Annotated in this window: 47 protein-coding genes, 3 tRNA genes and 1 riboswitch (1 of these 51 cut by a window edge); of the genes, 39 read left to right on the plus strand and 11 right to left on the minus strand. The window is 42.3% G+C overall.

Annotation, left to right across the window (positions count from 1 at the left end; translation table 11 throughout):
- Positions 1–12 precede the first annotated feature (12 nt).
- From rpsL to tuf, 4 genes are all read left to right on the plus strand, one after another.
- Positions 13–384: a 30S ribosomal protein S12 gene (gene rpsL, locus AC1EKB_RS00575; RefSeq protein ID WP_003813881.1), complete on the plus strand. Its 372-nt coding sequence runs from the start codon at positions 13–15 to the stop codon at positions 382–384.
- A 3-nt stretch (positions 385–387) separates the two neighbouring features.
- Positions 388–858, plus strand: coding sequence for a 30S ribosomal protein S7 (gene rpsG / locus AC1EKB_RS00580; protein ID WP_004127577.1), 471 nt, complete (start codon positions 388–390; stop codon positions 856–858).
- A gap of 42 nt (positions 859–900) precedes the next feature.
- A complete protein-coding gene (fusA, locus tag AC1EKB_RS00585; RefSeq protein WP_481248540.1) occupies positions 901–3,030 on the plus strand; it encodes an elongation factor G in 2,130 nt (709 codons plus the stop codon).
- Between the two features lie 170 nt (positions 3,031–3,200).
- A complete protein-coding gene (gene tuf / locus AC1EKB_RS00590) occupies positions 3,201–4,400 on the plus strand; it encodes an elongation factor Tu (RefSeq protein WP_004130138.1) in 1,200 nt (399 codons plus the stop codon).
- A 339-nt stretch (positions 4,401–4,739) separates the two neighbouring features.
- On the opposite strand, the gene AC1EKB_RS00595 is transcribed toward tuf, so the two are convergent.
- Positions 4,740–4,813, minus strand: a tRNA-Lys gene (locus AC1EKB_RS00595).
- Between the two features lie 125 nt (positions 4,814–4,938).
- Between AC1EKB_RS00595 and xseA the strand changes: the two genes are divergently transcribed.
- The 4 genes from xseA (at position 4,939) to ileS (ending at position 10,355) form a co-directional block, all read left to right on the plus strand.
- Entirely contained in the window at positions 4,939–6,168 is a 1,230-nt protein-coding gene (gene xseA / locus AC1EKB_RS00600; RefSeq protein WP_481248541.1) for an exodeoxyribonuclease VII large subunit, read from the plus strand.
- A 90-nt stretch (positions 6,169–6,258) separates the two neighbouring features.
- On the plus strand, positions 6,259–6,567 hold the full coding sequence (locus AC1EKB_RS00605; RefSeq protein WP_004130399.1) for an exodeoxyribonuclease VII small subunit: 309 nt from the start codon (positions 6,259–6,261) through the stop codon (positions 6,565–6,567).
- Between the two features lie 49 nt (positions 6,568–6,616).
- Positions 6,617–6,689, plus strand: a tRNA-Arg gene (locus AC1EKB_RS00610).
- Positions 6,690–6,944: 255 nt separating this feature from the next.
- Positions 6,945–10,355, plus strand: coding sequence for a mupirocin-resistant isoleucine--tRNA ligase (ileS, locus tag AC1EKB_RS00615; RefSeq protein ID WP_481248542.1), 3,411 nt, complete (start codon positions 6,945–6,947; stop codon positions 10,353–10,355).
- 101 nt (positions 10,356–10,456) lie between these two features.
- Here the strand turns inward: ileS and AC1EKB_RS00620 are convergent, their stop codons facing one another.
- Complete coding sequence (locus AC1EKB_RS00620) at positions 10,457–10,660, minus strand: hypothetical protein (protein WP_415694687.1); 204 nt, start codon at positions 10,658–10,660, stop codon at positions 10,457–10,459.
- Positions 10,638–10,913 (minus strand): BrnT family toxin, encoded by a 276-nt coding sequence (locus tag AC1EKB_RS00625; RefSeq protein WP_415694688.1) that lies wholly within the window; start codon positions 10,911–10,913, stop codon positions 10,638–10,640. The genes AC1EKB_RS00620 and AC1EKB_RS00625 overlap by 23 nt, the downstream gene beginning before the upstream one ends.
- Positions 10,914–11,653: 740 nt before the next feature.
- Here AC1EKB_RS00625 and murI point away from each other — a divergent pair.
- The gene (murI, locus tag AC1EKB_RS00630; protein ID WP_415694689.1) at positions 11,654–12,436 is read left to right on the plus strand and encodes a glutamate racemase; all 783 of its coding nucleotides are present in this window, start codon (positions 11,654–11,656) and stop codon (positions 12,434–12,436) included.
- Positions 12,437–12,467: 31 nt separating this feature from the next.
- On the opposite strand, the gene AC1EKB_RS00635 is transcribed toward murI, so the two are convergent.
- The gene (locus tag AC1EKB_RS00635) at positions 12,468–13,094 is read right to left on the minus strand and encodes a vitamin K epoxide reductase family protein (RefSeq protein ID WP_481248543.1); all 627 of its coding nucleotides are present in this window, start codon (positions 13,092–13,094) and stop codon (positions 12,468–12,470) included.
- A gap of 78 nt (positions 13,095–13,172) precedes the next feature.
- Here AC1EKB_RS00635 and AC1EKB_RS00640 point away from each other — a divergent pair, with 78 nt between their 5' ends.
- Positions 13,173–14,069, plus strand: a complete 897-nt coding sequence (locus tag AC1EKB_RS00640) for a PHP domain-containing protein (RefSeq protein WP_481248544.1) — start codon at positions 13,173–13,175, stop codon at positions 14,067–14,069.
- 58 nt (positions 14,070–14,127) lie between these two features.
- Here AC1EKB_RS00640 and AC1EKB_RS00645 read toward each other — a convergent pair whose 3' ends face one another.
- On the minus strand, positions 14,128–14,352 hold the full coding sequence (locus AC1EKB_RS00645) for a DUF3107 domain-containing protein (protein ID WP_020758939.1): 225 nt from the start codon (positions 14,350–14,352) through the stop codon (positions 14,128–14,130).
- A gap of 9 nt (positions 14,353–14,361) precedes the next feature.
- Positions 14,362–15,975: a phosphotransferase gene (locus AC1EKB_RS00650; RefSeq protein WP_481248545.1), complete on the minus strand. Its 1,614-nt coding sequence runs from the start codon at positions 15,973–15,975 to the stop codon at positions 14,362–14,364.
- A 151-nt stretch (positions 15,976–16,126) separates the two neighbouring features.
- Between AC1EKB_RS00650 and AC1EKB_RS00655 the strand changes: the two genes are divergently transcribed.
- Complete coding sequence (locus AC1EKB_RS00655) at positions 16,127–17,767, plus strand: ATP-dependent helicase (protein ID WP_481248546.1); 1,641 nt, start codon at positions 16,127–16,129, stop codon at positions 17,765–17,767.
- 81 nt (positions 17,768–17,848) lie between these two features.
- On the opposite strand, the gene AC1EKB_RS00660 is transcribed toward AC1EKB_RS00655, so the two are convergent.
- On the minus strand, positions 17,849–19,633 hold the full coding sequence (locus AC1EKB_RS00660) for a zinc-dependent metalloprotease (protein WP_481248547.1): 1,785 nt from the start codon (positions 19,631–19,633) through the stop codon (positions 17,849–17,851).
- 236 nt (positions 19,634–19,869) lie between these two features.
- On the opposite strand from AC1EKB_RS00660, the gene AC1EKB_RS00665 reads away from it, so the two are divergent.
- Positions 19,870–20,787, plus strand: coding sequence for a S16 family serine protease (locus AC1EKB_RS00665; protein WP_481248548.1), 918 nt, complete (start codon positions 19,870–19,872; stop codon positions 20,785–20,787).
- Here the strand turns inward: AC1EKB_RS00665 and AC1EKB_RS00670 are convergent.
- Positions 20,778–20,851, minus strand: a tRNA-Val gene (locus AC1EKB_RS00670). The genes AC1EKB_RS00665 and AC1EKB_RS00670 overlap by 10 nt on opposite strands.
- A 152-nt stretch (positions 20,852–21,003) precedes the next feature.
- On the opposite strand from AC1EKB_RS00670, the gene AC1EKB_RS00675 reads away from it, so the two are divergent.
- The 6 genes from AC1EKB_RS00675 (at position 21,004) to AC1EKB_RS00700 (ending at position 27,418) form a co-directional block, all read left to right on the plus strand.
- Entirely contained in the window at positions 21,004–22,419 is a 1,416-nt protein-coding gene (locus AC1EKB_RS00675; protein ID WP_481248549.1) for a DivIVA domain-containing protein, read from the plus strand.
- A 54-nt stretch (positions 22,420–22,473) separates the two neighbouring features.
- Complete coding sequence (gene recO, locus AC1EKB_RS00680; protein ID WP_481248550.1) at positions 22,474–23,226, plus strand: DNA repair protein RecO; 753 nt, start codon at positions 22,474–22,476, stop codon at positions 23,224–23,226.
- 90 nt (positions 23,227–23,316) lie between these two features.
- A riboswitch (TPP riboswitch) is annotated at positions 23,317–23,418 on the plus strand.
- 36 nt (positions 23,419–23,454) lie between these two features.
- Positions 23,455–24,075 carry an ECF transporter S component gene (locus AC1EKB_RS00685; protein WP_004130359.1) on the plus strand — a complete coding sequence of 207 codons (621 nt, stop codon included), beginning with the start codon at positions 23,455–23,457 and terminating at the stop codon, positions 24,073–24,075.
- A gap of 172 nt (positions 24,076–24,247) precedes the next feature.
- On the plus strand, positions 24,248–25,171 hold the full coding sequence (locus AC1EKB_RS00690) for an ABC transporter substrate-binding protein (RefSeq protein ID WP_481248551.1): 924 nt from the start codon (positions 24,248–24,250) through the stop codon (positions 25,169–25,171).
- A gap of 125 nt (positions 25,172–25,296) precedes the next feature.
- Positions 25,297–26,526 (plus strand): phosphotransferase enzyme family protein, encoded by a 1,230-nt coding sequence (locus AC1EKB_RS00695; RefSeq protein WP_481248552.1) that lies wholly within the window; start codon positions 25,297–25,299, stop codon positions 26,524–26,526.
- A 97-nt stretch (positions 26,527–26,623) separates the two neighbouring features.
- Positions 26,624–27,418, plus strand: a complete 795-nt coding sequence (locus AC1EKB_RS00700; protein ID WP_481248553.1) for an isoprenyl transferase — start codon at positions 26,624–26,626, stop codon at positions 27,416–27,418.
- Between the two features lie 22 nt (positions 27,419–27,440).
- Here the strand turns inward: AC1EKB_RS00700 and AC1EKB_RS00705 are convergent, their stop codons facing one another.
- Positions 27,441–27,827 (minus strand): MTH1187 family thiamine-binding protein, encoded by a 387-nt coding sequence (locus AC1EKB_RS00705; protein ID WP_481248554.1) that lies wholly within the window; start codon positions 27,825–27,827, stop codon positions 27,441–27,443.
- 184 nt (positions 27,828–28,011) lie between these two features.
- Between AC1EKB_RS00705 and AC1EKB_RS00710 the strand changes: the two genes are divergently transcribed.
- From AC1EKB_RS00710 to AC1EKB_RS00770, 13 genes are all read left to right on the plus strand, one after another.
- Positions 28,012–29,532: a glycine--tRNA ligase gene (locus AC1EKB_RS00710; protein ID WP_115761787.1), complete on the plus strand. Its 1,521-nt coding sequence runs from the start codon at positions 28,012–28,014 to the stop codon at positions 29,530–29,532.
- Positions 29,533–29,630: 98 nt separating this feature from the next.
- The gene (dusB, locus tag AC1EKB_RS00715; RefSeq protein ID WP_481248555.1) at positions 29,631–30,785 is read left to right on the plus strand and encodes a tRNA dihydrouridine synthase DusB; all 1,155 of its coding nucleotides are present in this window, start codon (positions 29,631–29,633) and stop codon (positions 30,783–30,785) included.
- 229 nt (positions 30,786–31,014) lie between these two features.
- Positions 31,015–32,223 (plus strand): cell division protein FtsZ, encoded by a 1,209-nt coding sequence (gene ftsZ / locus AC1EKB_RS00720; protein ID WP_481248556.1) that lies wholly within the window; start codon positions 31,015–31,017, stop codon positions 32,221–32,223.
- A gap of 24 nt (positions 32,224–32,247) precedes the next feature.
- Positions 32,248–32,712, plus strand: a complete 465-nt coding sequence (locus AC1EKB_RS00725; protein WP_128813969.1) for a cell division protein SepF — start codon at positions 32,248–32,250, stop codon at positions 32,710–32,712.
- A 205-nt stretch (positions 32,713–32,917) separates the two neighbouring features.
- Positions 32,918–33,211 carry a YggT family protein gene (locus AC1EKB_RS00730; RefSeq protein WP_481248557.1) on the plus strand — a complete coding sequence of 98 codons (294 nt, stop codon included), beginning with the start codon at positions 32,918–32,920 and terminating at the stop codon, positions 33,209–33,211.
- A gap of 285 nt (positions 33,212–33,496) precedes the next feature.
- Positions 33,497–34,810: a DivIVA domain-containing protein gene (locus AC1EKB_RS00735; protein ID WP_481248558.1), complete on the plus strand. Its 1,314-nt coding sequence runs from the start codon at positions 33,497–33,499 to the stop codon at positions 34,808–34,810.
- Positions 34,811–34,882: 72 nt separating this feature from the next.
- Positions 34,883–35,377, plus strand: coding sequence for a signal peptidase II (locus AC1EKB_RS00740; RefSeq protein ID WP_481248611.1), 495 nt, complete (start codon positions 34,883–34,885; stop codon positions 35,375–35,377).
- A complete protein-coding gene (locus tag AC1EKB_RS00745; RefSeq protein WP_481248559.1) occupies positions 35,370–36,320 on the plus strand; it encodes an RluA family pseudouridine synthase in 951 nt (316 codons plus the stop codon). The genes AC1EKB_RS00740 and AC1EKB_RS00745 overlap by 8 nt, the downstream gene beginning before the upstream one ends.
- 52 nt (positions 36,321–36,372) lie before the next feature.
- Entirely contained in the window at positions 36,373–39,924 is a 3,552-nt protein-coding gene (gene dnaE / locus AC1EKB_RS00750) for a DNA polymerase III subunit alpha (RefSeq protein ID WP_481248612.1), read from the plus strand.
- Between the two features lie 159 nt (positions 39,925–40,083).
- On the plus strand, positions 40,084–40,776 hold the full coding sequence (locus AC1EKB_RS00755; RefSeq protein ID WP_415694703.1) for a hypothetical protein: 693 nt from the start codon (positions 40,084–40,086) through the stop codon (positions 40,774–40,776).
- A gap of 189 nt (positions 40,777–40,965) precedes the next feature.
- Complete coding sequence (gene glnA / locus AC1EKB_RS00760; protein ID WP_004132594.1) at positions 40,966–42,303, plus strand: type I glutamate--ammonia ligase; 1,338 nt, start codon at positions 40,966–40,968, stop codon at positions 42,301–42,303.
- A 418-nt stretch (positions 42,304–42,721) separates the two neighbouring features.
- Positions 42,722–43,678 (plus strand): nucleoside hydrolase, encoded by a 957-nt coding sequence (locus AC1EKB_RS00765; protein WP_032839458.1) that lies wholly within the window; start codon positions 42,722–42,724, stop codon positions 43,676–43,678.
- 142 nt (positions 43,679–43,820) lie between these two features.
- Positions 43,821–45,224 (plus strand): MFS transporter, encoded by a 1,404-nt coding sequence (locus AC1EKB_RS00770; RefSeq protein WP_481248560.1) that lies wholly within the window; start codon positions 43,821–43,823, stop codon positions 45,222–45,224.
- A gap of 118 nt (positions 45,225–45,342) precedes the next feature.
- Here the strand turns inward: AC1EKB_RS00770 and hrpA are convergent, their stop codons facing one another.
- On the minus strand, positions 45,343–49,425 hold the full coding sequence (gene hrpA / locus AC1EKB_RS00775; protein WP_481248561.1) for an ATP-dependent RNA helicase HrpA: 4,083 nt from the start codon (positions 49,423–49,425) through the stop codon (positions 45,343–45,345).
- Between the two features lie 28 nt (positions 49,426–49,453).
- Positions 49,454–50,194, minus strand: a complete 741-nt coding sequence (locus tag AC1EKB_RS00780; protein ID WP_415694707.1) for a class I SAM-dependent methyltransferase — start codon at positions 50,192–50,194, stop codon at positions 49,454–49,456.
- A 169-nt stretch (positions 50,195–50,363) separates the two neighbouring features.
- Between AC1EKB_RS00780 and hflX the strand changes: the two genes are divergently transcribed.
- The 8 genes from hflX to AC1EKB_RS00820 form a co-directional block, all read left to right on the plus strand.
- A complete protein-coding gene (gene hflX, locus AC1EKB_RS00785) occupies positions 50,364–51,833 on the plus strand; it encodes a GTPase HflX (RefSeq protein ID WP_415694764.1) in 1,470 nt (489 codons plus the stop codon).
- Positions 51,834–51,963: 130 nt separating this feature from the next.
- Entirely contained in the window at positions 51,964–52,926 is a 963-nt protein-coding gene (locus AC1EKB_RS00790) for an L-lactate dehydrogenase (protein ID WP_004130300.1), read from the plus strand.
- Positions 52,927–53,091: 165 nt separating this feature from the next.
- Positions 53,092–54,438: a SufS family cysteine desulfurase gene (locus AC1EKB_RS00795; protein ID WP_481248562.1), complete on the plus strand. Its 1,347-nt coding sequence runs from the start codon at positions 53,092–53,094 to the stop codon at positions 54,436–54,438.
- Positions 54,439–54,466: 28 nt separating this feature from the next.
- A complete protein-coding gene (sufU, locus tag AC1EKB_RS00800) occupies positions 54,467–55,126 on the plus strand; it encodes a Fe-S cluster assembly sulfur transfer protein SufU (protein ID WP_481248563.1) in 660 nt (219 codons plus the stop codon).
- Positions 55,127–55,203: 77 nt separating this feature from the next.
- The gene (locus AC1EKB_RS00805) at positions 55,204–55,677 is read left to right on the plus strand and encodes a metal-sulfur cluster assembly factor (protein ID WP_481248564.1); all 474 of its coding nucleotides are present in this window, start codon (positions 55,204–55,206) and stop codon (positions 55,675–55,677) included.
- 13 nt (positions 55,678–55,690) lie between these two features.
- Positions 55,691–56,371: an HAD family hydrolase gene (locus AC1EKB_RS00810; RefSeq protein ID WP_481248565.1), complete on the plus strand. Its 681-nt coding sequence runs from the start codon at positions 55,691–55,693 to the stop codon at positions 56,369–56,371.
- A gap of 277 nt (positions 56,372–56,648) precedes the next feature.
- A complete protein-coding gene (locus AC1EKB_RS00815) occupies positions 56,649–57,269 on the plus strand; it encodes a type IV toxin-antitoxin system AbiEi family antitoxin domain-containing protein (RefSeq protein ID WP_481248613.1) in 621 nt (206 codons plus the stop codon).
- A protein-coding gene (locus AC1EKB_RS00820) for a nucleotidyl transferase AbiEii/AbiGii toxin family protein (RefSeq protein ID WP_415694713.1) crosses the window boundary here: on the plus strand, positions 57,262–57,671 show its start. The gene runs 529 nt beyond the window's last position; 410 of the gene's 939 nt are visible here — the first part of the coding sequence; the start codon lies at positions 57,262–57,264; its stop codon lies beyond the right edge, outside the window. Before AC1EKB_RS00815 ends, AC1EKB_RS00820 begins: the two co-directional genes overlap by 8 nt.

Below are 57,671 nucleotides of genomic sequence, written 5' to 3' on the forward strand. Positions count from 1 at the left end.
GGAGAACTTAAGTTGCCTACGATTGAACAACTCGTCCGTAAGGGACGTCAGGCCAAGCCAAAGAAGTCAAAGACTTTGGCCTTGAAAGGTAGCCCGTTGCGTCGTGGCGTGTGCACTCGTGTGTACACAACCACTCCTAAGAAGCCAAACTCTGCGCTTCGTAAGGTTGCTCGTGTGCGCCTCAGCTCGGGTATTGAAGTAACCGCCTATATTCCAGGCGAAGGTCACAACTTGCAGGAGCACTCCATTGTGCTTGTGCGCGGTGGCCGTGTGAAGGATCTCCCAGGTGTGCGTTACCACATCGTGCGTGGCGCTCTCGATACCCAGGGTGTTAAGGACCGCAAGCAGGGTCGTTCCCTGTATGGAGCAAAGAAGGCGAAGTAAAACATGTCACGTAAAGGACCTGCAAAAAAGCATCAGCTGCTTCCTGATCCAATCTACGGCTCGACCGTCGTGGCTCAGTTGATTAACAAAATTCTTCTCGATGGCAAGAAGTCCATCGCAGAAAACATCGTCTACACCGCTCTTGAGCAGGTGAAGGCAAAGACCGAGCAGGAGCCAGTTTCTGTTTTGAAGCGCGCTCTCGATAACATTCGTCCAAGCCTCGAGGTTCGTTCCCGCCGCGTTGGTGGCGCAACCTACCAGGTTCCAGTCGAAGTTAAGCCTGCTCGTGCAAACACCTTGTCGTTGCGCTGGCTTACCGACTTCTCTCGCGTTCGTCGTGAGAAGACTATGGCTGAGCGTTTAGCTAACGAAATTCTCGATGCCTCCAATGGCTTGGGTGCTTCTGTAAAGCGCCGCGAGGATACCCACAAGATGGCAGAAGCAAACAAGGCTTTTGCTCACTATCGCTGGTAATCCACAAGATAATCGGTATCTTAAAGAGCTAAGGATAATAATATGGCACAAGATGTGCTTAACGACCTGAATATGGTTCGTAACATCGGCATCATGGCGCACATCGATGCTGGTAAGACTACTACCACCGAGCGTATTCTTTACTACACTGGTAAGAATTACAAGATCGGTGAAACTCACGATGGCGCTTCTACCATGGACTTTATGGCGCAGGAGCAGGAACGCGGTATTACTATTCAGTCTGCTGCAACCACTTGCTTCTGGAAGCGTCAAACCCATGACGTTGATGACCGCTATCAAATCAACATCATCGATACACCAGGCCACGTTGACTTTACCGCCGAGGTAGAGCGTTCTTTGCGTGTTCTCGACGGTGCTGTTGCAGTGTTCGACGGTAAGGAAGGCGTGGAGCCTCAGTCCGAAACCGTTTGGCGTCAGGCAGATAAGTATAGCGTTCCACGTATTTGCTTCATCAACAAGATGGATAAGTTGGGCGCAGACTTCTACTATTCTGTTAAGACCATTAAGGAAAAGCTTGGCGCTAAGCCACTCGTTATTCAGCTTCCAATCGGCGCTGAAAACGACTTCCTTGGTGTTGTTGACTTGATTCGTATGAAGGCTTACGTTTGGAATGACGTTAAGGACGATATGGGTGCCCACTACGACACCGTTGACATTCCTGCCGACTTGCAAGAGCGTGCAGAAGAATATCGTGCCGAGCTTATGGATCAGGTTGCAGAAGCCGACGAAGAGTTGCTTGAGAAGTATCTTGAATCGGGAGAGCTTTCCGAAGAAGAGATTCGCATGGGTATTCGCAAGCTTACTATTGCTCGTGAAGCCTTCCCAGTAACTTGCGGTTCTGCATTTAAGGATAAGGGCGTTCAGCCAATGCTGGATGCTGTTGTTGACTTCCTTCCAAGCCCAGAAGATGTTCCATCTATTAAGGGCTTTGATCCAAGCGACGAATCCGTTGAGATTGATCGTAAGCCAGTAAATACAGATCCATTTGCTGCATTGGTCTTTAAGATCTCCACTCATCCATTCTATGGCAAGCTTGTGTTCGTGCGCGTGTACTCTGGCGAAGTTAAGCCAGGCGATTCCGTGTACGATTCCACTAAGTCCAAGAAGGAACGCGTTGGTAAGATCTTCCAGATGCACGCAGATAAGGAAAATCCTGTAGATTCTGCAGAAGCTGGAAACATTTACACCTTTGTTGGTTTGAAGAACGTCAGCACGGGCGATACCTTGTGCGACGAAAAGAGCCCAATTTCTTTGGAATCCATGACATTCCCAGATCCTGTTATCGAGGTTGCTGTGGAGCCAAAGACGAAGGCAGATCAGGAAAAGATGAGCTTGGCTTTGGCTAAGCTTTCCGACGAGGATCCTACCTTCCAGGTTAAGACCGATGAAGAGTCTGGTCAGACTTTGATTTCTGGTATGGGCGAGCTTCAGCTCGACATTATTGTGGATCGTATGCGCCGCGAGTTCAAAGTTGAAGCGAATGTTGGTAAGCCACAGGTTGCTTATCGCGAAACTATTCGCAAGGCTGTTATGAACCAGGAATACACCCACAAGAAGCAGACCGGTGGTTCTGGTCAGTTCGCAAAGGTTTTGATGAACTTCGAGCCAATCGATCCAGAATCTGGCGAAGTCTATCAGTTTGTTAACGAGGTCACTGGTGGCCACATTACTAAGGAATTCATTCCTTCCATCGACGCAGGCGTGCAGGAAGCTATGGAATCTGGCGTTTTGGCAGGCTTCCCAGTGGTTGGCGTTAAGGCAACCGTTACCGACGGTCAGACTCACGACGTTGATTCTTCGGAAATGGCCTTCAAGATTGCAGGTTCCATGTGCTTCAAGGAAGCTGCTCCTAAGGCTCACCCAGTAATCCTCGAGCCAATTATGGCCGTGGAAGTTCGTACTCCAGAAGAGTACATGGGCGACGTTATGGGCGATTTGAACTCCCGTCGTGGAAACATTCAGTCTATGACCGACGCCACTGGCGTTAAGGTTATTGACGCTAAGGTTCCACTGAGTGAGATGTTCGGTTACATTGGTGATCTTCGTTCCAAGACTCAGGGACGCGCAATGTTCACCATGCAAATGGACTCTTACGCGGAAGTTCCAAAGGCCGTTTCGGACGAGATTATTAAAGCCCAGCGCGGCGAGTAAAAGCGCACGCTACTTCGGTGTTTTGTGTCCCTAGTCAACGCTAGAATTTCGTACGTTGACTGGGTTCTGGCACCGAAGTGGCACCTAACCCAGAAACCCAGTAAATATGTAGCTAGAGGCTTCACATAAGATTGTGAAGCAAACTACGAGACGTCCAGGAGGACAAACACATGGCAAAGGAAAAGTACGAGCGTACTAAGCCGCATGTTAACATTGGTACCATTGGTCACGTTGATCACGGTAAGACTACCTTGACCGCGGCTATTTCTAAGGTGCTTCATGGCGAATATCCAGATCTGAACCCTCAGTATGACTTCGATCAGATCGACGCCGCTCCAGAAGAGAAGGAGCGCGGCATTACCATTAACATCGCCCACATCGAGTATCAGACGGCTGCACGCCACTATGCTCACGTGGACGCTCCAGGCCACGCTGATTACGTTAAGAACATGATCACTGGTGCCGCTCAGATGGATGGCGCAATCCTCGTGGTTGCTGCTACCGACGGCCCAATGGCTCAGACCCGTGAACACGTCTTGCTTGCTAAGCAGGTCGGCGTTCCAAAAATTCTTGTTGCTTTGAACAAGTGCGATATGGTTGACGACGAAGAGCTTATCGACCTCGTTGAAGAAGAGGTTCGTGACCTCCTCGACGAAAACGGCTTCGATCGCGATTGCCCAGTCATCCGTACTTCCGCTTACGGCGCTTTGCATGATGACGCTCCAGACCACGACAAGTGGGTAGAGACCGTCAAGGAACTCATGAAGGCTGTTGACGAGTACATCCCAACCCCAACTCACGATCTTGACAAGCCATTCTTGATGCCAATCGAAGATGTGTTCACCATCTCCGGTCGTGGTACCGTTGTTACTGGCCGTGTTGAGCGTGGTAAGCTCCCAATCAACACCCCAGTTGAGATCGTTGGTTTGCGCGATACCCAGACCACCACCGTCACCTCTATCGAGACCTTCCACAAGCAGATGGATGAGGCCGAGGCTGGTGATAACACTGGTCTTCTTCTCCGTGGTATCAACCGTACCGACGTTGAGCGTGGTCAGGTTGTGGCTGCTCCAGGTTCTGTGACTCCACACACCAAGTTCGAAGGCGAAGTTTACGTCTTGACCAAGGACGAAGGTGGCCGTCACTCGCCATTCTTCTCCAACTACCGTCCACAGTTCTACTTCCGCACCACCGATGTTACTGGCGTTATCACCTTGCCAGACGGCATCGAAATGGTTCAGCCAGGCGATCACGCAACCTTCACTGTTGAGTTGATCCAGGCTATCGCAATGGAAGAGGGCTTGACCTTCGCAGTTCGTGAAGGTGGCCGTACCGTTGGTTCTGGTCGTGTGACCAAGATTCTTGCCTAGTATTTTCTGATTTTCTAATCTGAAGATATTAGCTAAGGCTTAGAAAAGACCCCATGAGGAAACTCGTGGGGTCTTTTTGTATTTTCGATTGAAGAATTGCACATAGCTCGTTGTGTGTCGTTTTGTGTGTCGTTTTGTGTTCTTTGAATTTTATCTTTTTATAATCATCGCAAAATGTTTATTTTTTTGTTTTAAGCGTTATTGTGCAAATGTAGAAAAGCGTCTCTAATATTCAGATTTTTGTTGGAATACTGGAAGAAATCATATATGAATCATATTTGTGTAATTAAAAATCTAAATACGAAAAAACCCAAGCCGCAAAGCTTGGGTTTTTGTTTGTGCCCCCTCAGGGATTCGAACCCTGGACACGCTGATTAAGAGTCAGCTGCTCTAGCCAACTGAGCTAAAGGGGCGTTGGCTTTTTTCTTGAGCCGAGTAATAACTATACTCAGAATCGATTTATTTGCAAGTTACGGCGTGTCGTATTTTGTGTATCTTCTAAATTCTTGTTGTCCATCTTCTAAAAGAAACTTGGTATATGTCTTTACCTTTGCATGCAAGCGAAACAAGTGCTGAAAATCCTTGGCCAGTAAGCGTTATAAGCCAAAAGTTCCATGGTGCTGTAGAAAAGTGGCCTGCAGCTTGGGTAGAAGGTCAGATTGTTGAAATCAACATGCGAAGGTCTACGTCTGGCTACATAACGCTTAGAGATAGCAACGAAGACGTTTCAATCTCCATAATGGGCTTTAGCAAATTCGTTCAGCAGGCTAAAGATTTGCATCAAGGCGATAGGGTAGTTGTTCACGGCAAGGCAGATATTTGGGTAAAAGCAACACGATTGAGCTTTGTTGCAGACGAAATTAGACGTGTTGGCGCTGGCGACTTAAAAGCGCAAATAGACGAGTTGCGCAAAAAGCTTAAAGGCGAAGGCTTGTTCGACGCGGAAAATAAAGTGCCGCTTCCTGAGTTTCCAAAGTGCATTGGGCTAGTGTGCGCGCCTCAAGCTCGAGCCGAGGGCGATGTTATTACAAACGTGAATTTGCGCTGGCCTGTAACGCGTTTTAAGGTGGTTCACGCGCATGTTCAGGGTGTGCAATGCCCATCAGACGTTATTGCGGCAATTAAGCAGCTAGACGCCGATCCAGAGGTTGATGTGATTATTGTTGCGCGCGGTGGCGGTAGTTTTGAAGATTTGATTGGATTTTCGGACGAGGGCGTGGTTCGCGCTACGGCTGCTTGCGTAACTCCGATTGTTTCTGCGATTGGTCACGAAGATGATTGGACGCTGATTGATTTGGCAGCAGATATGCGCGCCTCTACGCCTACAGATGCAGCAAAGCGCGTTGTTCCAGATGTTAACGAGCAATGGCAGTTGATTGATAACGCTTTACAACATGCGCGCATGAGGATTTCTGCGCGAGTTAGCAACGAGATTCAGCTTATTGAGGGATACGCAAATAGGCCAAGCATTACTCAGCCAACTACTATGTTGGAGCCTCATGAGTTGTTTGTGCAGCAGGCGGTTGAACGCATGAGGCATGGTTTGGTGCGGCTGCTTGACGACGCTAGTTTGACTGTTGAAAAGGCGCATGCCAGCATTACGGCTCTCAGTCCGCAATCAACGCTTAATCGCGGTTACGCGGTTGTGCAGATTAGCGGTGGGAAAGTGCTTGACGATTCTAGTCGTGTAAAAACTGGCGATGATATAACAGTCACTCTTAAAAGTGGCTTGATTACGGCTAATGTTACATCTGTAGAAAAGTCGTAAAGCTGTAAAGCTGTAAAGTCGTAAAGTTATAAAACTAAAAAGCAAAATCTTAAATAAAAATCTTAAATAAAATATTAGAAAAGGATGATTATGAGTGACGAAATAAAAGACGCAAGTGCAAAAGCTGACGCGATTAGCACGCTTAGCAGTGAAGAGCGAGCTGCGATTAACGCAATGCCTTACGAAGAAGCGCGCGAAAAGCTTGTGCAAGCTGTTAAAGCGCTTGAGGCTGGCGGTTTGACTTTGGATCAGTCTATGCATCAATGGGAGCTTGGAGAAGCGCTAGCAAAGCGTGCGCAGGGCTTGCTTGCATCGGTTCGCGCTAAGCTTGATGCGGCTCAGGCAGAGCAGTCGGCTACAGCTGCGACGGCTGGAACGCAATCAAATCTTGAATCTTGAGCATGTTATAGCGTGTAAACCACGCTATAGTGTATAATTGCCATTTGTTGCCTCGGTAGCTCAGTGGATAGAGCACCACTCTCCTAAAGTGGGTGTCGTCAGTTCGATTCTGATTCGGGGCACTTTTCCCAATGTTAGGGGATAGTGTTAGATTGTTTCTAACTTAAGCGATGATCCGTTATCGGCGGGGAGTTTTCGGAAGAACGGCGAGGATTCGTAAGGTTCTCGCCTATTAGAACCGACGGGGTTGGCCCGTATAGCCAAACACGAGAGGCTGCAAACGTTGCATAAGCATTTTGCAGCAAGCGAGGTGGTACCGCGGCAATAACTGTCGTCCTCGCAGGGAAATATTCACCCTGTTGAGCGAGGAGAGCACAGTGAGCGAATCCACTAATCCAGCAGCAAACGCGTCCGAAAAGTCATGCGCAAATAACGTATATCCGAAGGTAAGTGTTTCAGCATCAACGCAAGAAAACGCCGCCGCGCAAGTTGCACCAAATCCTTCTTTCCCAAAGCTTGAAGAATCCGTCCTTCAATACTGGGATGCAAATAACACTTTCCGCAAGTCAATCGAATACCGCCCGTCTGGCAAAGGTAGCCAAAACGAGTTCGTGTTCTTTGATGGCCCTCCATTTGCAAACGGTCTTCCTCACTACGGTCACTTGCTAACAGGCTACGCAAAAGACGTGGTTCCGCGCTATCAGACTATGCGCGGACGCAAAGTAAACCGCGTTTTTGGTTGGGATACTCACGGTCTTCCTGCAGAGTTGGAAGCGCAGAAAGAGCTCGGAATCGAGTCTGTTGATCAAATCGAAAAAATGGGCATCGCAAAGTTCAACGATGCTTGCCGCGCCAGTGTTTTGAAGTACACAAACGAGTGGCAAAATTACGTGCATCGTCAAGCGCGCTGGGTTGATTTTGAGCGCGGCTACAAGACGCTGAACATTCCATACATGGAATCCGTAATGTGGGCATTTAAGCAGCTTTACGATAAGGGCTTAGCTTATAAGGGCTACCGCGTGCTTCCGTACTGCCCGAAGGACCAGACTCCACTTAGTGCACACGAGCTTCGCATGGATGCGGATGTGTATCAGAATCGCCAGGATACCACAGTTTCCGTTGCTGTTAAGCTGTGCGACGAAGACGACGCTTACGCAGTATTTTGGACAACCACTCCTTGGACAGTTCCAACAAACTTCGCAATCGTAGTCGGCGCAGATATCGATTACGTGGAAGTTCGTCCAACTGAAGGCAAGTTCGCAGGCAAAAAGTTCTACATTGGTAAGCCTTTGCTTGGTTCCTACACTAAGGAACTTGGCGAAAATTACGAAGTTGTGCGCGAACTTAAAGGCTCTGAGATGGCTGGCTGGCGCTACTACCCAGTGTTCCCATACTTTGCAAGCGAATCTGCGCTCGCAGAGGGTGGCACTCCTGGTCCTAACGCTTTTACGATTTTCACAGCAGATTATGTTGATACCGCTGAGGGTACTGGTCTTGTTCACCAGGCTCCTTACGGCGAGGACGATATGAACACGCTTAACGCGCACGAGATTCGCAGCGTTGATGTGCTCGATGCTGGATGCAAGTTTACAAGCGACTGCCTAGATTACGAAGGCTTGTACGTTTTCGACGCGAACTTGCCAATTTTGCGCAACTTGCGTGCAGGAGACGGTCCGCTTGCTCAAATGCCGGAAGATCAGCGCGCGTTGCTATTCCAAGAAAAAAGCTACGTGCACAGCTATCCTCATTGCTGGCGTTGCGCAACTCCGCTTATTTATAAGCCTGTTTCTAGCTGGTTTGTGTCTGTTACAAAGATTAAGAAGCGTTTGCTTGAGCTTAATCAGCAGATTAATTGGATTCCTGGAAACGTTAAGGATGGCCAGTTTGGTAAGTGGCTTTCTAACGCTCGCGATTGGTCTATTAGCCGTAATCGCTTCTGGGGTTCGCCAATTCCAGTGTGGGTGAGCGATGATCCAAAGTATCCTCGCGTAGACGTTTATGGCTCCTTGGATGAGCTTAAGGCTGATTTTGGCGACTATCCTCGTGATGACGATGGCAATGTGAATATGCACCGCCCATATATCGACCGCCTCACTCGACCGAACCCAGATGATCCTACTGGAAAGTCGCAAATGCACCGCATTACGGATGTTCTCGACTGCTGGTTTGAGTCTGGTTCTATGCCTTTTGCACAGTTCCATTATCCGTTTGAAAATAAGGACTTCTTCGAAGAGCACTTCCCATGTGATTACATCGTTGAATATATTGGTCAGACTCGCGGCTGGTTCTACACGCTTCACATTATGGCCACGGCTCTATTCGACCGTCCAGCTTTTAAGAACGTGATTTGCCACGGCATTGTGCTTGGTTCCGACGGTCAGAAGATGAGTAAGCATTTGCGCAATTACCCGGATGTTAATGGTGTTTTCAACGAGTACGGTTCAGATGCTATGCGCTGGTTCCTTATGTCTTCGCCAATTTTGCGCGGTGGCAATTTGATTGTTACTGCAGACGGCATTAGGGATACGGTTCGTCAAGTTATGCTTCCAGTTTGGAGCTCGTATTACTTCTTCACTTTGTATGCGAACGCTGCAAACGGTGGTAAGGGTTACGATGCTCGCAGGCTTCGTGCGGATGAGGTTGCAGGACTTTGCAACATGGATCGCTACTTGCTTGCTCGTACGCGTTTGCTTGTTGAGCGCGTAGAAAAGTGCTTGAACGAGTTTGCGATTAGCGATGCTTGCGCGGCAGTTAGCGATTTTATTGACGTGCTTACGAATTGGTATATTCGCGGCAGCCGCGACCGATTCTGGAATGAAGACGAGACTGCTTTCAACACGCTTTACACTGTGTTGGAAGTGTTTATGCGCACGATTGCTCCTCTTGCTCCTATGGAAGCAGAAGCTGTGTGGCGTGGTCTTACTGGCGGCGAATCCGTGCATTTGGCTGATTGGCCTTATTTGGTTGAACCGCAAATGCTTTCGGATGGAGAGAAAAACCCTAAGGCTGGCGAAGTGACTGAGCTTGGAGCGGTTCTTGCGCACGACGATGCTTTGGTTGCTGCTATGGATAAGGTTCGCGAGGTTGTGTCTTCTACTCTTTCGTTGCGTAAGGCGGAACAGTTGCGTGTGCGCCAGCCGTTGGCAAACTTGACGGTTGTTGCAGAAAATACTGCTGCTGTAGAGTCTTACGAGCAGGTTCTTGAGCGCGAGCTTAACGTGAAGAATGTTACATTCTGCACTTTGGAAGACGCTAGCAGTCATGGTTTGAAGATTGTTCACGAGCTTAAGGTGAACGCGCGCGCGGCTGGTCCTCGTTTGGGTAAGCAAGTGCAGTTTGCTATTAAGTCTTCTAAGAGTGGCGATTGGCGAGTTGACGAGTCTGGTGCTCCTGTTGTTAACACTCCAAACGGCGAAGTTGCGCTTGTTGAGGGCGAATATGAGCTTGTGAATCGCGTTGAGTCTTCGGATGCTCAAGCGGCTGCGAATACGGCTTCTGCTGCAATGCCAACTGGCGGTTTCGTTATGCTTGACACTGCTTTGACTAGCGATTTGCTTGCTGAAGGTTACGCTCGCGATGCTATTCGCGCTGTTCAGGATGCGCGTAAGGAGAACGGTTTGGATATTAGCGACCGAATCGCTTTGACTTTGAGCGTGCCTAGCGCGGACGTTGCTAAAGTTGAGCAGTTCCGTGATTTGATTGCTAACGAAACTCTTGCTACAAGCTTAGAAGTTACTGAGGCTGATTCTAGCGCAACTGAGCTTAGCGTAACTGTTAAGCGTGCGTAAAACACAGCTAACAGCTAATTAATTAAACAAAAAACGTGCCGTTGTACAATTCAATACGTCGGCACGTTTTGTTTTATTTCTAGTTTTATTTCTTTATTTGACTACCGAGTTGTAGCTACTCTAAATAATCTCATTATTCTCAATATCCATTCAGGCATAATAAAAGTGACGTGCTTTTGTTCATTTGAGTGGTTCTCTATAATTGGATGCTCCAAATCAAAGTACTCAAGTACGTCTTCACCGTTATCGAATTTTTTATCGAGTTCTTTGCCACTTATTTCCTTACTCGTTGTAGTGCTCTTCATAATATTGCTCCTCATTTTTACGCGATCTTCTTACAGAAATAATACGAATTCGATTATTTCTTTTTGTTATTATTGCCGTCCAATGTTTATTGTTTATTTTTCCAAAAACTAAGTAGCGAGAGTTGTCGTTTCCTGAATTTTTGGATTCTAATGTAATTGTCGTATTCTCCCAAAGTAATTGGGCTTTTTTGAAACTGATACCATGTTTAGCAAAATTTTTTAAGCTTTTTGCAGGATCGTACTCAAAATTCATACTCACCTTCTATCGTTTAGTTTAACGTAAAATAGCATCAATTGAAACTATTTTTAATGATTGTTGTTTTGTATTAGGTATCGTAAGTGATTTAAGTTAGCTTTCCTAGATTTTTTATGCATTGTGGTTAAAGGCTATTTATAGAAGCAAGCGCTATCGCATCAAGTTGCTTTGTTATGTGCGCCTTGTTGGTCTTCGGATTTCGCCTAAGTGTAGGCGAAATCGGGGTCGCGCTTGCGTGGAAAGCGTATTAGCTTTCCACTTTGAGCAATGCGACACTCCGATTTCCACACCTTCCTATAGATTTGTTATAACAACAGTACAAATTTACTCATGTTTGTATTTGTTAGTTTTATAAAAAAATATGCAACACTTTTGTTCATAAATACGCTATCGTCTTAGTGGGGACGCTCCATATATAGTGCTTTGCAGTGGCATTGGTAAACCAGTGATACTTGTTGTTCGTAGGTTTATCTCTACCACTGCTTGTGCTTGGTTTAGTTTGATTTAATATGCTTACTGATTATGCTTACTGATTATGCCTAACGATTCTCTTTAGTTAGTCGCATTGCTAGCCAAGTTAGTATTATAAAAGGCGGAAGAATTGTTGAGCAGGGAAGCGTTAAAGACGTTTTGCGTTTCCCTAAGAATTCCTACAGGCAAAGCCTTATTGATGCTGTTTTGTAAAGCTTATGTTTGTGCTAAAAAGTAACATGATAAGAGTCTATTAGGAGGTTTTTATGACTTCATGCGCTCCGATTGGTGTGTTTGACTCAGGACTTGGCGGTATTTCTGTAGTTCGTCAACTTAGCGCAGCTATGCCTAATGAGAGCATTGTTTATTTTGGCGATTCTGCAAACGCGCCTTATGGCATAAAAACTCCTCAAGAAGTGCGAGATCTTAGTTTTAAGATTGTTGAGCATTTTGCAAGTCTTAATGTTAAAGCTATTGTAATTGCTTGCAATACTGCCACTTCTGCTGCTGTTAAAGATTTGCGTGCGCATTACAATATGCCGATTATTGGCATGGAGCCTGCTCTTAAGCTTGCTTGCGATTTGGGTGGCGGCAAGCCTCAGCGCGTAATCGTTGCAGCTACGCCTTTAACGCTTAGAGAGCGCAAGTTTGCAGAACTTATGAATCGTTTTACGCAAAATCACAAGATTTTTTCTAAACCTTGCCCAGATTTGGTAGAAATTGTGGAAAATGGCGATTTAGGCAATAAAAATATTGTTATGAGCGCTTTGCACAAGTATTTTGATTCTTACGATTTAACGAATATTGATTCAGTTGTTTTAGGATGCACTCATTTTGTGTTTTATAAAAACTACTTCCGTGAGTTTTTGCCTGATTGCGTGAATATTGTAGACGGTAATGATGGCACTATTCATCATCTTAAAAGCGTTTTAGAATCTAAGGATCTGCTTGCGCCAAGCGAAAATAGTGGAAGCGTTCTGCTTACTAACTCCGATTCAAGTAATCGTATTGCTAAGCTATCGCAATCGTTACTTAATGGTGATTTCTGATTGTAGCTTAAAATGCGACTTTACTCGCGACTTATGAAAATATAGCATTTCCGTATTTGCCTAAAATAAGCAATACAAGAGCAAAAATCCAAAGCAAATCTACGATTAAATCGTAATTTATACGGTAGTAAGTGCTTAAAACTTTATTTTTTAATCCAATCTCTTGTACACTAAACGTTGCGTGACTAAGCGACATAAATTGCAAAGTTGTGCAAAACATTAAAACAAGGCACCATGGGCAAAGAATTTGTATAACAAACATAGATTGCGTAAACAGCCAATACGCGTACAAGAGCGCGCATAATCCGCCTATCCAGCTAAATATTGCCAGCCATTTTGGAAGTTTTACTTTTGCTATTCCAATTACAGCAAGAGTTACAAATACGCTTTCTGCTGCAATTCCAAAGAAGGCGTTAGGGAAGCTTAATTCGCCAAATCGTATAAATTCCGCCTGCCAAGATTGAGCCACTTTAGAGCATGAAACAACGGTGTTTACGTCGCATCCAAGCGCTTTATGCGGTGCGCGTGCAAGAGCTAAAGTTTCGGAAGAAAGTATTAGCGATGTTAAAAGTGCAATTGCGGATGAAATAAGCATAATCATGTAAACCCAAGCAGCAGAATGTCGCCAAGAATTCATGTGATTATTGTGGCTACTCATAAACACTCCTCAAAGCGCTAATGTATTTAGATATTGTTTAGACTTAAAACGTTACATGCCACAGTTTACGATAATTATATGACTGTAATAGGTAGTAGTGCGAATAACGACTTTAATTTGGATTCTAAATCGCAAGATTTAGGATGGGATTTGCATTGTCATACTTTATATTCCGATGGCACTAAAACTCCAAAAGAATTAGTAGATGAAGCTAAAAATCTTGGTCTTAGTGGAGTTGCTATTAGCGATCACGATACTACTGCTGGTTGGCATGATTTTGAAGAAGCTGCTAAAAACGCTGATTTTCCAGTTATTTTTGGATCAGAGATAACAGCTGTAGAGGGAAATATATCGGTTCACGTGCTTGCCTATAACTACAATCCAAACGACGAGTGTATTAATGAAATGTTTGCAACTACAAGAAAACGCCGATTGGAACGCACGCGCAAAATGGTTGAACTTATGTCTGCCGATTTTCCAATTACTTGGGAAAGTGTTATTGCTCAGGCTGGGAAGGGCGATTTAACTACGATTGGTCGCCCGCATATTGCAGACGCTCTTGTTGCTGCAGGCGTTTTTGAAACAAGGTCGCAAGCTTTTGCGGGTCCTGTTGCTCCACGCGGTCCATACTACATTCCAACGCCATCTCCAAGTGTTGAAGAAGTAATAAAGGTTATTAAACACGCTGGGGGAGTAAGCGTTATTGCACATCCTGCGGATTATAGCAGGAATCTTGTTATTCTTTCGGACTCTCAAATAGAACACTATGCAAGTGTTGGCCTTAATGGATTAGAAGTATATCATCGTGGAAACTCTTTAACGCAAAAACAAAGACTATTGGAGTTAGCAAAAGACTTGAATTTGCTTGTTACTGGTGGCTCCGATTGGCATGGAAGTGGCAAGCCAAATAAAATCGGAGAAGAAACAACAAGTTGCAATGTTGTTTCTAAAATCCTAAATTACCAGATGAATTAAAATTGCGCTGTTAAAACGTTATAAACGTGTTAAGTGTTCTAGTAGTGTTCTAGTAGCGTTAAAACGCGTTAAAACCAACAGTATGAGTTGGCGTATCTCCTATAATTGCATATGCAAAAGAGTCTGCCATAATAAAAATTTTTCGATTGTTTTTATCTGTAAGATTAATCGCTTTTGCGTCTTTAATAGCGCTTTCAATAATGTTTTGTATATCTTGCTCGCTTTGATCACTTTCAAAGCTAATAGTGTCTTTTACGTGCTTAACGCCAATTGTTACCTTCATTTTTATTCCTTAATTGTTTTCGCTGTTTTCGGTATTGTTTTCTAGTTTGCTTTTTGCATCTTTAATAGCAAGCTCTGCATCTTTTAGCATTGGAATAATAATCGTTGCTGGCTTATCTGAATCTTCATTTTTATTGCCATTACTATTATTGTCATTACCATCGTTGCTATCTATATCGACGCTTTCAACACTATTGGTACTGTCTACACTTTCGCCGCTTTCGATACGTTCTACACTACTATTTGCATCAGCTTTATCTACGAAATCATTATTGCTGTTGCTAACTTCGTTCGTTGCGTTGTTATTCACATCGTTAGTTTTGTTAACGCTGCTTATAACTTGCGTTTCTAAGCCGTCTGCAATAGTGGTGGTTTTAGTGGCAGCTTCAGTGGCGTTAGTGTTGTCGTTTATAGTTATAGTTTGTTCGTATGTATTATCTTTATAGTCTTTTTGATCTTCTTGCTTGAGCGTTACAACAGTTTTTTCGTTAGTAGCGTCCGAAGATATAGTATCGTCTTTAACGGCATTATCTTTAACAATATCGTCTTTAACAATATCTCCTACAGTAAGAGAAGACGCTGGATTTGCGCTATTATTGTTTTGATTTGCGCTTGCTGCTCTGGAGTTATTTATGCGCGTAAGCTCGTGAGCAAGACGTTCCACTTGCGCCTTAAATCGCATTATTCCAGTTGTATCTGCGCGTTGCAAAGCTTGAATAAAGTCTCCAACTTGCTCCATTTGCAGCCAAAGATTTGCTCGAAGCATAATCATGCTGTCTAATCTAGACCCAAGCATTCTTCCATATGCACTTAGCAAAGCGTTTCTATGCTGCTCGTTAAGCTTTGCAAAAATCCACGCTAAATCGCGAGCAGGATCGTTGATTTGCATGCTTTGCCAATTGGTTATAGCTGTAATAGTAGACCCAGAAAATAGAAAATCACCATCTTTGAATCCGCCGTGAACTGGGCAAGTGTCGAATGACCACAATCCATCAGTTTCTAAAACTCTAGACCAATTATCTGTTATTTCTGTAGGAATATGGCCTGCTTGGCGCAATCTTTTAATCCAAGATGTTAATTGCGTGCGAATTTGACCAGTAGTAAAAGAAGGATAATCGCTTTTAGTTAAAAATGACGGACTTAGTCTATGAATCGCGCCTATTGCAGTTCCAGAGTTTACACAATCATCTGTTGTAAGAAGGCTTAGTTCTCTTGCATTTCCGTTTAGATGATTACAAATAAGCATTGTTGGATTGTTAAAATCAGCTTCTCCTATTGAGTCAAAATGTAATTCGTTTTGATTTTGACTATTAGTGGAATCTTGTTGATTTGCTTGGTTTGCCTGATTAGTTTGATTTTCCTTATTTGAAAGCGACCCAGGAACAAACTTAAGCATTTCTTCGTGAGCAAATCCAAGAGCTGCAAGCCCCTTAGTTTTTTGCAATACCCATGCTGCTCGTGCTCTGTCGTGCAAACGTTTTTGACCTTTAGTGTTAGAGCTAACAAAAATATCGTAAAGGCTGCCCGAAACGTCTTGAATAACAGCGTGAGATATGCCAGCAGCGGCATCGGTGGCGTTTGCCTGCTCGCTTTGGCGCGTTCCGGCGAATTGTACTTCTGGCATGACCGATGAGGCCAGCGCTACCAACTTGAATCTGCTTATCTGTGTCACAGTTCAACATTAATACAAAGCAACGAGATATAGCTAAATAGCCTTTAACCACATTAGCGTTTTATGCTTTTATTTTTTCTTTATTTGTTGTAACAATAGAATTATGATTTCTACTCAAGAGTCTTTAGAAAGCAATAAGCGTGAATCTAACGAAAATCATGGTAAAGATTATGCACAATCTTTGCTAGAAGGTTTAGATGATTCTCAACGCAAAGCAGCAATGGCATTACAAGGGCCAGTGCGCATTACTGCATGCGCTGGAGCAGGTAAGACTCGCACTATTACGCGAAGAATCGCGTACGCGTGTGCAAAAGGAGAGTGGGACGAAAATCGCGTTTTAGCTGTTACTTTTTCCGTAAAAGCTGCTAAAGAAATGCAAAATCGCCTTAAAAAATTAGGCGTAAATAATGCAACTGTTGCAACTTTTCATTCTGCAGCTTTACAGCATTTAAGACGAGTTTGGAATGACGTTTGCGAAGCTCCTTTTCCAAATATAATGGATGATCCAAAAAGCGTTACTGAGCAAGCATTAATCCACTACACGGATTTTGCAAATATGACTTCTGCACAAATACGAGACATTATTGCAGAAATCAACTGGGCAAAGGTTAGTCTTATTGCTCCAGATGATTACGTGCGCGCATGTGCTTGTGTTAGTCGAGATCTTCCTGCAGCTCTAGACGTTAATCAATTTGTTGAAGCATATAAAGCTTACGAGTTAGAAAAAAACACAAGGAATCTTGTTGATTTTAACGATTTGCTGCTTCTTGCATGCCACGTTTTGCGCGCTTTTCCTAAAGCGTGTGAGAAAATACGTAGCAAAATCGGCTGGATTACTGTTGACGAATATCAGGATGTTTCTCCTCTTCAACATGAACTTCTTAAATGCTGGCTTGGTAATAATCGAAATATTTGCGTTGTTGGAGATCCTGCGCAAACGATTTATTCTTTTGCAGGAGCAAGCAGCTACGATTTACTTGAATTTCCTAACGAGTTTGCGCCGCTTTGTGCAGATATTAGTCTAAATACGGATTACAGATCTACGGAACGTATTGTAGGACTTGCTAATCGGGTTCTTTCTAAGTCTGCTTTTAGATGTGATTATTTAAGACTCGTGTCAAAAAATAAGGGTGGCGCTCGCGTTACTAAAACTGTTTACAACACGGATTACGACGAAGCTGTTGATATTGCTCAACGAATTTATAATGCAGTTAAATCAGGAAAAGCGCTTCCTACAGATTTTGCTATTCTAACTCGTACTAATGCTCAACAGAATATATTTTGCAAAACTTTGGGTGATTTAGGAATACATTTTTCTGTTAGAAAAGACGCTGGCTTGCAAATTGATGTTTTAGAAAACAATTTTGAAGATTCAAACGCTAGCGATTTGAGTGATTTAGAAAAATATGTCGAAAGTGGCGATGCAAAAGACATTGACTTTGCAAAAGAAAGCGTCATCGAGCGAGAAAAAGTAGATTTAAGCAAAAAATCTTTACTTCCTGTAACGATTTCTACGATTCACGCATCTAAAGGCTTGGAATTTAAGCACGTGTTTTTAATCGGCTGCAGCGAAGGACTACTTCCATTTGGAAGCGTTAATAGAACTCAAGATGCAAACGAAGAAGAGCGCAGGCTTATGTATGTTGCAATAACGCGCGCGGAAGCAACCTTGCACATATCTTATGCAATTTGCAAAGACTACGGCAACGGAATGCAAAGGTCTGTAAGCCACTTTTTAGAATAAATGCATTTTTATAATAAATGTATTTATGCAATTGTTCTAATACAAGTCACTTATAAATCAGTTGCGAATCAGTTTGTAACTTTATTCGTCGCTTTTTTGCTGATTAGAGTCTTCGTCAGAATCTGCTCCAAAATCTGTGTCAGAGTCCTTGTCAGAGTCTTCTTCAGAGTCCGCATTAGAATCTTGGTTTGAGTTTTGATCGTTGTTTTCTCTATCGCTATCACTATCGCTGGATGCCAATAATTTACTTAATTCGTCGTCCCAATTAACGTCTTTAAGTTTTTGCTCCAAATCGTCACTGTTCTTAAAATCTTCTAAATCAAGCATATTCTTGCTTAATTCTTCTAGATTGGTGTTTGCTAAATCATTGTTATCTGTTTGTTCAGATTCTTTTTTAGTTGTGTTATTGCTGTTTTTACTACTCGTATTGTTTTGATTATTCGTATTGTTTTTGCTGCTTGTATTGTTTTCGTTATTTTTATTTACTTTATTATTATCTTCTTTATTATCTTCTTTATCTTTATTGTCTTTATTATCTTCTTTATCTTCGCTAAAATCTGGTAATTCTGGCAAAAGATCTGGATGATTCCACATGGCATCGCGTTCCTCAATGCCTTTTTCGTTTGTAATAGCATCCCACATTGATGCAGCTTCGCGCATTGCTCTAGGACGCAACTTTAATCCAGTTAAAGCCTGGAAAGTCATCTCGGAAGGACCACCCGCAGCGCGTTCTCGCCTAGTCATCTCTCTAAGCTGCTCAATGTGTGGAATGTGTGCCATTCCAGCACGCCAAATAACGCAATCAACCCATCCTTCGCTAAGCGCAAGAAGTGTTTCTAGCCCTTTTAATGCTTGTTTTTGGCCTTCTGTATCGTTTCGAGCAATATTAGATAAATCAACAGCTCCCGAAATAGACTCTGGGCTCATTCCTTCAATATCTCTAAGCTGTTCTTCCATAGCGCTTAAATCGATAGAAATTCCAGCAGCATACTTTATTATTAGTGCTTCAAAACGAGGCATAAGCCAGGGTACAGACGCAAACAATCGTGCGTGAGCAAGTTCTCGCAATGCAAGATAATTCATAACCTCGCTAATGTCTAATCCCCACTTTTTTGCGTAATCTATGCAATTGTAAGGAACAAGACCGCCTGCAGGGTTTTTAAGAAGTGAAATACCTTGATCAAAGCTTCCGCGGATTTCTTGAGATAAATCTCCAGCAGCATAACCTAATTGCATTGCAAAAGACGTGTTAGCAAGAAGGCTCATCATTTGTTCTGGCTTTTTTACGCCATCTGGCATAGGTATTGGCATAACGCCATCGTATAATCCTTCTACTTCTAAGTCTTGGTCTCCTCCGAATTTTTCGGCAATAACATCCGAAAAAGCGTTACTAACCGACTTAGCAACAGGATTTGCAAACTTAATCCACGAATCTATAGTTCCATTAACCCAGTCTTCTCTTGAAAGAACATCAGGGGTTCCAGATGCTGGATTTAGATTGCAATTTGCGTCTAGCCACAAGTTTGCTTCACTTAGTGCTCTTCTTGTTGCGTCTGCAACTTGCGCGTTTACTGTGCCTCCGTCTCCAGTTGCTTTTTGGCGAGCAAGCAATTGAGCAAGTCTTTTATTGATTGGACCTTCTTTAAGTGTTTCCGTCATCTCAAAAGGCGTGTTTAAGCCGCCATTAGCAAAGGCACTCATTAACGAATGAACCTCTTCTGGAGATGGAAGACCCCCGTTTGAGCATCTTGTAAGAATGTCATCGCGAACTTCAAAAGGAAGATTTTCAAAGTTAGACCAAGCTCTTTCTCCTTCTTCGGGGCCAAAGCAGCTAACAAGCCATTGGTGAATTTCTTCTTCGCTCATATTCAATCCTTATGAAGTTCGTGCCTAAATTAAATATATTTGCGTATATTTTATGTTTGTTTACATAGTTTTTAACTATACAGTTTTAACTACGTATAAAAGATTCTACTCGATACATGGTGATTTTTACTAATAAATTAATAATGTGTATAACTTTTACAAATTTTTTCAAAAACCGCATCTTGTGAGGGTTTTTAGAGTGTAGGTTATGCACATTTACATATACTATTAGTTTTATGCCTAATAAGATTACGTACGTGTTTAATAAAATCAATAAAAATATATTCGCTACTCTTAAAAACACTGTTTGGGATCTTATTGAATATTTTTCCGCTAAGTCGTTTAGGTATTTTGTTGGGTTATTTATTGTAGTTATGTCGATTATTGCGCTTTTTCTACCAAGTGCATATGTTGTGGAAGAACCTGGGCCAACTCAAGATGTTCTAGGAAAGTCTTTTGGAAAATATGTGATTAATGTTAAAAATAGCGCTGGCAAAAATATTGACTATAAATCTTCGTCAAAAAGTGGAAAACTTCTTTTAGTAACGGTAAATACGTCTGGAATACCAGGATACGAGATTCCAAATATATATGCGATTGCATCTTGGTTCGATTCTAAAAAGCAAGTTTTACCTAGAGAAGTTCTTGTTCCAGTAAATCAAAATGCTAGCGATTATAAGAAAGAAACAACAATGCAAATGCGCTCTTCGCAGTCTTCTGCTCAAGTTTCTGCTCTAAAATATGCTAGTAGCAAACTTGGTGTAGATGTTAAAAATGTAAAGATTAAGTTGCATATAGACGATATTGGTGGACCTTCTGCAGGCATGATGTACGCTTTGGGTATTTTGAACAAGCTTACAAACACAGGTTTGGCTGGTGGAAAAATAATCGCTGGAACGGGAACCATTGATAACTTTGGGAAAGTTGGGGCAATTGGTGGTATTCGATTAAAGATGATATCTGCAAAAAGAGATGGAGCTAACTGGTTTTTGGCGCCAAACAGCAATTGCAATGAAGTTGTTGGGAATATTCCGCAAGGCTTAAAAGTTGTAAGCGTAAAAACTTTGGACGACGCGTACAAAGCGTTAGCAAAAATTAAGGCTGGTAAAAATCTAGATTCTTTAAGAACTTGCAAAGCGGAAAGTGGGCGATGAGGGACTCGAACCCCCGACATCCACCGTGTAAAGGTGGCGCTCTAGCCAGCTGAGCTAATCGCCCGCTTGAAACAAGATACAGTATGGTGTGTACTAGAACGTTGATTTGTGTTTTAGGCGTGTTTTGCGTATATATCATTTGCGTGTTTTGTTTATGCGTCTTAACAATCGCGTAAAGTGTAATGAATACGAATATGTTCAGGAGGTCTATTGTTTATGGCGAGTAAACCTGATACCGCGCGTAATTCTTCGGGTATTGAGCGTGTAGGTAAGCGCAAGAAGGGTTACAGCGTAGAGCAAGTTAATGATTTTCTTGAGCGTGCTCATTCTTTGTATGAATCTAGCGACATTAGTCTTACTCAAAAAGATATTCAAGACGTATCTTTCGATCTAGAAGATGAAGGATATGCCATTCCTCAAGTAGATGCTGCTCTTTCTAGATTAGAGCGTGCAGTTGTAGATAAGACTACGCAGTACGAGATTTCTAATCGTGGCAAGGTTGTTTGGAAGGCACAAGCAGACGAAGAATATAGAGTTTTGCTTTCTCATTCCCAGCGCGATTATAAGATGCGCTTTGATTCTGCGCAATCGCGTAAGCCTTCTTACGATAAAAAACAAGTAGACAATGTTGTAAATAAGTCGCTAGATAAGATTGCTATTCTTCTTGGATATAATCCAGTTTGGGGAAGCAGCTTAAGTGATTTAGACACAATTGACGCAATGTTTGTTTCTAATGTTCTGTTTACTCAACGTTCTGGAAAACACGGATACGACGAGCGCCAAGTTGACTATTATCTAAATGCTTGCGTTCGCTTATTAAGCAGACTTGAGTCTTATGATCGAGTTGCTAAGTATACAGACTTCGATTCTAGTGATTCTGTGGATTCTGTGGATTCTGCTAATTTTGGCGTTTATGCTAAATCTAATAATGATTTACAAGAAAATGTTGTTCTTAAAACATCTTCTGCACCTAGTGTTGTTGAACATAGTGTTGCTGAATCTAGTGTTGATGCGCCTAGTGTTGATGAACCTAAGGCAGCTCCAGCTCCAGTTTCTGCTCCAGCTCCCTCTCCATTAATGCCTCCAGCAATTCCTCCATCGATTCCTGTTGAGCATCATGCACAGAAGGCAATTTTTACTCCGCACTCTGTGAGTGTTGAAGCTAGCGACGATACAGACGACGAAATGTCGCAAGCGTCTACTGTTATGCCTCCAGCATTCCCTCCGTCTTATGCTCCTAATACTGTTTCCAATAATTCTGATGCTAACAATAATGATTTTGGCAAAGAAAAGGTTGCAGAAAACAACGCGAATGCTGCGAATAATGTTAGCGCGAATGCTGTTGATGCGAATAATGCAAATGCAAATAATGTCAGTGCTAACAGTGCGAATGTGAACAATGCAAATGATTCTAAATCCGTTGGAGATTTGAATCTTTCACTTCTTGCTTCGCCTAAGTTCGAGCCAGCGCAAAGTCTTAATTTAGATATTCCAGATCTTTCGTTCCCTGTTATGAACCATTTTGACATTTCGGTTGAAGATTCTTCTAGTGAAGCAAATAATGATTCAGATGATTTTGACGATACTGGCGAATCGAATTTTGGCGGATTTGTAAACCCAAATCATAATTAATAATCTATTTTTCATTTAGATTTAAGGATTATACAAGCTAAGAGTTATTGATTAATGCCGTTATATAACGATGAAGCTGTTGTTCTTAAGACTTTTCCTCTTGGAGAAGCTGATCGCGTTATTGTTATGCTCACTAAAAAGCATGGCAAGGTTCGAGCTGTTGCAAAAGGTGTAAGGCGGTTAAAATCTAGATTTGGTGGGCGCTTAGAGCCATTTATGCGTGTTAATGCACTTTTTGTAACTGGTAAAACTTTTGATGTTATTTCTCAAGCGGTTTTAGTTTCGCCTTATGCTGGTAGTATTTGTGCGGATTACAATCTGTATAGTTGTGCTAGCATGATTGCAGAGATTGCGGACGATTTAGTCTCGTCTTGTTCGCAATATTCGGATTCTTGCTCACAATACAATCTTCTTATAGCTGCTTTGTCTGCTCTTTCTAAAAGTTTGCATAGTGCTGAATCAATCGCGCTTTCGTACGTTTTAAGAGCATTGCAATTGGCTGGATGGTCTCCTAGGTTAAATGAGTGCGTTATTTGTTCAACACGCAATGATTTAGACTATTTCTCTGCAGCTAGTGGTGGAGTTATGTGCTCTAAAGATCATGCTTTAGAGTCTATTAAGTGCAATGATTTAGTGCGTTTTCAAATGATTTCATTAATTAATGGCGATTGGCAAAATTTAGATGGAACAAGTATAGACGATTTAACGTCTAAATGTGTTGAGCAATGGTGTGAATATTGGTTAGAAAAGCCTATTAGGTCTATGCGTTTGAGCGAAAAAAATTCTAATTCACTGTATTTTGATTAGCGTTTCTGCTATCTATATTAATGAGTGATTTTGTTAATTTTATGTTTGAATTTTATAAAATTTGTCCTCGCTGTCTGATGCAATATGAATGATATCAGGCACGGGTGCTCTTAAAAGAGCTGAGAAGATTGCTGTCTAACCGTTTAACGTGAATCGGGTAATGCCGACGTACGGAGTTTGCTGCAGGGTCGCCTTTGTTTGATTGGTTAAAGATGAAAGGAGACCCTAATGGGTACATCTGTTGAAGAAGAGACCGTGCGTCCATCCTTGCGCTGGAACGTGGCTGATGTTACGCTCACGGTTGTTATTGCTGTAGCATCTGGTATTATCTTTTGGGGCATTGGCTTGATTAGCGAGCCTATTTCTGCTGCTCTTAAGCTTATTCCAGTTCCAGGCGTTAGCGCATTGTACTACGGTTTGTTCTACTTCGCTGGTCCTTTAGCTGCTATTATGGTTCGCAAGCCAGGCGCTGCACTATTCGGCGAGTTTATTGCTGCAATGGTTGAGTTGACTGTTGGTAGCCACTGGGGCGGTATTGGTACCGTTCTTCCTGGCTTTGTTCAGGGCTTGTTTGCTGAGTTTGCATTCTTGTTTGTTATGTATCGCAAGTGGAATGTTGGTTTGACTGCACTTTCTGGCGCATTAGCTGGCTTGGGTGGAATCGTTTCAACCTATCCGTTCTACTACGCAGGTGTTCCAATCTTCGGCGCATTTATGATGATTCACACACTTTGCAGCATGATTTCTGGTGCTGTAATTGGTGGTGTAGTCATGTGGTACTTGTACAAGGGTATTGCTGCTACTGGCGCATTAAGCCGCTTTGCTTCTGGAAAAGAAGTACGCGCTTAAGTCTTAACTTTTGCTAGTAAGATTTGATTTGTGGGCGGGGGATTAATTACCTCGCCCATTTTTGTAAAGTCGCAAGAAAAATCGCAAGTTAGCAGCGCGCAAAAGTCGCAAGAAAAGTCGCAAATAAAAGTCAAGATAAAATCACAAATCACTATAAAACAAAGGAGTTAGTATGCTAAGAGTACGTCTTGAATATGTGCATCCATGGACGAATCACGCAGGAATGTACCTTGCAAGAAAGCGCGGATTATATGCGCAATACGGATTAGACGTAGAGTTTACAAGCACAGATACGGAGCGCGGAGATGTTCCAGCATGCTTGGAGCGTGGAGAAGTAGATATAGCTCTTGTTCGCTTAAATCAGCTTTTGGCTCATCAAAATGGTGCAAACAAGCTAACGTCATTTGCTGTAATGAATCAATCTCAAATTGGCGGAATTATAACAAATAAAAACACTGGTATTACGCGATTCAAAGATCTAGAAGGAAAGCGCGTAGTAATCCCTATGGGCGTTAAGCGTTTATACACAGAGCTTCAGCAGGCGGTTGCTGCAGACGGCGGTGACTTTAGTAAGCTGATTACAATTGATTCAGGCCCATGGGAGCCAGATATTCGAGCAGTAGAGCGCGGAATGTGCGACGCTTTTATTAACGTAGCTTGGTGGGAGCCATACCAGGGTTCGCTTCCATTTGACCAAGTTGTTGTTCTTCCATTCGATTCTATTGGCGTAGCGCCGCATCATTCTTACTATGTTTGTGCTCGACAAGAGATGATTGAGCGAAATCCGCAACTAATCCGCAACTTTGCAAGCGCAACCGTTAAGGGCTATGAGCTTGCAGGAAAAGACCCTCAGGCTGGCGTTGATGCTTTGCAAAATGCGCTTTGCCACATTAGCCCAGAGGCTTTGCGTGCCTCGCTAGACGAAGTGATTCCATCTTGGTACGACAAGAATGGTCGTTGGGGTACAGCAGACATGGCTTTGGTGGAAAACTACACTCGTTGGATGGGTGAAAATGGCCACTTAAGCGTGCCGCTTGATTGCGCGCTAAAAAGCCTAGAAAGCGGATGCGTAACAAACGAGTATTTGCCAGAATAATCGTTAGTTTTGCATGAGAAAAGTCGCAAGCAACCGTGCATGAGCTAGTTGGCGTCAAATAATTCTGCAAAAAATGTGCGTAAATCAATGAACCTGTAGCTAAATATCTGTAAATTGGAGTGAATATGGAAAACGAAAGCAACGACCCTCAACTAGATATTGTTGCTCAAAGATGGGCAAATGTTGATTTAGATGAGGCAAATACTGTGTGCTCGCTTTTAGAGGAGCCGCTAGAAGCAGATTGCGTTTTAAGCCATAGTTTGCGTCCAATGGCTGCAGGTTCATTGATTCGCGCGCATTACAAAGATGATTCATCAAAGGAATCGCAAAGTTTAGACGTTTATATTAAAAGATGCAGCACAAAAGTTAGGCAAGCAAGCACAATTAGGCCGTATCATCGTTTTGCGGAGCATCTTTTACAAAACAAAATAAGCACGCCAAAGTACTTGTATTTTAATAAAAATAGCGAGTCTTTAGGTTTAGAAAAGAATATTTGTGGCGATATTTGTGGCGATATTTACGTAGACGGCACTCTTCTTGTAATAGGCGATTGCGCTTACGAAGTGACCTTAAAAGCTAGCGGAGAAGATAGATACAAAGATGCGTACACTTGGGATCCGCCTAAAACGTGCGAAGAAGCCAAAAATCTTGGAGTAATGATGGCAAGAATCGCCTTAGCTTCGCAAAGTTTTGACGAGCCAAATCCTAAGGAAATCAACGCTTTTCAATCAAGATTTAGTCTTTGTGCAAGCGAAGATGTACAAAATGATTCCGAAGTTTGGTTAAAAAATAGACCTGATTTAGCAAAATTCTTAAAAGAGCAGAATCGTGATTTTGTAAAAGATTTAAGCGAATTTGCTCCAACATGCAAAAAAATTTACGATTTAGGGTACGCGAATCTAAAAAAGCAGTGGACTCATGGAGATCCGCATATATCTAATTTTATGTGGGAAGGTAGTGCTCCAAGCGCAGTATTTGACTTTGGAATGGCGTATAAAAACACAGCAATCTACGATTTAGCAATGACTTTAGAACGCAACACAATTCAATGGGTAGATATTGCGAATGGCAAAAAAGATTCATTTAGAACTGATTTAGTTAAGTCAATTTTGCAAGGATATTCTAGCGTTGAACCATTAACAGATGTTGAAAAAGAGTTGCTTCCGCTTGTTCTTAGCGTAAGTCAAATCGAGCAATGCGTAGAATTTGTAGACTATTACTTAAAGTCAAATGGATCTTACGATTTTAAGATTTGGGGCTACGATACTGGATTCTTAGAGCATGCTAGATGGTACAAATCTAGTTATGGAGAGCAATATTTAAACGCTTTAATAGAGATTTTGCGAGAAATATAGAGGATTTTAACGGATTTTTTAGTTGATTTTGCATGCTTTTATTTAGCTTTGCAAAACGCTTTAGCTATTCGTTCAATGGGGTTGTTAGATTTTAACTATGAGTTTTGAAAACGTTGACTACACTTCGTTAAATATTCCAGCGGCTCCATTTAGTGACCCTAGCCGCGTGCCAAATTTTCCTAAAGGCAAAGTCCCTCGCCATGTAGGCGTGATTATGGACGGCAATGGACGTTGGGCAAAAGAGCGCGGAATGATTCGCACAGAAGGGCATAAAGCGGCGGAACCAGTGGTTTTTGACACTATTGCAGGAGCCATAGAAGCAGGTGTTCGCTACTTGAGCTTGTACACGTTTTCTACAGAAAATTGGAAGAGATCTCCTCAAGAAGTGCATTTTTTGATGGGATTTTCTAGAGATATTATTCACCGCAGAGTTGCGCAAATGAACGAGTGGGGAGTGCGCGTGCGATGGGCTGGAAGACGGCCAAAATTGTGGAAGTCTGTTATTGACGAGTTGGAAAAAGCTCAAGAAATCACAAAAAATAATACGACCATTGATGTTGTTTTTTGCTTAAACTACGGCGGCCGTGCGGAAATCGCAGATGCTTGCGCGGCAATTGCTAGGGAAGTTAAAAGCGGCAAAATTAAGGGCGATCGCATTAGCGAGAAGATGATTGCGGAACACTTGTATAATCCAGATATTCCAGATTGCGATCTTGTGATTCGCACTTCGGGAGAGCAGCGCACAAGCAACTTTTTGCCTTGGCAAGCGTCTTATGCAGAGCTTGATTTTGTGCCAGAACTCTTTCCAGATTATGGTCGCGAAGCGTTGTGGAGGTCAATTGACCGTTATGCGCATCGCGACCGCAGGTTTGGTGGCGTAAAAAACGCTTAAAAACGCTTAAGTTTACTTGAGTTTACTTGTTTTCGCGTTCTTCAAGAATCTTGTCTACAAGAGCAGATTTTGCGTCTATTTGGCCACTAAAACCAGGGCGAATGTCTAGTTTTAATATAACGCCTGTGCGGTAGCCTTTTTCTACAAGAACCATAGTTGCGTCTTTTACAACGCGCATAACGTCGTCGAATTCGCCTTCGATGTTTGTAAACATTGCGTTTGTTTCGTTTTTTAATCCAGAATCACGAATCACTTTAACGCAATCTGCTACGTATTCGCTGAGTTCTTCGCCAACTCCGCTAGGAGCAATGCATAATGCTGCAACTGTATTAGTTTTGTGGGAATTTTTGTTATTGCAAGTATCGCAAGTCTTGTTATCATTAGTCTTTTCAACATTGTTTCCGCTCATTTTAAGTCCTTTCAAAATACAAATGTGTATGAAAAATTATGCTTATACATTATTGTATTCGCTTAGCTTATATATGTAGCTTTATATGTTTATGTAGCTTTATATGTTGCGTTAGCGTCACAGGGTTTTTCTATAATAAACACCGTTTCACCCGAATTTTCTAGATTTACGAAAAAGGTGTATTGTGGCTGTTTCAAAACTTGATGAAGTTGTGTCGCTGGCTAAGCGTCGTGGATTTGTGTTTCCAGCTGGAGAGATTTACGGCGGAACTCGCTCCGCGTGGGATTATGGCCCTTTGGGCGTTGCGTTAAAAGATAATATTAAGCGCGAATGGTGGCGTTATATGGTCACTACTCGTGGCGATGTTGTTGGCGTAGATACGTCTGTTATTTTGCCTTCTCAAGTTTGGGTTGCGTCTGGTCACGTTTCTGTGTTTAACGACCCTCTTATTGAGTGCTTGAATTGCCATAAGCGTCATCGTGCAGATAAGCTCGAAGAGTCTTATGCCGAAAAGCATGGCGATAAAATGCCAGAAAATGGCTTAAAAGACATTGCTTGCCCAGATTGCGGAACTCGTGGAAATTGGACGGAGCCTCGCGATTTTAACATGATGCTTCGCACTCATTTGGGGCCAGTAGAAGACGAAAACAGCTTGCATTATTTGCGACCAGAAACAGCGCAAGGTATTTTTGTTGATTTTAAGAACGTTATGACTTCTACTCGTCAAAAGCCGCCATTTGGCATTGCGAATATTGGTAAGTCTTTCCGTAACGAGATTACTCCTGGAAACTTCATCTTCCGCACTCGCGAGTTTGAGCAAATGGAAATGGAGTTCTTTGTAGAGCCTGGAACAGACGAAGCTTGGCATCAGTATTGGATTGATACGCGCGTAAATTGGTATGTTGATTTGGGCGTAAAGCCAGAGAATTTGCGCATGTATGAGCATCCTAAAGAGAAGCTAAGCCATTATTCCAAGCGCACTGTAGATATTGAATACAAATTCGGCTTCCAAGGATCTGACTGGGGAGAGCTTGAAGGCATTGCAAACCGTACCGACTACGATTTGTCTGCTCATGCTAAGCATTCTGGCGAGGATCTGAGCTACTTTAACCAAGCTACTGGCGAAAAGTATGTGCCTTACGTTATTGAGCCTGCGGCTGGCCTTACGCGCTCGCTTATGGCATTTTTGGTTGATGCTTACGATGTTGATGAGGCTCCAAACACTAAGGGTGGAGTGGATAAGCGTACGGTTCTTAGACTTGATCCTCGCTTGGCTCCTGTTAAAGCTGCTGTTTTGCCATTAAGCAAGAAGCCAGAATTGCAATCGGTTGCTCAAGATTTGGCTGCAGATTTGCGCCAGCATGATTGGGTTATTGACTACGATGAAGCTGGTGCTATTGGCCGCCGTTACCGCCGCGAAGACGAGATTGGTACTCCTTTGTGTGTAACAGTTGACTTCGATACTTTGGAAGATCATGCTGTAACAATCCGCGAGCGCGACACTATGCAACAAGAGCGCGTTTCCTTAGACAAGGTTGCAGATTACGTAGCAAGCCGCATTAATGAAAAGCGCGTTAAGTATCCACAAGGACCTGTAGAGATTGTTGGCACGCGCGCTGCAGACGGCGGTGTGGATGTTGCTAAGGAAGGCGGCGTTGACGAGTCGCAGCCTGTAAAGATTGCTCAGGCTGGCGGATTGTACTAATACGCATCTAGTGAAAAATCGCTAGTAAAAAGTCGCATAAAATCGCTAGTAAAAAATCGCTAGCAAAAATATATTAAAGTGAACGGAGTTAAAGCAATATGGATTTTTCTATTAAACCAGTGGATTTAGGGAAAATTCATATTGCAACTCCTGTTGTTTTATCTCCAATGGCTGGTATTACTAACTGGCCTTTTCGCGTGATTTGCCGAGAGTACGGGCCAGATGGCTTGTATGTTGCAGAAATGATTACTGCTCGCGCATTGGTAGCAAGAAATCCAAAAGCCTTGCGCTTATGCCGTTTTGCGCCTAGCGAAAAAGTGCGCTCCTTGCAACTTTATGGAGTGGATCCTTTAATTGTGGAGCAAGCTGCTCGAATTGTTGTCGATGAGAATATGGCTGATCATGTTGATTTAAACTTTGGCTGCCCAGTGCCTAAAGTTACAAGACGTGGTGGCGGTTCTGCTCTTCCTTGGAAAACGGATTTGCTTCAAGAGATTTTGCACCGTGTTGTAAGCGTGTGTAATCCAGCAGGAATCCCAGTTACAGCTAAATTCCGCGTTGGAATTGACGAAGACCACGAGACTTTTATGCAAGCTGGTCATATTGCGCAAGAAGAGGGTTGTGCGGCTGTTACTTTGCATGCGCGTACGACTGCAGAATACTATGGTGGCCATTCTGATTGGAGCCGTATTAGCGAGCTTGTAGAGGCTTTAGATATTCCTGTTTTTGGTAATGGCGATATTTGGGGAGCTAATGATGCTCTTGCAATGTTTAAAGAAACAGGATGTGCAGGCGTTGCGATTGGCCGCGGATGCCAGGGGCGTCCTTGGATTTTTGCTGATATTCGCTCTGCTTGCAATGGTAGCGATAGTCGCGTTAATCCAAGTCTTGGCGAAGTTTGCAAGGTGATTTTAAGGCATTTGGAACTTCTTGTTGACTTTTATGATGGCGACGAGCGAATGGCTGTTCATGACTTGCGAAAGCATGTTGCGTGGTATTTGAAAGGCTTCCCAGTTGGAGGAGGAACTCGCAAAAGTTTTATGGAATGCGAGTCTATTGAGGATGTTCAACGCAATATTGATGCATTGGATTTATCGCTTAAGCTTCCTGAGCAGGTTTTAGACACGCCGCGCGGACGAGTTCGTTTTGCTAAAAAAGTTCATTTGCCATATGGCTGGTTGGATTCAAGAATTACCACTAGCGAGGAGCGCAAAGAGCTTTTTGGCAATGACCCGATGGATGCTAGCTACTAGCGTTTTTCTAGAGTTTTCTAGGGTTTAGCGGCTGTTAAAAATGGCGTCTAAACTATTGCTTAATGTTCAAAACTTTTGTTGGTAAAACGCCTTAAATATTTGCGTATAGCACGGTGTATTATCGAATCGGTGACATTTTTTAAGTTTTTATTTGTAAAACGTCGCCATTATCGAGCGTTTTGCGCTAAAGTATTGCGTAAAACGTGCGTGTGAGTGACAGGAGACAACGGTGAGCGAGATTGCCCAGACTGACAATTTCAACGACAAAACCATAATCAAGGTAGTCGGCGTCGGTGGAGCCGGTGGTAACGCCGTCAACCGAATGATCACCGAGGGTTTACAGAACGTAGAATTCGTAGCAATCAACACTGATGCTAAGGATTTGTTGCGTTCCGACGCTGATGTAAAGATTTCATTATCTGATGCTTCAAGTCGTGGTCTCGGTGCTGGTGCTGATCCAGAAAAGGGTGCAAAAGCTGCACAAGATCATCAATCCGACATTGAAGAAGCATTAAAGGGCGCCGATATGGTGTTCGTAACTTGCGGCGAGGGCGGCGGAACTGGTACAGGTGCAAGCCCAATAGTTGCGCGAGCTGCACACCAGCAGGGTGCCTTAACAATCGCAGTAGTTACGCGTCCTTTCGGGTTTGAAGGACCTCAGCGTGCTGCATCTGCAAAACTTGGTATTGAAAATCTTCGTAAAGAAGTCGATGCTTTGATTGTTATTCCAAACGATCGTTTGTTGGAAATTTCAGATCGAACTATCGGAATTATTGAAGCTTTTAAGACGGCAGATACCGCATTGCTTGCAGGTGTGCAAGGTATTACCGATTTGATTACCATGAATTCTTATATTCATGTTGATTTTTCGGACGTTACCGCCGTTTTGCGTGGTGCGGGAACTGCGCTATTTGGAATTGGCGCTGCAAAGGGAGAAGATCGCGCAACTCAAGCTGCCGAAATTGCTATTAGCTCCCCATTGCTCGAAGAGAGCATTGAAGGTGCTCACGGTGCTTTGATTAACATTGCGGGTCCAAGCGATTTGAAGTTGCAAGAAGCAAGCGCTGCAACAGAACTTGTTCGCAAGGCAATTCATCCAGAAGCCCAGATTATTTGGGGTCTTTCTTTGGACGATTCTTACGGAGACGAAGTTCGTGTTACGGTTATTGCAGCTGGTTTTGATTCCCACCCTAAGGTGGAAGACGATAAGGCTGGTGCTTTTGTAGATATGCAAGCAGGAGTTGATTCTGTTGCCCCAGCTCAGTCAACAACTCCAGTCGCGCCTTCCGCAAAGCCTGTTGTTACTGAAGAATCTTCGCAGCCTGTTTCTTCTATGTTTGATTCTGTTGCACCAAGCCAGAATTACCAAGCATCGGCTTCTAAAGATAAGCCTCAAGACGAACCAGACGAATTGGATATTCCTGATTTTCTACGTTAAGCATAGTGATAGGAGGGCAGCTTAATGGCTGGCTTTATGAAGAACATGATGTCTTACGTAGGCATGAGTGATGTTCAAGACGACGATGATTTCGTTGATTCTCAAGCGCAAGAAACTTCGTTTGACAACGATCACAACGTTGCTCCTATAAGTCTGCATAATTCAGAATCGCAGTCGGGTAATAGCGCTGCTTCTCGCGCTGGAGCAGTTCGTATGAGTCGCATTACAACGATTCATCCAAAGTCTTATGAAGATGCTCAATTAGTTGGGCGTGCGCTAAGAGATGGAACTCCAGTTGTTTTGAATCTTACTGGTGTTAGTGAATCTGTTGCGTATCGTATAGTTGACTTTTCTGCTGGAGTTGTGTTTGGTGTTCGTGGGTCTATTGAGCGAGTAACACCAAGAGTGTTTCTTCTAAGTCCTTCGCAAGTAAACATAAAGGTTGAAGACGCTCCTAATGGTGGTTCTGCTAGAGATTTGTTCTCGTAAAGATGCAAGTTTAGCTGCAAACGCCGCTCTATAGCTGTAGTATTTGCTTTTATGCGTTAGTTAGATTTAAGGCAGAGTCTCTTTGAGATTTCTGCCTTAAGTTATTTGATAACAATTATCGAATAACAAAAATTTAATTAATTTTTATTGTGATTATTGTTTACTTGTGAAAGTTTTAAGAAAGTTTATTTACGGAAGTGAGTTTATGATTTTTAACAGCTTAATATTAATCATTAATCTTTTTCTAAGCGCATATTTAACAGTGCTATTTATTCGCGCAATTTTAGACTGGATTCCAATCGTATTCCATTCGTTTAGGCCAAATGCGATTGTTAGAAAATTTGCTCAAATCATATATTATTTAACGGAACCGCTTTTAAGATTCGCGCGTAGATTCATACCTCCTGCAAGGCTTGGTAACATAAGTTTAGACGTAAGTTTTATGGTTGTTTACTTTTTGATAATTGTTTTACAAATGCTTTTATCTATGCTTTATTAAGATTTTTGTTTTATTAAGACTTTAAGAATGTTTACTTTGCGCGGCAATCGTCGCTATTCTTAAATGATATTTTCATTATTAGCTATTAATCACATTATTTACTCAACATTCATTATTTACTCAACATTATTTACTTAACATTCACTCAACATAAGTCTTAATAATAAAATATTGGCAGATTTCGTAAAAAATAATTGCTTTTTACACAATTTTTTCTATGGACGTGATAGCATCGAAGAGATATATCGAAAGGGCTGCGCGCCCAAAAGTGAGGTGTAATGCATTATGACTCTGTTAACGCCTAAAGACATTCGCGAGCATACCTTCCAAATCGTTAGATTCAAGGGAGGCTATGACGTTGACGAAGTTGATGACTTTTTAGATCAGGTTACAGAAACAATAGAAGCGCTTGGTCAGCAGGCCGTGCAAGGACTTGGGGCTTCTACGCAGTCTCTTGGCGCTGATGTTGCTAGCTTAAACAATAAGATTGCAGACTTAACAAATCAGGTTGAATCTTTAACTAAAGAAAATAATGATTTGAGAGAAGCGTCTAGCAATGCAAGCAAGAGTGATAACGATCTTGCAGCAAAGCTTAAGGAAGCGGAAGAAAACAACCGTGCATTGAGCGAGCAAAATCAGCAGCTTAAGGAGCAACTGGATGGATTGGGTGCTCAAGTAGATCAGCTTACCGCTCAAGCTGCAAATGCGGATAATGCTAAGGCAGATGCTGATAAGAAGATTCAAGAAGAGCTTGAAAACGTTACGCGCGAGCGCGATGACTTCCGTGCAAGCAGCGAAAACTTGGGTCGTGAGCTAGAAGAGGTTCGCCAGCAGCTTGTTGTAACTCAGCAAGAAAATGCTAAGGTTCAAGATCTTAACAAGCAGCTTGAAGAATCGCATAAGCGAGAAGAACAGCTTCGCGAGCAGGTTTCTAAGATGGAACCAAGCACGGAGACTGGTAGCTTGCAAAAGATTGCAGGCGCGGGTGCGGAAGCTCAAGGTTCGGAGCCAGAGCGTGCTACTGCAATGTTGACTCTTGCAATGCAATTGCATGATCAATACGTAGACAAGGGCAAGGCAAAGGCTCAGCAGATTGTAGAAGAAAGCCAAGCTCGCTACAACGATATAGTTGCTAAAGCAGACGAATACTCTGGTCACACTCGCACCGAGGCGGATGAATACAATAAGCAGACTCGCGGAGATGCGGATGATTACTCGGTGCGTACTCGCGGAGACGCCGATGCTTATGCGGCTCGCGCTCACAACGAGGCAGACGCTTATTCTGGCAAGGTTCGTCAAGCTGCGGATGACTACTCCAAGCAAACTCACGATCAAGCTGATCAATACGAAGCAGAAGTTCAGCATAGAGCTGCGGATTACGATTCCACTACTCGCACTTCTGCGGACGCATATGCTCGCCAAGTACGTGAGAATCTCGAGAAGCAAACTAAGGTTATTGAAGGAAACATTCAAAGCCTTAAGCAGTTTGAAACTGAGTATCGTACTCGCTTGACCGACTTCTTGGGTCAGCTTGTTGCTCAAGTTTCCGACGAAAACACGTATACATCTATGGAAAATCAAGATAAGCAGGATAAGTAGTATTTACTAAAAATTTGATAGTAGTATTTACTAAATCCCTTTAGATTGGAAAATACATTGACGCATAGTTATGTGCGTGTAGAACGGCTGCGTAATCGCGCAGCCGTTTTTGCACTGATTGCTTTTATTGGCGTGGTTCTAGACCGCATAACCAAAGTTTGGGCATTAGCAGCGCTTAGTAGCGGAAAAAACATTGAGATTCTTCCACACTTGCTCTCTTTTACTCTTGTTAGGAATCCTGGAGCATCTTTTGGCTTAGGCTCTTCTTTTACTTGGGTTATTAGCGTGTTAGCTTGCGCTGCTTGCGGTGCTATGACTGCTGTTATTAAGCACACAAAATCCTTATATTGGACTATTGCGCTTGCTTTAGCTTTTGCTGGAGCTTTTGGAAATCTTATTGATAGAGCGCAATATGCTCAAGGATTTTTGAACGGAAAAGTCGTAGATTTTATAAACTACGGATGGTCCGTTGGAAATGTGGCAGATATTGAGCTTATGTTTGCAGGAATCGCAGTTATATGCCTTATTTTGATTGGGATTCCTCTTATAGAGCGCGCTGATGAGTGATATTCGTTTTACAGTTACGAGTCAATTTGCTGGGTGCAGATTCGACGTGTGCTTGTCGAAGCTTATGGGAATATCGCGTGCAAACGCAATATCGCTAATTGATAGTGGCAAAGCAAAAATCCTAAATAGAAAGTCGCAAAAATCGTCTATTTTGCAAGAGTCTTATGTGATTGTTGTAAATCAAGAAGACGATTGTGCTTGCGATAGTGCTTGCGATTCTTCCAGTAATCTTCAAAGCCAGCCTGATATATGCGATTTAGAAATCGTATACAACGATGACGATGTTGTAGTAATAAACAAGCCTGTTGCAATGGCGTCTCACGCAGCAAAAGGGTGGAACGGGCCTACTGTTCCAGAAAGCCTAGAAGCTGCTGGAATTAAAATAAACACAACGCTTTGCGACGAATCACGCAAAGGAATCGTAAGCAGGTTAGACGTTGGAACAAGCGGCCTTATGCTCGTTTGCAAAACGGATTTTGCTTACGAAAAGATGAAGCAGCAATTTGCTAGTCATAGTGTTTCAAAAACTTATACGGCATTAGTGCAAGGAAATTTGGAGCAAAACAAAGCAACTATTGAAGCTCCGATTGGAAGGTCGAAAGTATCTGACTTTAGGTTTACTGTAACCAAAAATGGCAAGCCAGCTGTAACACATTGGGATGTTTTGGAGCGCTTTGGAATTGCAACTTTAGTTAGCGTAAATCTAGAGACGGGTAGAACTCACCAAATACGCGTGCATTTTTCTTCGATTGGCCATCCGTTAGTGGCAGATAAAATGTATGGAGCAAACCCAAAACTCGCGGAAAAACTAGAGTTACAGCGCCAATGGCTTCACTCAACTAAGCTAGAATTTAAGCATCCTAGAACAGGAAAATTAGTTAAGCTTGAATCGGAGTATCCGCTAGATTTGCAACACGCTTTACAAGCCGTGCGGCAACTATAAAAGCGAGCATATTTAGCAAAGCAGGTCATATTGCATCTATAAAATGGCAAGCATGACTAGGCCAGAAACAAACTTTGTACATTTGCATAATCACACGCATTATTCGCTTTTGGATGGTGCTTCAAAGATACCAGACCTAGTTGCGAGTGCAAAAGAATTGGGTATGCCAGCTATTGCTATTACAGACCACGGCAATATGCATGGAGCATACGAGATGTGGAGTACGGCTGTAAAAGCTGGGATTAAGCCGATTATTGGAATCGAAGCTTATGTGACTCCAGAAACAGCCAGACAAGACAAAAGCCGAGTTCATTGGGGAACGGAAGCGCAAAGAAGCGACGATGTTTCTGGCGGTGGTTTGATTACTCACATGACAATGTGGGCCGAAAATGATGAAGGCTTAACAAATTTGCTTAAAGCATCGTCTATAGCCAATTTGGAAGGTCGCGTTATGCGATATCCTCGAATGGATAAAGACGTGCTTTCAAGGTATTCTAAAGGCGTTATAGCGTCTTCTGGATGCCCATCTGGAATTATTCAAACGCGTCTTCGTTTGGGCCAATTTAATGAGGCTTTACGCGCTGCAGGTGAGTTCCAAGATATTTTTGGTCGAGATAATTTCTTTATTGAGCTTATGAATCACGGGCTTTCTATTGAAACACGTGTTACAAAAGATTTGCTCGAGATTGCTAAGAAGCTGAATGCTCCACTTCTTGCTACAAACGATTTGCACTATGTGCACGAAGAAGATCGCGAAGCGCAAGATGCAATGCTTTGTATTAATTCTGGATCTCGCTTAGATGATCCAGATCGTTTTAAGTTTGACGGTTCTGGCTATTATTTGAAGTCTGCTGAGCAAATGCGTGAGCTTTTTAAGGAGTTTCCAGAAGCTTGCGATAATACTCTTGAGATTGCTCGCAGATGCAATGTTATGTTTGATGACGGCGAAGATGGCGCTTTTATGCCGCAATTTGACTGCCCTAAAGGTTGGGATGAGACTTCGCTATTTCTTAAAAAAGTCGAAGAGGGATTAGAGCGCAGATATAACAATAACGTTCCTATTGAAGTCTTAAAACAAGCAGACTACGAGTGCGGCGTTATATGCCAAATGCAATTTTGTGGCTACTTTTTAGTTGTTGCAGACTATATTAATTGGGCAAAAGAGCATGGTGTTATGGTTGGACCTGGCCGAGGAAGTGCAGCAGGCGCAATGGTTGCGTATGCAATGGGCATTACCGAACTAGACCCAATGAAGCATGGCTTGATTTTTGAACGATTCTTAAACCCAGAGCGCGTGTCTTTGCCAGATATTGACGTTGACTTTGACCCAGAAGGTAGAGCCAAAGTTTTGGAATATGTTGGCGAAAAATATGGAAAAGACAAAGTAGCACAATGCGTGATTTATGGCACAATTAAAACAAAACAAGCGCTTAAAGATTCTGCTCGAATAATGGGCTATGAGTTTTCTGTTGGAGAAAAAATTACAAAGATTTTGCCGCCTCCAAAAAACGGCAAAGATATGAGTTTCCACGATATTTTTGACGAAAAGTCAAAGCGTTATGCGGAAGCTCGCGAGTTTCGCGAGATGTATGATAGCGACCCAGATACAAAGCGAATTACAGAAGAAGCAAAGGGTATTGAAGGCTTGATTCGCCAAACGGGTGTACATGCTTGTGCAACGATTATGGGTTCGGAGCCTATTACAGATACATCTCCTCTGTTGGAGCGTACTGATGGCACGATTACAACAACCTTTGAGTATCACACTTGCGAAACGCTTGGCTTAGTTAAGATGGATTTTTTGGGTCTTTCCAACTTAACAGTTATTAGAGATACTCTTAAAAACGTTGAAAATAATGGAAAAGAGCCTATTGACTATACTAAAATTCCGCTTGACGATAAAGAAACATATCAGCTTCTTGCAAGAGGAGACACTTTAGGCGTTTTCCAGCTTGATTCCGACGGTATGCGTGCACTTCTTCGCACTCTAAAACCAGATAACTTTAACGATATTTCTGCATTGATTGCGCTTTACAGGCCTGGCCCTATGGATATGGATTCGCACACCAATTATGCTAAGCGTAAGAACGGTTTGCAAGATATTACGCCTATTCACCCAGAGGTTGCGGAGCCACTAAAAGATGTTCTTGGCGAAACTTATGGTTTGATTGTGTACCAAGAGCAGGTGCAGTCGGCTGCTCGTATTTTAGCTGGATACAGCCTTGGCAAGGCAGATGTTTTGCGTAGAGCTATGGGTAAAAAGAAGCCAGAAGTGCTAGCTAAAGAGAAAATACCGTTCTTTAAAGGCATGAAGGAACATGGTTATTCAGAAGAAGCTGCCCAAGCTGTTTGGGATGTTCTGGTTCCATTCTCGGGTTACGCGTTTAATAAGGCTCACTCGGCTGCATACGGTTTGATTTCTTATTGGACTGCTTACTTAAAAACGCATTATCCTGTGGAATTTATGGCTGCATTGCTTCAAAACGAGCGCACTAATAAAGATAAGACGGCACTCTACTTAGGCGAAGCAAGGCGCATGGGTATTCGCGTTTTGCAACCAGATATTAATGAGTCGGTTCTTGAATATTCTGCAGTTGGAGATGTTGTGCGCTTTGGCCTTGGAGCTGTACGAAACGTTGGAGATAAAGCAGTTAACGATATTATTAGCGAGAGGGAAAGCGAGCGCGGAAAATTCGTTGATTTTAAGGATTTTGTAAATCGCGTATCGTTTGAATCTCTGAATCGCAGACTTGTTGAATCGCTTATTAAATCTGGTGCTTTTGACTCAATTAGCACTTGTAGGCGAGCACTTTTTGAAGTTTATAATCCACTAATTGACTCAGTTATTTCTATTAAGCGAAAGCAGGCAGGTGGCCAATTTGACCTTTTTGCCGATTTGGATGATTCAAGTAACGAGCTTGGAGATGCACAAATCAATATTCCAGATGTTGAAGAGTGGGATAAAAAAACGAAGCTAAACTTCGAGCGAGAAATGCTTGGACTTTATGTTTCGGATCACCCTTTGAGTGGACTTTCTGCTGTTTTGGCTGGTCTTAGAGAAATGTCGATTGCGCAGCTTCTAAACCGTGCTAGAACTATGAGCGAAAATCAACAAGTAACTCTTGCAGGACTTGTTACTAGCGTAGATAGGCGAGTGTCTAAAAAAGGTAATGCTTGGGCGATTGTAACTATTGAAGACATGGAAAGCTCAATACAATGCATGTTCTTTGGCAAAGTTTACGAGTCTTCTGCTGCAGAACTTGCGATTGATCAAGTTGTGCGAATTAGGGGCCAGGTAGAAGTTCGAGACGAAACTGTTTCTTTAAGAGCTACGGATTTTGAAGTTCCAAGCTTAGAGGCAGAAGACGCTCAACCTGTAACTATTGTTTTGCCTTTGCAAGCGCTAGAAAAGTCTCGTATAAAAGAGCTTGAAAACATTGTTACAAGGCATCCTGGTTGTTGCGAAGTAAATCTTGCTTTGATTGACTCTAAGGGGTGCGCAAAAGTCTTATCTTTTGGAGATAGATTTAGAGTCAAGCGAGATACGTCACTTTTTGCAGAGCTAAAAATATTGTTTGGTCCAGCTTGCTTACCAAGTGCTTAAAATAAGCGCCTAAAATAAGCGCCTAAAATAAAGCTAATCGCGTAGAATATTCTTAGAGTGATTTAGAGTGATTTTAAGCGTTTTAAGAAGTGATCAAGATAAGTAAAGCAAGTAAAGATAAGTAAAAACAAGGTTTTGTGATTTAGAAGGTGGAAAAATATGTGTAAAGATAACGACGATTTGAATAAAAACAATAACGTTAGCGATAATAATAATGGCGTTAATGGCAATAATGGCGTTGGTTCTAATGATTCTAACGATGTTCGTACTTCTTTTACCGATAAAGAACTTGAAGACGCATTGCTTGGTTTTGAAAAAGAGTTTAGCGAAGAGCAAAATCGTGATTCAATCGATGATGCTGTAAAAAAGATTGAGCAAGCAGATTTTGAAGAAGATTTGCAAGGTCTGCTTGGAAAAAAGGCAAAGTGCGCGCTGTTCTTAACAGCTATAGAGCCAGGGGAGCTTCTTGCATGTTTTTGCAAAATGGCTGGAGTTAATGCGGATTGTTTTAACGACGAAAATGGGGGAGTGGCAGTTTTACGCGATTTAGACGAAGACAATCCAGAAAAATCAGTTAAAAAATTTACCGACTATTTTCGCGGAATGCCTGCTATTTTAATGGTGAATCGTGCTAATAAAATCGATGCAAAAATCTACGAATATAAGCAAGGTGTTTTAGATGCTGTTCCACCTATGATTCTTGCAATGTCTGCTAGATGCGTTGAAGATCTTATGATTTGCTACTCAAGTGTTAAAGATCTTAAAGAATCTGGGATTGAAGTTACAAGTACAGATGATTTAAGCGATGATCAAGCAAAAGAGATTTTTTATAAATATGGCAAAAAGATGTAGTCTATGTTAAATAGATTGCTACTAGATTGCTATTAGATTGTTACATTAAAAATAAGTAAATTCATGCTCATAAAGCTAAATAAAAGCGAAAAGTAAGAGATAATATAATAATTAGTCTCTTAAATATTAGTTAAAGAGTATGAGAGAAAAAACATATAGTTACACACTTAAATTGATTGGACTGTAGATATGGATAGACAGCAAGAATTCGCTTTGCGTACAGTTGAAGAGCGTGACGTTCGTTTTATTCGACTATGGTTCACGGATGTTCTTGGAACGCTTAAATCGGTTGCTATTGCTCCAGCAGAGCTTGAAGCTGCGTTTGAAGAGGGTATTGGCTTTGACGGTTCTGCGATTGAAGGCATGACTCGTGTTTTAGAAGACGATATGATTGTTAAGCCAGATCCTTCGACTTTCCAACTTTTGCCATGGCATGGCGGTCCAGAAGGTACGGCACGCATGTTTTGCGATGTTTTAACGCCAGATGGTGAGCCGTCTCTTGGAGACCCTCGTCACGTTCTTAAAACTGCGCTCGCAAAAGCTAAAGAAAAGGGCTTTACTTTTTACGTTCATCCAGAAATTGAGTTTTACTTATTTGAAGCGCAAGACGATTGGTCTAAAACACCTGTCCCTATTGATGAAGGTGGGTATTTTGACCACGTTCCAAGAAGTTCGGCAATGGACTTTCGTCGTAGTGCTGTGAGCATGCTTGAACAGATGGGTATTTCTGTTGAGTATTCTCACCACGAAGGCGGCCCTGGTCAAAACGAGATTGACTTAAGATATGCAGACGCTCTTACTACTGCAGATAACATTATGACTTTCCGCACTGTTGTTAAGGAGATTTCTCTTGAGCGCGGAATGTATGCCAGCTTTATGCCTAAGCCGCTTACAGATCAGCCTGGTTCTGGTATGCACACGCATCTAAGCCTGTTTGAAGGAGATTCCAACGCTTTCTACGAGGCTGGTCAAGAGTTTAATATGTCTCTTATTGCGCGCCAATTTGCGGCTGGTATTTTGCATCATGCTGCAGAAATTTGCGCTGTTACAGATCAATACGTTAACTCTTATAAGCGCTTGTGGGGTGGAGCGGAAGCTCCTAGCTATGTTTGCTGGGGTCATAGCAACCGTTCCGCGCTTTTGCGTGTGCCTCAATATAAACCAGGCAAAGGCAATTCTTGCCGTATGGAGTTTCGCGCGCTTGACCCTGTTGCGAATCCATATCTTGCATACTCTGTTTTGTTGGCTGCTGGTTTAGATGGCATTGAAAAGCAAATGACTTTGTGTGATCCGACTAGCGACGACGTTTGGGAGCTTACGGATGCTGAGCGTCAAGCTATGGGCATTCAGCCTCTTCCTGAGTCTTTGGATGAAGCTTTGAAGATTATGGAGAAGTCTGATTTTGTAGCTAGCGTATTAGGTGAGCATGCGTTTGAATACTTCTTGCGCAATAAGCATAAAGAGTGGGAAGAGTATCGTCGACAAGTAACGCCTTACGAACTCGAGAAATACTTGCCTAGACTGTAGGTTTTTGCGTTTAGTTTGTGTTGACTATTAAATCGCGCGATGTGCCGTGGTGGCGTGTCGCGCGTTTTATTTTTAGGTTTTTCTTTGATTATTTTTTAACATTTTTCACAAAATTTTTTAGATTGTTATATTTGAATGTTTGTGTTTGAATGTTAGTTTTTAAGTATAATCTAAACGTTTGTTTATTTAATTTAACTTTTGCTTGCGATTGGAACATTTTATAACAAAAATCGCAAACTATTGCACAATAGAGAAACAATTATATGTCTAAAATTATCTAATTGTAATGTTGATTTTCAAAATTATGTGGATAGAATTTTTGCTTGGTTGCATTTGAATAATTTTGAAAATATTCGTGCAATCCATGATTTACAACGACTGTAAAATCATGCCAAATACACAAAGGGAGGTAACTCAAGTGAAGAAGCTGATTCTTGATCTTGATACTGGTGTTGACGATACTCTCGCTATATCTTATGCTCTTGGAAGCCCAGAAATGGAGCTTATTGGCATAACTGGTACGTATGGCAACGTTTTAATGGAGCAAGGTGTTCGTAATGCGCTTGCAATCACAGACTTACTTGGGCATCCAGAAGTAAAAGTTTATAAGGGACTTTCGCACGCAAGCACAAAAGATTCGTTTGAAGTTCTTCCAATATCTGCATTTATTCACGGAGATAACGGAATTGGCGATGTTGAAATTCCAGATTCTCCTCGCAAAGCAGAAGATGAATCCGCTGTTGATTTCATTATTGATTCTGTAAAGAAATATGGCAAGGATTTGGTGTATGTTCCAACAGGACCAATGACAAATATTGCTGCTGCATTGAAGAAGGCTCCAGAAATCAAAGATGAGATTGGCAAGATTGTTCTTATGGGCGGCGCGCTTACTATTCATGGAAACGTAAACGCTTGGACTGAGGCGAATATATCTCAAGACCCAGATGCTGCAGATGTACTATTCCGCTCTGGTGCTCCAGTAACAATGATTGGTTTGGATGTTACTTTACAGACTTTGCTTACTTACAAGGAGACAAAGCAGTGGCGTGACCTTGGCACAAAGGCTGGCAAGTTCCTTGCAGATATGACCGATTTTTACATTAAGGCATATGAGACTACGGCTCCGCACCTTGGCGGATGCGGCTTGCATGATCCTTTGGCAGTGGCTGTAGCTGTGGATCCAACGCTTGTTACAACGCTTCCAATCAATATGCAAGTGGATGTTGAAGGTCCAACTCGTGGACGCACAATTGGAGACGTTACGCGCTTGAATGACCCTGTTAAAACAATGCAAGTTGCTGTTGGCGTTGATGTTCCACGATTCTTGAACGAGTTTATGACGCGTATTTCTGGCTTGGCTAAAATTGCTGGCTGAGTGTGGATTTCATGCGTTTTTAATTCCGTTTTAACTACGCTTTTTGTTGTTCGACACGCCGTAAATCGCAACATTTTCCGCAATATACGACGTGCCTTATTTACCAATGTAGAAACTAAAAATATTAATTGATTGGATTATTATGACTGAGATTGCAAAATCTAGCGCGGTAGACCCATACGAGGATCCAAAAACCCGCGACAAAGTGGCGATTTACTCGCTAATTTTACTTCTTATAACCTTTATTCTTGGAACATTGTGTTTGCAGGGATTTAATCTGGTATTCGATCAGATTGGTAAAGCTGTTGGTGCTCCTAATCAAGCTTCGCTTATTACGAGTTTGCCAATTATTGTTTTAGGCATTGTGTGCTTTATTTACGGCTCTTTGGGCGACTTTGTGTCGCTTCGTAGACTCATAACAATCGGACTTGTAACATTGTTTGTTGGATCCTTGTTCGGTTTTATTGCAAACTTCTTCTTCACTCCAAACTTGTGGACTGTTATTATTGCGCGTATTTTACAAACAGCTGGCGAGCAAGTAGCAGGTTCTTCATTCCTTGTTATTGCAACTAAGTATTTGCGCAACGATCTTAAGGTAATTTTCTTTGGACTCTTTACTGCAGCCTATCAGCTTTCTGCTTCTATTGGCGTATTTGCTGCTGGTCTTTTAAGCTCTATCGCTTGGCAATATTTGTTCCTTATTCCTGCAGTAACCATTCTATTCCTGCCAGTACTTGTTAAATGCTTACCAACTAAGAACGGTATTGGTGGAAAGATTGATAAACTCGGCTTTACAGTGTTTGGTATTGCTGTTGCATTGCTGACTTTGTTCTTCTCTTACAAAGCTTGGGGATTGCTACTTGGATCCATCGTGCTGTTTGTTGTATTCGCTGGATACATTATGAGGGCAAAGAACCCGTTTGTAACTCCTGCATTCTTTAAGAATAAGCGTTGGCTTTCGGGCATTATTTTGATCTTCATCTTCTACTTTACTAACTATTGCATGCCTCCAATTTACAATGTTATTGGTGGAGCTTTGTATCATATGAGCACTGAGGCAGTTTCTTCCTACCTTGTATGGGCATTTGTTGTAGCAGCAGTGTTTGGAACATGTTCTGGAGCAATTATCGGTTTCATTGGACGTAAAGCTGGCATTATTACAGCTGCTGTTCTTATGATTCTTGGATGGGTCGGAGCTGCTGTATTCATCAATTGCGGATTCCTTGTTCTAACTTTGTGCGCATGCGTTTACTACGCTGGTTGCGGACTTATGTATTCACCAATCGTTTCAACGGTTCTTAGCGCATTGCCTGTTGAAGAATCGGGTCGTGGATGCGGTATGAACGATTTAGTTATGAATGTTACAGCATCAATCGGTATTTCCATTTTCAGCGGTTTCTTTGGCGGAAACTTGCTAAAAGGATTCTCTTTTGCTGGAATCCAAGGCTTAGGTGCAGGTTATTCTAACTTGCTTATGATGGGCGCTATTGTAGCCTTTATTGGCTTAGTAGTTTACATTGCTCGTAGCCTTATGGTTAAAGAGTAATTATTATTTACTCAATATGTTAGTGGTCACTATCTTGCAGTCATCTTTGGCTGCGTGGATAGTGACCACTTTTTTGTAGTCTTATGCCGCGCATTTTTAAACTAACATAGTTTTTACGCTAACATAGTTTTTTCATGCGCTGAATACTAATCGGGTATGCTGTTCCAAGCTCTTGCGCCCAAAGAGAAACGTAGAATTCTTCGCACATCCACTTTAGTTTTTGTGCTTTTTCTTGAGCCTCATCTCTATTAGGTCCTGCAGGCAAGCTTTCTGCTCTCTTTTGAGCTTCTAACACAAGCTTTTGAGCTTCATCTGCCTGCCAAGCCCATTGAACATCTCGATTTTTGTCTGACTTAGCTTTGTTAAGTCGAATCAAATCCGCATGTAAGTAGCGCTCTATTGAAGTAAGTGCGCTAGAATCTGCTTTTGCAATGAATCCAGGAAAAACAAGCGAAGATGCGTGTTCTTTAATCGATTGAAGAACGCTAAGCATTGGCAAGTCGGCTTTGCCGCTAACAGCAGACTCGACTTTAGCAAATCGCTCCAAAATAGCAATAACACTGTGCGCAACACTATAAACCGTGTCTTCGTAAACTTCGGCAATATTTCCAACGGCTTCTTTAAGCTCAACATCGTTAGTAATTTTTTGCGTATTTGGTATAAGTCGCTTAATAGCTGCCATTTGCAAATCTTGAGCCAAATCTTTAGAAGACTTATAAGGTGCAGAAGCAAGTAGCAAAGCCTCGCTTCCGAGCCATCTAGATGTAATGCGCTTATCGTCTAAAATAAGCATGTTAAGCGCGCCTTGCCAAACCATTTGAGATCTAGAAAGATTAGTTGCACCAGACTTGTGTAATAAATCTGCTCGCTCAACAACATTTCCGGCCTCTGCTGCTTTAATTGCCTTGCTGTTAACAACATTTAACGCACACTCTTGAGCTGATTTTGCAAAGCGATTCTGAAGGCTTATTAGCGACTTGTCTGTTCCTAAAACAGTAGGCTTAATACGCTTGTTGTTTCGATTATGCGAGTTGTTTTGATTAGGTTTGTTTGGATTAGATTTCTTTTGCTCAACGCTAAAAGTTACGCGCAAATAAGGAGATAGCCGTTGCAACTGTTCATCGCTTAAAACTTCTGGGTGGATTTGCGCTCCAACAACACTAATCGCAGCTTTAGTAAAGACTTCGCTAAAATCTTGCCAAATAAAATCTTCTTGTGGATTCTCGTTTATTCCTGGAAGATAATCGTAGTTTTCGTCAATCCACTCGCGGATTTTACGAGCAGTATCTGGAGCTGGCACGAATTGCACGCGCAAAGTCTTAGGAAGAGACTTAATCATTCCAATAATCAGCTCATCTAATAAGCCTGGCACATTCCAAGTAAACTCTTGAGGCTTAAGTCGCAAAAGAGCATGAAGCGGAACGTGTACAGTTACGCCATCTAAAGGATTATGCGGATCGTAAATGTAGCTTAAGCGCAAATTAATTTTCTGGCCGTCTGTTCCAATCGTATGCCAAGTATCGGGGTAGTCTGCTAAATCAGTGTCATTTGCGTATTGCAAGCGCTCAACACAATCTGGGTTAAAATCAAGAAAATGCGGATCTTGAAGCCTGTAATTTTTCCACCATTTAGCCAAATCTGCAATGGTCGTAGCTTCTTGAGGAAGTTTATTATCGTAAAAAGTAAACAAATCCTCGTCGTTTACGGTTTCGCTTGCTTGCCTAGTGCGATTTGTTTGATTATCGGCATCGTTCAAAACGTTAATATTTGAGGAGATAAAATCGTTAAATGGAAAACGCTGTTGAACGTTTCCTTCGACTAAGCCTTGACGAATCATTAACATTCGAGATTCGTAAGGGTTGATTTTAGACCATTGAACAGTGCGATTTTGCACAATAGGCAAGCCGTACAAAAGCACTTTCGATTGAGCGATTGCTGCACCTTTGCTTGCGCTCCAATGAGCATCTAAATATGTTACGCGAGTAAGATTCTTAGCTAAAGACTCCGCCCAAGCAGGGTCGATTTGCGCGCAATACCTTGCCCAAAGTCTAGAAGTTTCAACCAATTCCGTACACATAATCCATGAAGGAGTTGTTTTAGAAACAGATGAAGATGGGAAGATTGCAAACCTTGTGCTTCTAGCGCCTTGATAATCGTTTTTTGCCATTTTTTGAGCGCGCTTAATTGCGCGAATTTTGGCTGTTCCGCGAAGTCCTGCAAAATCCGAAGCTTTAGGCTCGCGAATAACTTGCATGCCAATCATAGAAAGCAAGCCAGAAAGCATAGAAGAGTGGATTCCTTGATAATCCCAAGTGCAACAAAGACTGTGAGCCGCTTGTTGATTATTTGGCAATTGGCGGATTTGCAAAGGTGCGCGTTTAATTGGCAGCGCTTCGCCAACATTATAATGAAGTTCTTTGCATAAATCTTTAAGCTGATTAACTAAATCTTTCCACTGTTTTAGGCGTAAAAAGTGGAAAAATTCCTCCTTGCAAAGTCGCCTTAGTGCGTTGTTGCTGATTTCGCCATCTGCCTGGAATATGCGATCCCAAATATTCAATGCTGTTAAAAAGTCACTTAACTCGTCTGCATAACGATTGTGGAGCCTATCTGCTTCGTCGCGCTTGTCCTCTGGGCGCTCGCGCGGATCTTGCAAACTCAAAAATGCAACAATCACAAGAATCGCAGCTAAAGTATTAGGCGTAGTGTTGCGCGCAGCTTCAATAATCATGCGGCCTAAACGAATGTCAATTGGAATATGACTAAGCTCGCGGCCAATTCGAGTCAAGCTTATAACACCTGATTTTCTGCTTATTGCGCCAAGCTCACTAAGCTCGTTAAAACCATCGCTCACAGCCTTAATATCTGGAGGATCAATAAATCCAAAATTCGTTATATCTTCGCCAGTTTTAGCAACTCCAACAGAAAGCATGTGCAAAACAACAGCACCAAGTGAAGTGCGCAAAATCTCGGGATCGGTAAAGCGTGGGCGAGTATCGTAATCTTCCCTAGAGTACAAGCGAATAGCAATTCCATCTGCAATTCGCCCACAACGGCCAGAGCGCTGATCCGCGCTTGCTTGAGAAATAGGTTCTATAGGAAGACGCTGAACTTTAGCAGACTTAGAATAGCGCGAAATTCTAGCAAAACCAGGGTCTACAACGTAGCGAATATCAGGCACTGTAAGAGAAGTTTCTGCAACATTAGTGGCGATTACAATACGCTGATGAGTGTGATGCTCAAAAACGCGATGCTGGTCTTTAGAAGAAAGACGCGCAAAAAGTGGAACAATCTCAATGGCGTCACTGCGATTCATGTCGCTTGTGCGTGTACCGAAATAAGAACGCAACGATGCTTCAAACTCGCGAATATCGCGCTCGCCAGAAGCAAAAACCATAATATCTCGCGCGCCTTGAGTGTGGTTTGAATGAATCACAAGTTGAGCGCATGCGCGAGTTACAGCAGAAGCAATGTCTTCATCGCAAATATCTCCGCTTTGCGAAAAACTAGAAAGACTTTGGCTTTGCGCAACGCTTTCATCGTCCATAGCAATATCGGCAAAACCTGGAACATGCTTCATAAGCGAAGGCGCGCTTCCAAGCGGCTCGTAAAGTACGCGCACGGGGTATGTTCGCCCGGAAACCTCTATAACAGGAACTTTAATGTGTAAAGCTTGCTCAAAATGGTCTTTGAACTTTGCAGAATCGATTGTTGCAGAAGTAATAATAAGCTTTAAGTCTTTGCGCTTTGGCAAAAGAGTTGTTAAATATCCAAGCAAAAAATCAATGTTTAGGCTGCGCTCGTGAGCTTCGTCAATAATAATCGTGTCGTAGCGCGTAAGAAGTGGATCGCGCTGAATTTGAGCAAGTAGAATACCGTCTGTAACTATGCGAAGCTTTGTTTTAGATGAGCTTTCGTCGTTAAAACGCACTTGGTAGCCGATTTCTTCGCCAAGCTTAACACCCATTTCGCTTGCGATTCGCTCGGCAACTGTGCGCGCAGCAAGCCTGCGAGGTTGCGTGTGAACAATTTGCTTTCCGCGACCGCCTCTGCCAAGTTCCAAAGCCATTTTTGGGATTTGAGTGGTTTTGCCAGAACCAGTTTGACCAGATACGATTATAATCTGCGACTCTTTAATAGCTTCAATAATCTGATCGTGTGCAGAACAAATCGGCAGTTTACTAGGATAGTCAAAGTTCATATTCAATCCTGTTAAATCTTGCTAAATCCTATTTTCTTAAGACTTCTATAATCCTGTATCCCTTAGAACTTGCGTATTTTTCAACGCTAAAATCTTCACCAAGATTTTTAGAAAGCCAAGGGATTAAGGAGTCGGAACCAAGATTTTTTTGAACAACCAAATAAGCAGCTCCACCAACTTTTAATCGAGGAAGCCATGTTAGCAAAATATTGTGCAAAACGTCTTTTCCAACGCGGATTGGAGGATTTGACCAAATAAGATCAATGTTTTTTTGTGCGTCCTCGCTTTGTGTATTTTCCTGTAGCGCATTTTCTTTTAGTTCTTTTAGCGCATCTTCTACAAGATAAGTGTGAATGTTATTTAATCCAGCATTTTTTGCATTAATATTAGTAAGTTCTAGAGCGCGCTCGTTAACATCTACTGCGTAAATTTGCGCATTAGGGGATTCAAAACCTAAAGCCAAACTAATAGCGCCCCATCCGCAACCGATATCGAAAAATCGCCCATTTTCTGGGGGTTGTGGAGCGTGCTTAAGAAGAACTGCAGTTCCTAAATCAAGTTTAGAAGAGCTAAAAACTCCGTTAGAAACTTGCACGCTAACTTTGTGACCGCGCAAATCAACTTGCAAAGTCCGTCTTAAGTCTAAAGAATTTGGATTAGCGGAAAAATACTGTTCGCCGCTAGTTTTAGATTCTTTAGTATTCTTGTTTGTTTTAGTAGCATTAATGCTGCTCGTCTTTTTAGTTTTATTAAAAGTGTTAATAGCCATTTTAGTGTTGCGTTAAAAATTATGTCTTCTAGATTCACAATAATAAAACAAACGTTGTAAATCGTGTATTAACAAGGGATTTAGCGTTAGTAGTTAAAGCAAAATAGCAAAGGGCATAGTTTTGGTAGATACTTTAGCAAACAGCGATTTGGCAAGTGGTGATAATAATATGCCTGAGTATAAAAATGAGCATAAAGACGTTCTTTCAGGTCATAGTGAAGTTCTGCTAGACAATGCAAACGCTGGATCAAGCCTAGAAAGCAACGATGAAGCTTGGCAAGAGCGCGAATCAAGAAACGCCTTAAAACGAGTTGCTGGCCTTGGAGAATTACAAGACGTAACCGAAGTAGAATACAGAAAACTAAGGCTGGAACGCGTTGTTTTAGTAGGCGTGTGGTCTAGCGCTCGCGGAACTTTAAGCCAAGCAGAAGAGTCTCTTAGAGAGTTGGCCGCTCTTGCTAAAACCGCTGGAGCAGTAGTGTGTGACGGCATGTTGCAACAAAGATATAGGCCAGATGCAGCAACGTATGTTGGTTCCGGAAAAGCGCGTGAACTTGCGGCGGTTGTGGCGCAAAATGATGCGGATACGATTGTTGTAGACGACGATCTTCCACCAAGTCAGAGAAGAGCTTTGGAAGATGCCACTAAAGTCAAGGTTGTAGACAGAACGGCTGTTATTTTAGACATTTTCGCTCAACATGCAACAAGCAGGGAGGGAAAGGCACAAGTCGAGCTTGCTCAGCTTCAATACATGCTTCCGCGACTTAGAGGTTGGGGTGCTGCTCTTTCTAGGCAGGCTGGCGGTCGCGCTGCAGGAGACGCAGGAATAGGCTCTAGAGGCCCTGGCGAAACAAAAATCGAGATGGATAGGCGCGCAATTAGGAATCGAATTTCAAAATTGCGTCACGACATTGCGTTAATGGCACCGACTCGCGAGACAAAGCGCGGATCTAGGCGTCGTCAAGATATTCCAACTGTTGCAGTAGTAGGGTATACAAATGCTGGAAAATCTTCGATTATAAATAGGCTTACTGGCTCTAAGGAGCTTGTAGAAAATGCGCTTTTTGCTACTTTGGATACTGCTGTTCGAAAGTCTTTAACTAAAGATGGTCGCGCTTATACGCTTGTAGACACGGTTGGTTTTGTGCGAAGGCTGCCAACTCAGCTAGTAGAAGCGTTTAAGTCCACTTTGGAAGAAGTTGGCCAAGCAGACGTTATTTTGCACGTTGTTGACGGTTCTCACCCAGACCCTGTTTCTCAAATTGAGGCAGTTAACGAGGTTTTAGCTCAAATTGACGGTGTGGAAGATATTGCGCAAATTATTGCGTTTAATAAGTCGGATGTTATGCAAGAGCCAATGCGTTTGCGCTTGCAATCGTTGTACCCTGATTCTTTAATTGTGTCTGCTGCAAGTGGAACAAATATTGACCGTTTAAGAACGCGCATAGAAAATTTGTTACCTTCACCACATGTTCATGTTAAAGTTAGGCTTCCTTATAGTGATTATTCTGGATCTTTGCTATCTAAAGTTAGGGAAAATGGCATTGTAAAATCAGTGGAATATAAGGATTCTGGCATAGAATTAGATGCTTTTGTTGGAGATTCTTTGGCTGCAAAACTTATGCAAATTGCGTTTTAAGCAAAACTCCTTAGGTGTGATTAAAGTAAAAACTGTTCATGCATATATCTCTATTATTAGAGCAGCCCTTATATTTTGAGTTATTTATTAGCTAGAGGGTTGATTCGGTTTGTGGAAAAGGGGTTTTCTAATGGTGAATTCTCAGGTTAAGCCAACAAAGCTTGCGATTATTGGTGCTGGCGCAGTAGGTTCTACGCTTGCGTTTGCTGCTGCTCAGCGCGGTGTTGCTCGTGAAATTGTGCTTGAGGATATCGCTAAGGAACGTGTTGAAGCAGAAGTGCTCGATATGCAGCACGGTTCTAGCTTCTACCCAGCTGTTTCTATTGCTGGCTCCGACGATGTTGAAATTTGCCGCGATGCCGATATGGTTGTTATTACTGCTGGCGCTCGTCAAAAGCCTGGCCAGACTCGCTTGGAGCTTGCAGGTGCAACCATCAATATTATGAAGTCGATTATTCCTAATGTTGTTAAGGTTGCTCCAAACGCAATTTACATGCTTATTACAAATCCTGTTGATGTTGTTACGCATGTTTCTATGAAGCTTTCTGGTCTTCCTGCTAATCAAATGTTCGGATCTGGTACAAACCTTGATTCTGCACGTTTGCGCTTCCTTATTGCTCAGCACACTGGTGTGAACGTTAAGAACGTTCACGCTTATATTGCTGGCGAGCATGGCGATTCCGAAGTTCCTCTTTGGGCTTCTGCAACTATTGGTGGTGTTCCAATGTGCGAGTGGAATGCTCTTCCAGGTCATGAGCCATTGGATGAAGCTAAGCGCGAAGAGATTCATCAGGAAGTTAAGAACGCAGCTTACAAGATTATTAACGGTAAAGGCGCTACAAACTACGCTATTGCAATGTCTGGCGTAGATATTGTTGAGGCTGTTCTTCGCGACACCAACCGCATTTTGCCAGTTTCCTCTTTGCTTGAAGACTTCCACGGAATCTCAGACGTTTGCATGTCTGTTCCAACTTTATTGAACCGCAACGGAGTAAATTCTCGCTTGAATACTCCAGTTTCGGATCGCGAGCTTGCTGCTTTGAAGCGTTCTGCAGAGACTCTTCGTCAAGCTGCGGCACAATTTGGATTCTAATTAGCTTTCTGCTTTATGATTTAAGCTTTTAGGCTTTTATGCTTTTAGGCTTAGCTGTTCGTAAAGCGCTAATTACTAAGATTTAAGTCTTGAAAGTCGCTCCTTCAATCATTGTTTTGGGGGAGCGGCTTTTAAGTTATAAATTTGATTAAAAGGTGATTTTGAATGTTTAATCATAAAAATCTTGATACAGACTTTGCGCTAATGCGCGATTTTGAAGATTTACGGTCTCAATTTCCGATTTTAAGTCGCAAAGTGCATTCAAAACCCTTGATTTACTTGGATTCTGCAGCAACTTCTCAAAAGCCGAAAGTTGTAATTAATGCCGAAAGCGAGTTTTATAAAACGATTAATGCTGGCGTGCATAGAGGAGCGCACGAGTTGGCAGCGCTTAGCACAGTTGCGTTTGAAGAAGCGCGAGCAAAGGTTGCAAAACTCGTTGGTGCTTGTAGCAAAGAAGGCAGCGAAGAGATTGTTGTTACGCCTGGCGCTACAGGCGCGTTGAATCTTCTTGCAACTTCTATTGGAAACGCCACTATTAACGCTAAGCTAAATCGCTCTGGTTTTGCGGAAGATAACTTAACTTTGTGCAATCATTTTGTGATTAATAGGGGAGATAATATTGTTGTTTCTCGCGCAGAGCATCATTCCGTTTTATTGCCATTCCAAGAGCTTGCGATTCGATCGGGTGCGGAGCTTCGCTGGATTGATGTAACTGAAGATGGACGATTGCGCGCGGACGCGGATTATTTGAGCACTGTTATTGATGAGCGCACTAGAATCGTTGCAGTTACGCATATTAGCAACGTTACTGGCGCGATCACGGATGTTTCGCCGATTTGCAAGCGTGCGCACAAGGTTGGTGCGATTTTTGTTCTTGATGCTTGCCAGTCCGTTCCGCATATTACAGTTGATTTTCACGCGTTAGACGTTGATTTTGCAGCGTTTAGTGCTCATAAAATGTACGGTCCTACAGGAGTTGGGTTTTTGTATGGCCGCCGCAATCTTTTGAACGCTCTTCCGCCTGCTAATTTTGGGGGGTCTATGGTGGAGCTTGCGTGGCTTAATAAGTCGGCGCAATATATGGAAGCGCCTTACCGTTTTGAGGCAGGAACTCAGCCAGTTGCGCAAATGGTCGCTGCAGGAGTGGCTGCGGATTGGCTTCGCGAGTTGGGCATGAATCGAGTTGCACAGCATGAGCAGGAACTTGCCGCAGAATTGCTTAAATTGCAAGATGTTCCAGGGGTTCGCGTGCTTGGACCACTTGATTTAAGCAACCGTATTGCAACGGTTTCTTTTGAAGTTGAAGGCGTGCATCCGCATGACGTTGGCCAGTTTTTGGATGCGCAAGGAATTGCGATTCGCGTTGGGCATCATTGCGCTCAGCCGATTCATCGCCATTTTGGCGTGTACGCTTCGAATCGCGCATCTGTTGGAGTTTATAACACAATCGAAGAAGCTCGCGCGCTTGTGGAAGCTGTTTGCCATGTTCGCGCATATTTTGGCGCATAGTCGTAATATTTTAATGCAAGGAGAGCGTATGTTTGATATGAGTTTTGATGACGCTAACGGTGTAAGTAGCGACTTAGAAAGCATGTATCAAGAAGTGATTTTAGATGCTGCTAGGAATCCGCACGGAAAAACACATTTTTTAAGCACAGAGAGCCTTTCTAAAGCAGAGATGCAGGAAGAGAAAGTTGAGGAGGCTTCGGATAAGTCGCCAGCAGCCGATGAGTTTAAAAACGATTCTAATATAACAATTACAAATCATCACGAAAATTGTGCTGTAGAAACTGGCAAAAACTACGCATTTGGCGAATCTCATCAATTTAACCCAACTTGTGGCGATGAGGTTACAATGCATGTGGAACTTGCTAAAAATGCTGACAATTCAAGCAATGCGCTTATTAAAAGTATTAAGTGGGATGGCCACGGTTGCTCAATCTCGCAAGCGAGTCTTTCGATTATGGTTGATTTGGTTGAGGGGAAAACCGTTGCGGATGCCTTGCGATTGGCCGCTCTTTTCCACAAGCTTATGGAATCTAGGGGAGTTGGATTAAAAAGCGAGCAAGACGAGGATGATTTGGAAGATGCGATGGTTTTTCAAGGCGTTTCTAAATATCCAATGCGAATCAAGTGCGCGTTGCTTGCGTGGGAAGGCTTAAAAGACGGTATTGCAAAGGCTATTGAGGATTTATAAAATCGTATGTAGCTTTATAAAATCGCGTTGTAACACTTAAAAAAATCGCGTTGTAACACTTAAAAATAAGGAACAAGATGGCAGAAAATCAAGCAGAATCAACTCTTAGCGCAAACAATATTGGTCGCGTAAGCGAGGAAGATATTCAAGAGGCTTTGCACAATGTTGTGGACCCAGAGCTTGGTATTGATGTTGTTGACTTGGGGTTAGTTTACGGGATTGAGATTGATGAGCTTGGGCGTGCAATTCTTACTATGACGCTTACAACACCTGCTTGCCCGCTTACAGATTTGATTGAAGACGAGTGTGCGAGTGCGCTGGTTGGACTTGTAGACGAATTTAGGATTGATTGGACTTGGAAGCCGCGTTGGAGTGTTGAAAATATTACGGAAGATGGGCGCGCGCAGCTTGAGGCGCTTGGTTATAATTTGAACAATTTGCCTGCTAGCTTTGGGGCTGGGGTTTCTGGCGTTGGTTCTTCTGGTTCTTCTGTAGCTCCTGGCGCTTCTGGAATTTCATCCTATGTTGGCGGAATTTCGCCAACCGAATAATTTAGGATTTTTAATGGTTTGTACAGAAGATTTTTTGCCTAATCGCAATGATTTTAAGAATAGTGACGATTGCAAGAATAGTGACGCTTATTGCGATTTATGCGCGCAAAAAATTGTTGAAAACGGCATAACAGATGTTGTTTTTGACTTGCATCTTCTTGTTGATTGGGATTCGCGGCGCACGTTGGGCTCAGATTACCCAGATTATATTGGCGAAGTTCTGTTTAGTTACGAGCCAGAATGGGGTTTTGAGTTTCACGAAGCTTTGCGAGAGGCTGCATGGAGCAGCCAGCGCGCACTGGAATCGTTTAGCGAGCATCACGGACCTGCCGTAACATGGCTTTATCGCCTGTATTTTAAGAATTTTTCACGCGGATTTTTAGGGGAGCGAGCGCGTTTTGCCTCTTTTGCTCGCGATTTGATTGCAAAAGGTGTGCGCGTTTGGGCGCTGGGAAATGCTTCGCAAGAGTGGATTGATTGCGCGCGCGAAACTTGCCCAATACTTGGCGAGATAAATGGCGTTAGTGCATCTTGCGAGTCTCATTTGCGCAAACCGAATATTATGATTTATCGGGATTTTTTGAGCAAAAATGGTTTGAGTGCGTCTTCTACTGTTTTTGTTGAATCTGATTTGCGTAGCTTAAAAACTGCGCAAAGAGTCGATTGTGTATTTGCAAAACTATTCACACTGTAATAAAACTATTCACACTATAGTTGCCTCAACATTTGTAAATATTTATCAATAGTTATTTGAATTTGTCAATGTTTGTCAACAGTGTCAATACTTGACTTATAAACATTTGTTATTTTTTACGTTTTTCAGTCCTAAATAATCACCTATATGTAACTTTTTAGCTGCATTTACTTGCAATTGTGCGTTATTTTTATAATAATAAAGCACAAAAGCAAGTTTTTAATAAGTGTTTGTTATCTATAAAATGATAATTTTTTTAATAGGTTGGTCTGCATTGGTGAAAGTAATAGCGAATCAAAAGAGAACGAATATTAGTGCGATTAAAGGAATAGTTAGGAAAAATAACGGTATTGTTACTGCAAAAGAAATTTCTTCTGCAGGAATAGACTCTTGGTATCTAACTAGCATGGTCAAAAATAATGATTTGGAAAGAGTTGCTCGCGGAGTGTATTTCGATAGCACTTCAAATAATTATGATGAACTTTATTTTTTCCAACTTCGTAATAGAGCTTGCATATACTCTTACCAAACTGCCTTGTATTTGCATAATCTTACAGATCGCATGCCGTTTATAAACGAAGTTACGGTATGCCAAGGATACAACACGTGGCGCATAAAAAGTGATGTTGAAGTGCATCGAATTGAGAAAAAATGGTATAGAATTGGTATTACTCAAGTGCGTACGGTTATTGGTAATTATGTGATGGTTTATAATATGGAGCGCACTATCTGCGATTTGGTTAGAAATCGTAGGCGCCAGGATTCAGAGATATTTGGTAAGGCTTTGCGTGCGTATGTGAGAAATCCTAAGAAAGATGTACATAGATTGCGCGAATATGCCAAAAAATTTGGTATTCTTCGGCAAGTTGACGATATTTTGGAGATTCTCGATGAATAACAATAGTAATAAAAGTATTGCAATTAGAGATAGTGTTACTCAGCGTTTGCGTAACAAGTCGCAAGAACTTAGCTTAGATTACAACACTTTGTTAAGTAGATATTTCTTTGATGAGTTTTTGAAGTTGCTTGCAAAAAGTGAGTATAAAAATAATTTCGTCTTGAAAGGCGGAATGCTTCTGAGCTTTGTGCTTGGAATTGATAATAGATCAACCCAAGATATTGATTTTTTGATTAATGGTTTAAAAATGGAGGATTCTTATTTATTTAATATTATTAAAAGTGTTACAGCTTATGATGAAAACCATGATGGTGTGTGGTTTGAAATCAACGATTCTATTGATTCTATTAGACCTGAAGATGAATATGGTGGATATCGTTTTCATATAATCGGTCATTTAGA

The organism is Gardnerella sialicivorans subsp. sialicivorans, assembly GCF_056746795.1.

Coding starts and splice junctions, on each gene's coding strand:
- AC1EKB_RS00695 (WP_481248552.1), top strand. CDS start 25,297: ATGGAAAACGAAAGCAACGACCCTCAACTAGATATTGTTGCTCAAAGA.
- AC1EKB_RS00605 (WP_004130399.1), top strand. CDS start 6,259: ATGAGTGACGAAATAAAAGACGCAAGTGCAAAAGCTGACGCGATTAGC.
- hrpA (WP_481248561.1), bottom strand. CDS start 49,425: ATGAACTTTGACTATCCTAGTAAACTGCCGATTTGTTCTGCACACGAT.
- AC1EKB_RS00665 (WP_481248548.1), top strand. CDS start 19,870: ATGCCTAATAAGATTACGTACGTGTTTAATAAAATCAATAAAAATATA.
- sufU (WP_481248563.1), top strand. CDS start 54,467: ATGTTTGATATGAGTTTTGATGACGCTAACGGTGTAAGTAGCGACTTA.
- dnaE (WP_481248612.1), top strand. CDS start 36,373: ATGACTAGGCCAGAAACAAACTTTGTACATTTGCATAATCACACGCAT.
- AC1EKB_RS00795 (WP_481248562.1), top strand. CDS start 53,092: ATGTTTAATCATAAAAATCTTGATACAGACTTTGCGCTAATGCGCGAT.
- AC1EKB_RS00745 (WP_481248559.1), top strand. CDS start 35,370: ATGAGTGATATTCGTTTTACAGTTACGAGTCAATTTGCTGGGTGCAGA.
- AC1EKB_RS00675 (WP_481248549.1), top strand. CDS start 21,004: ATGGCGAGTAAACCTGATACCGCGCGTAATTCTTCGGGTATTGAGCGT.
- AC1EKB_RS00645 (WP_020758939.1), bottom strand. CDS start 14,352: ATGAAGGTAACAATTGGCGTTAAGCACGTAAAAGACACTATTAGCTTT.
- fusA (WP_481248540.1), top strand. CDS start 901: ATGGCACAAGATGTGCTTAACGACCTGAATATGGTTCGTAACATCGGC.
- AC1EKB_RS00655 (WP_481248546.1), top strand. CDS start 16,127: ATGATTTCTACTCAAGAGTCTTTAGAAAGCAATAAGCGTGAATCTAAC.
- AC1EKB_RS00660 (WP_481248547.1), bottom strand. CDS start 19,633: ATGAGCGAAGAAGAAATTCACCAATGGCTTGTTAGCTGCTTTGGCCCC.
- AC1EKB_RS00755 (WP_415694703.1), top strand. CDS start 40,084: ATGTGTAAAGATAACGACGATTTGAATAAAAACAATAACGTTAGCGAT.
- AC1EKB_RS00620 (WP_415694687.1), bottom strand. CDS start 10,660: ATGAAGAGCACTACAACGAGTAAGGAAATAAGTGGCAAAGAACTCGAT.
- AC1EKB_RS00700 (WP_481248553.1), top strand. CDS start 26,624: ATGAGTTTTGAAAACGTTGACTACACTTCGTTAAATATTCCAGCGGCT.
- tuf (WP_004130138.1), top strand. CDS start 3,201: ATGGCAAAGGAAAAGTACGAGCGTACTAAGCCGCATGTTAACATTGGT.
- murI (WP_415694689.1), top strand. CDS start 11,654: ATGACTTCATGCGCTCCGATTGGTGTGTTTGACTCAGGACTTGGCGGT.
- AC1EKB_RS00805 (WP_481248564.1), top strand. CDS start 55,204: ATGGCAGAAAATCAAGCAGAATCAACTCTTAGCGCAAACAATATTGGT.
- AC1EKB_RS00790 (WP_004130300.1), top strand. CDS start 51,964: ATGGTGAATTCTCAGGTTAAGCCAACAAAGCTTGCGATTATTGGTGCT.
- AC1EKB_RS00685 (WP_004130359.1), top strand. CDS start 23,455: ATGGGTACATCTGTTGAAGAAGAGACCGTGCGTCCATCCTTGCGCTGG.
- rpsG (WP_004127577.1), top strand. CDS start 388: ATGTCACGTAAAGGACCTGCAAAAAAGCATCAGCTGCTTCCTGATCCA.
- glnA (WP_004132594.1), top strand. CDS start 40,966: ATGGATAGACAGCAAGAATTCGCTTTGCGTACAGTTGAAGAGCGTGAC.
- AC1EKB_RS00625 (WP_415694688.1), bottom strand. CDS start 10,913: ATGAATTTTGAGTACGATCCTGCAAAAAGCTTAAAAAATTTTGCTAAA.
- xseA (WP_481248541.1), top strand. CDS start 4,939: ATGTCTTTACCTTTGCATGCAAGCGAAACAAGTGCTGAAAATCCTTGG.
- AC1EKB_RS00640 (WP_481248544.1), top strand. CDS start 13,173: ATGACTGTAATAGGTAGTAGTGCGAATAACGACTTTAATTTGGATTCT.
- AC1EKB_RS00730 (WP_481248557.1), top strand. CDS start 32,918: ATGATTTTTAACAGCTTAATATTAATCATTAATCTTTTTCTAAGCGCA.
- AC1EKB_RS00650 (WP_481248545.1), bottom strand. CDS start 15,975: ATGCCAGAAGTACAATTCGCCGGAACGCGCCAAAGCGAGCAGGCAAAC.
- AC1EKB_RS00690 (WP_481248551.1), top strand. CDS start 24,248: ATGCTAAGAGTACGTCTTGAATATGTGCATCCATGGACGAATCACGCA.
- AC1EKB_RS00770 (WP_481248560.1), top strand. CDS start 43,821: ATGACTGAGATTGCAAAATCTAGCGCGGTAGACCCATACGAGGATCCA.
- AC1EKB_RS00780 (WP_415694707.1), bottom strand. CDS start 50,194: ATGGCTATTAACACTTTTAATAAAACTAAAAAGACGAGCAGCATTAAT.
- AC1EKB_RS00705 (WP_481248554.1), bottom strand. CDS start 27,827: ATGAGCGGAAACAATGTTGAAAAGACTAATGATAACAAGACTTGCGAT.
- AC1EKB_RS00725 (WP_128813969.1), top strand. CDS start 32,248: ATGGCTGGCTTTATGAAGAACATGATGTCTTACGTAGGCATGAGTGAT.
- AC1EKB_RS00735 (WP_481248558.1), top strand. CDS start 33,497: ATGACTCTGTTAACGCCTAAAGACATTCGCGAGCATACCTTCCAAATC.
- recO (WP_481248550.1), top strand. CDS start 22,474: ATGCCGTTATATAACGATGAAGCTGTTGTTCTTAAGACTTTTCCTCTT.
- AC1EKB_RS00810 (WP_481248565.1), top strand. CDS start 55,691: ATGGTTTGTACAGAAGATTTTTTGCCTAATCGCAATGATTTTAAGAAT.
- dusB (WP_481248555.1), top strand. CDS start 29,631: ATGGATTTTTCTATTAAACCAGTGGATTTAGGGAAAATTCATATTGCA.
- AC1EKB_RS00635 (WP_481248543.1), bottom strand. CDS start 13,094: ATGAGTAGCCACAATAATCACATGAATTCTTGGCGACATTCTGCTGCT.
- hflX (WP_415694764.1), top strand. CDS start 50,364: ATGCCTGAGTATAAAAATGAGCATAAAGACGTTCTTTCAGGTCATAGT.